A 57,671-nucleotide genomic window follows, 5' to 3' on the forward strand; every position below is an offset into this window, starting at 1 on the left:
ATCACAACATGCCCAACGATGCCGTAACGGTGTTGAAGTACCTGGTGCGTGACGGCATCAATGCCATCGAAATGCAAACGCCCACGCACGAAGATTGGGCTGGAGCTCCGCCGGCGCCACCACGGCCATATCCGGAAAGGATCGGCGGCGAACAAGTCGGCGCACCGCCTCGTCCGCCTCTTACCGCCGAGCAACAGGCGGCCCGCAAAGCTTATCTCGAAGCCATGACTCGCTGGCGCACCACCATGCCCGTCAGCAAGTATGCGGAGCTTCGTGCGATGTACAACGATGCCGGTGTCAGCTTCTATGCCTTCAAGCTTCCACTTGAAATGCGCATGCCCGACGCTGAATTCGACTATGCCTTTACAGCCGCAAAGACCCTAGGGTGCACTCAACTCACCATGGAGATGCCTGATGGCAACCCTGCATTGACAGCACGGGTCGGAAAGTTTGCCGAGAAATACAAACTGCCGGTCGGCTATCACGCTCACCTGCAGGCAAAGCCAACCACATGGGACGAAGCAATGGCTCAGTCAGCCTACAACTGCATCAATCTCGATATCGGCCATTACGTCGCCGCCGGCAATCACGACACGCTGGAGTTCATCCGGAAAAATCACGCTCGCATCACCAGCCTTCACATCAAGGATCGCAAGTTCCCAGAGCGCGGCGGACAGAATGTTCCCTGGGGGGAGGGCGATACGCCCATCAAGGAAGTTCTTCAGTTGGTTAAGAAGAAAGGTTACGAGTTCCCGTGCACCATTGAGATGGAATACGCGCCTCCCGAAGGCTCAGACAGTGAAAAAGAGATCCTGAAGTCCCTGGCTTATGCCAAAGCCGCACTCGCATAAGCCAATTCGCTCTCTATCGTCTCCCAAAACGCTAACCCTTTATCCACGAATCCGCTTTTGCGGAAACACCTCAAGGAGAGTTCCTTTGAACCGCACGCTTGCCGTCCTTGCCTTCGCACTGACTATTCCTGTATTCGCAGCCCATGCTCAAGCACCCACCTCCAAGCCTGCAATGTTGAAGAAATTGAAGTTCCTTACCGATGCGGAAACCGACCCCTCCAAGATTCTCCCCCCTCCGGCCGCGGACGGTTCAGAAGCACAACAAAAAGAAATGAAGGAGGTGAAGGCCCTCATCCACAATCGTTCGAAGGAACGCCATGATCAGGCAATCTGGGATGCGCGGAATGAAAACCCATCGCCCTTCATCACTGTCCTTGGACCGGAGCTCGATCTGGCGAAACTGCCGGCGACGAAGAAGCTTCTCGACGATGTATTGAACGAACAGAACGTGGCGACCAGCCACGCCAAAGACTACTTCAAGCGCAAGTTCCCACTCTCCGCTGCCGACGACAATGATACGTTTGCAGACTGGACCTGCGACGTGACCGCGCGCAAGCCCGCTGCGCTGCCTCTGCGTTCCTACCCCAGCGGCCATGCCACCATGGGATTCACGCTCGGCGTTGTCCTGTCAGACCTCGTTCCCGAAAAGTCGCAGGCGCTTCTAGCTCGTTCAGCCACCTATGCTTATAGCCGCGAGGTCTGCGGAGACCACTATCATTCGGATACGCAAGCTGGCCAGGTATTGGGCACTGTACTTGGCTTCAAGTTGCTGAAGAACGAAGCCCTGAGGCCCGAGATCGAAGCTGCCCGCGCAGAATTGCAGGCAGCGACAAAGGGAGCGAAGTAGGCATCCTGGAACACATCAAAAAGCGGAGACTCACCCTAGAGTGAGTCTCCGCTTTTGTTTGGCCTAGTGTGCTGATTCTGCTTCGATACGCAACAGAGTAAAGGTTCCAGGCAGCACAGGCTTCTTGGCCTTGCTTCCCTCGGGTACTGTTCCAAATTTCGCTGAAGCGACAAAGACCGTGTGGTTGCCGGCGTCCAGGCCCATGTTCCGCGAGCCAGCTGCCGTTGCTAGGTTCTGGACGACTCGATACTGATCTGCACCATCCTGGTGGATTACCGTCAAGGTCCCATCGGCATTCGCAGCAAATGCATCATGCGTTCCCGCGTCATAGCCAACGCCGTCGACTCCGGCTCCAATTAGAGCGCTCGCAACGACTTTCCCCGCCTTGTAGTCAGATACGGCCATCACACCGCTGCGGCAACCGCTGAAGAGGCGATGGTTCTTCATGTCGATCGCCATGGCAACCGGCTGCTTGCAACCATCCGTCGACCAGCGGCGCGTCACCGTCAGGGACTTTGTGTCGATTTCGACAACCTCATTCGTGTCGACCAGGTTGGCATAGACCTTCCCGTCTCCCGCAGAGACGCCATATTCCGGCTTTCCTCCCAGCGGGATATTCGTAACCAGCTTGCCGGTTGTTGCGTCAATCACCGTGGAGGAATGAGCATCGCCATTCAAGGTAAAGACACGATCCGATACGTTGTCGAATAGGATGGCATCGGCGTCGTCAGCCGCCTGCACACGTTCCGTTACCTTCAGCGTCTTCAGGTCGAAGATCATCACGGCCTGATCGTTTCCTGCCGTAGCAAACCCCTTACCGCTCTTATGTGAGATCGCAGTGCCATGCGCACCGTTGATGCCGGTCACTTCGCCGATCAGCTTTCCGCTGTTCTCGTCCACGACCATCAGGCGGTTTTGGCGAGCGATGTAGATGCGATGGTCTGTTGTATCCGGAACAATGTAGTCCCAGCCTCCATCTCCGCCAAGCAAATACGACTGAGAGATCTTGTAGTGCGCTGGGGACTGCGCGAACAGACTGCCTGCAATAGAGAGGGTAAAGAGAAGTGATTTGAAACGCATAGTGCTCCTTGGGTTGACGAACGTTAAACCTGACAAAATCCATAGACCCAACCGATGTTTCGGCTGGGTCCATGGAATCTGCCACATACTGCTTCTTTCTTAGAACGCGATCTTGAGTGCGAACTGAATCTGACGAGCCGGTAGCGTGCTGGTGATTTTGCCAAACGAAGAGTTGGCGCGATCGCCGTTCGCCGGAGAGAAGTTGGTCTTGTTGAATGCGTTGAAGAATTCGGTTCTGAACTGCAGGTACTGCCCTTCCCGAAGTAACGGGAACTCTTTCTTCAAGCCGAGATCGAGGTTGTAGTAGTTGTTGCTGCGTCCGATGTTGCGAGCGGCGTTTCCATATGGATGGCTCACATCGGTCGGTACAGTAACGGTGCTGGGATTGAAGTACTGTGTGATCGTCCGTTGCCCCTTCGGCATCATCGGATCACCCGATACATTCGGCCGGTAGATTGCAGAATTCTTGCTTCCATCCGTTGCAAGAAAAGCTGCACTGGGCGTGTAGGTAAGGTTGATCGGCTGTCCGCTGGTCATGGTGTTGATACCGGTCAGGGTCCATCCACCGGCAATCGCATTCACCAGCATTGGCGAACCGCCACCGAAATGGCGCCCGTGGCCGTACGGAAGATCGAACACAAACGAAGTCGTGTTGTTCAGGGGTTGATCATACCCTGACACGCCGCGAGACGAGGCAATATCGTAGATATTGACCGACTGCTGGTCTCCATTTGCCATCTCCAGTGCACCGGAAGCACTGTCCATCGCCTTGGACCAGGTGAACGAGTTCAATAATGAGAGTCCATTCGAGTAACGCTTCTCTACCTTGAACTGCAGCGCGTTGTAATTGGCAAAGCCGGCACTCAGGTTTGAGTCAATGTAGTCAAACTTGGCGTTCGGTCTGCGAGCCTTCACCGAAAGGTTTTGCCCCGTTTTGTTTGGCAATGCCTGATTCAGGTCGCCCGTGACCCATAGGGCTACCGTGTGGTTCCCCACATAGGCCAGATCGGCCATCATGTTCCATGGAAGCTCACGCTGCAGGCTCAAGTGCCAATTCTGGACATACGGAGTGCGGATGTTCGGATCGATGTAGACGGTCTTCGTCGTCACCGTCGAGAAGTTCGAGGGCGAAGTGAAGCCATCCGGATATCCCATCTCCGTCGGGCGGAAGCAGGAGGTGATTGCCGATGTAGCTGTGCATAGTGGCGAAGAAGGCGTCTGTGTGATCTGCGAGTTCACCACAAACGGTCCATTGTAAGCCAGGTAGCTATCGCCGCCCTGGCGCAGGAAAAGTACGTAGCTGATGCCGTATCCGGCACGCACCGCAGTCTTAGGCGTCAGGCTATACGCGACGCCGGCACGCGAAGCCCAGTTTTTGTATGAAGGATTTACCAGGGTGCGGTTCTTCAGTGAACCACCTTTCGCATATACCAGCGAATTGCTCGCCGGATCGAAGTTCGCCATGCGGTTGTCGCGCTCATACTGCGGGGTCGCAAACTCATAACGAATCCCGAGGTTGAGCGTCAAACGCGGCGACACCTTCCAATCGTCCTGCAGGTATCCAAAGTCCATCCACTGGCGCAGGTTTGCAGTCGTGTATGTCGAAAGCTGATAGGTCGAACGCGCGCCAAAGAGAAAGTCCGCCAGGTTATAGACCGAATTGCTCTTCGTCGGTGTAGGGTTGCTGAACTGGCCGGTATAGATGTCCTGACCATAAGCAGGATTGAAGTCATCCATATATGTATGGATTGCCTGGTACTCGTAGCCAACCTTAAGCGTGTGGCGGCTCAGAATCTTGGAGTAGTTGGCCTTTGGGTTGAAGACCATGGGATTCTGCCACTGCGGACTGGTGTAGTCGCGCCCATAGGATGCGTATCCGGAGACATTTTGCGTGTTCAGACCACCGGTCAGCGCCTTGTCTGTCGGCAGACCAGAGATTCCGTAGAGGTCCAGCATACTCGGACCGCCATCAAGCGTTGCCGGGGTCTTCCCAGCCGAGGTATTCGACATCCCGAAACGCACGTCCAGATAGGAACTCGGGTTGATGGCCCAGGTCAGGCCGGTAGCCGTCTGCCAGTTATTGGCATAGGAGACGATACCCGCGCCTTGACCGGATGGCCCCGGAATATTGTTGTTCGGCGCAGCCAGCTGGTTATACACGCGATAGCTGTACCGCTCGAAGAATGTGATCTTTTTCGTTAGATAGTGATCGTAGCGAATGTTCGCCTTGTTATCGTTGTCCGTCGCGGGAAGCAGCGCCTGGTAGTTTGAAGTGTTGCCGGAAAGATTCGGCGCGGGCAGAGCAGCAAATACGGTTCTGCCAAACTTCGTGATGGCCGACGCCGGAATCGTACCGTTGGCATACACGGCTCCGCTGTATGGATTCACCACAGGAAGGCTGCTGCCAAAGATTCCGTTTCTCTGGTCCAACGTCGGAACACTGCCGAAGCTGAGGGCGCGCTGAAGACGCCGCAGGCCCTCATAATCCGCGAACAGAAAGAGCTTGTCCCTCTTGATCGGTCCGCCGGCTGCCGCTCCAAACTGGTTCTGGATGTAGACAGGCTTCTTGCCTCCCGTCGGCTTGAAGTATCCAGGTGCATTCAGAGTTGTGTTCCGCAGAAACTCCCAGATCGTACCGTGAAACTGGTTGCCGCCGTTCTTGTATACGGCATTGATCACTGCACCGCCAACGTGCCCATATTCGGCACTGTAGTTGTCGGTGATGACCCGGAACTCCTGCAATGCGTCAGGAGAGACCTGGATGACCTGGTTGGAAAGGCCCTGATTTGAGGTTCCGTAGGCGTTGTTATCCAGCCCATCGAGCACAAAGTTATTGAACTGACTGCGCAGTCCATTCACATTAAATGATGCTTCGCGCTTTGCAAGTCCATAGGCATTACGAACTCCCGGGGCAAGCAACGCCAGCGACCCGGTCGATCTTCCGTTCAGGGGGAGTTCCACAATCTTTTCATTGCTGATCACTTCGCCGCGATCGCTGGATTCTGTCTGAAGAAGCGTCGCGGCCCATTTCACTTCAACAACCTGGCTCGCATCTCCTACCTGCAGTGCTAAATTGACCCGCTGTCGCTCACCGGCGTCAACGCGGAAGCCGTCGCTCTGGGCGGACTTGAATCCCGAGGCGTCTACATTGACGCGGTACTTTCCGACATGAACCTCAAGAAACTGGTAGTCCCCTTTGGAATCTGTTGTAACTTGTTGCACTACTCCTGTATCGATATTCAGAAGACTCACCCGCGCTTGCTGCACAACTGCGCCATTGGGATCTGAGATCGTTCCCAGGACAGCCGCGTTCTCAAACTGTCCAAAACAGAAGGTCACCTGTGAGAATAAGGCCGCCATGAAGAGAGCAGCACAAAGTGCACCGGAAAAGCGTCCATAATTTGTCTTCATGGCCCGGATTGAACCAAGCAACTCTGAAGACAATCTAAGGAAGCGAGCGTGTCACGCGAAATTAACCCAGGAGAGGCAGTTCACGGGCCGCCCAAATGCCCACTATCGCTCTCACGAATACCTCCTCGGATTCCATAACAACGCATTTGAGATGCGGAGCCTTCCTTCAATTCATCTTAGATAAAGACTCTCTAAAGGAAGGAGAGAAGGAGGTTTGCCAAGGAAAATGCCCTCAGAATAGTGCAATTGGATCGGCTTGCAGCCCAAACGAAGCGGGCCATTCCGACCCGGTTACCAAGGATTAAGGCATGGAAGGTACCGCTGTCCTCGCGCCCAGCAACTGGGGCTGATATCTTGATCGCACCCCCCGAGACTAGAACGAGGTATTGCGGATGGATCTGTATATCCCACGCAATTTTGAGTTACGGATCATTCACGACTCTAAAAAATCTGAAGTCAATACGGTTCACTGCACGGTATTGCCGAAGTCCCATGGAGGCAGTCGTCAGCTCTCAACACCTTCCTCTCCGGAGGGTGTTCTTATGTCGATGCGTTTCCGGTAAGGAAAGTAAGGTGGATCCAATATAGATTCACTAAGCTCGCTCGCGGTGGTGGCTACGAGATTTAGCGAGGAACCAATTAGGGACAATAAAGATCGCGTAGAGTTAAGTTGTTTTTAGTTGAGGTTTTCTCTAAGCGTTGGATGATTTCGAAAGCGCGCTTATAGTTCGGCTCCCTCCGCCGCATGCTTTTGCGCATCTTCGGCGATCGCCTTTTCCCCCGCTTTATCAGAGATCACCTGACCATATTCAAGCAGGGTGACGATAAGAACCCCGCCGCAAACGTTGCCGGCGACGGCCAATGCCATCCATCGGATGTAACCAGTCCATGCAATCTGCTTTGTCAGAAGCGCTGTGATCACTTCCCCACTCCCCGCGATGCAGTGTGCGAAGTGTCCAAGACCGATCACGAAGGTGAGTGCCCAGATGACGATCACCGATCCGCTGATTGAATGGGATGCCGAAACCAACCAAGCGACCGTGGCGATCATCCAGCCTGCCAGCACCGCGCTCCAGAAGATCGAAGACGATGGCCTTTGCGCAGACTCGATACCTATGTGAGCCAGCTCAGAAAGAAATTCCGGCTTGAGGGCGGACGTTCTAGCGACAAGCAACGCAAACACACCCGCACCAACTATGTTGGCAGTAAGAACAATTGCCCACAGCCTTAGAGTGTGCCCGAAATATTTACGCTCAGCGAGGGAGAGCGCCACGGGATAGAGAGTGTTCTCCGTAAACAGTTGGGCTCGACCGAGAATGACAACCATGAAGCCCAAAGGATAGAACATCTGAGCGATGTAGTGGGAGGCTTGGGAGGGACCTAGCAGGGCTGTTGAGATGGCAACTCCGAGGCCAGACAGCCCCATAAACATGCCACCTGCGAGACCTGAAATCGCCAGAGAGAGCCACGACCGCTTCAGCTCATCGCGCGCATTGGCGGCAACTTCAACGTAAATCTCCTTTGCACTGGGCCGGGAAAGTTCATTCTGCGCTCCCGAACTGTTATTGTGTTCATCACCCATGTCAGCACCTCGATATTCAGGTGCTGAGATGCGGCACACATCGATGCGGATCGCCTCGCGATGCCACGGTCTTGCACCTTCGCATCGGCTTCATCGAGTCGTACGATTCCGAACCGATGACGAAGACGCCCTGGGCTCCGGGTCCATAGTGGACACGACGGGCACGCCATAGTTTCCGGCTTTATGCTGTAGGGAAGCTTTTGGATCTAAGAGATTAAGAGGGGTCGTACACGCGGACCGAAACTACCGCTCGTTCTACTTCGAAGTAATCGCGCCGCTCATGCCGTTGGGGTAGAACCCGACCGATGTTGCCCCTCTGGCGTAAACAATGTTCAGTATTTGCGATGGTGTCCTCAGGACTCTCTTCACGGTACGAAACGTAAATCATCTTCCGGTCCTCTCACGGGTACAACCCAGGGGCGACAAACCGCTTAATAGGAATATCCAGGAATCAATCTAGACATTGACCAGATCAACCATTTAAAGGCAAACTAGACATTGACTAGATTGTTGCGTAATTGACAGAAGTTCCGACAGGGCGAATCCGTGAGGCTTCCTCTCGTCCGGTACCAGACCCACACAATGAATCTGGTGCAAGGGCCTGCCAACAAATGGCAGCTAACACCGCGGAGTTCGAGGAATGTGATGACAAATATCGGAAAAGCAGCACTCTCACTCTCTATTTTCTTTGCTTCCATTCCTGGACTAGCGCAGAGTCCCTCGGCTGCGGAGGATACCGCTAAAGCAGTGCTTTATCAGGCTACTGCTTCCAACGATCCCCGAGTGCGAGTCAAAGCGGTCGAAGCGACCGCACTGATTGGTGGGGACGAAGATGTACGCACCCAGATCGAGCATTTTCTTACTGACAAGAATGTGGACGTTCGGGTGGCTGCCGTAACGACTTTGGCCGGTCACGCCTTCCAGGCAAGCATTCCTTCTCTCGAGAATGTGCTCAAGACGGACAAAGTTCCGGAGGTCCAGTTCGCTGCGGCGAAAGCCCTCGATGCCCTCAAAGATCCTGAGGGTCGGAGCTGGTTGATCGATGTCTATGCGGGAACTGAAAAGGGGAAATCCGGCCCGCTGGCAGAGCGATCACGTAAGTTTTTGGCTAACTTCCACTCTTTCGAATCTGCAGGAACATTTCTTGTGACGCAGGGAGTCGGCTATGCCCCGATCCCCGGCGCAAGTGAGGCATGTTCCGCGCTTTTGGACCTGATTTCCGACCAGGATCTTTCCCCAAGGGCCACGGCGCTCTTGTTGGTTGGGCGTGACGCAGACCAGTCTATCGACCAGCTGCTGGAGCAGGCGCTCAAAGATGGCGACTGGTCTGTCCGCGCGACCGCCACCCAGGTGATCGCACTCACGAATCGGCAAAATTTGCAGGAGAGCCTTACCCCACTCCTTCACGACAAAAATGAAAGAGTCCGACTGCAGGCGGCTGGAGCATACCTGCGATTGATCACTCTCTCAGAATGGAATTCATCCTTCAAAGCAGCTCGATCCAGACAAGAAGTCTTGAAGACAGGCACGGAGCAAAGCAGCCGCGCCGACACCAATAAACTTTGAAACTACATACAAAGGTCCTTATGCCTATCTCGATTTCTATCATCGGCGCTTCAGGATCTGTAGGCGCGACCCTGGCCACGCATATCCTCCGTAGCCATTTGCTGGGTGCCTATGACCGTCTTCAGCTTGTCGGAAGAGGTATGCCCGCGAGCACTGCCAAACTGTTGGCCACGCGTATCGACCTGCTCGACGCTTTTGATGATCAACGTGTCGAAATAGAGGCAGTGCCCAACATTGAAGATGTTGATGGCGATATCGTCATTGTATGCGCCGGAAATACGATTTCGCCCAGGCTGATGAACCGACGGGATCTGGGCGCAGCCAATCTTCCGATCTTTGAAAATATCGCGCAGGCCTGTGCCTCGCGTGTTCCTGAAGCGCTCTCTATTGTTGTCAGTAATCCGGTAGAGCTCGGAGTACAGGTCCTCTCTGGGAAACTCGATCGGCATCGTGTCCTTGGAATGGGGGCTCAGCAGGATTCGTTGCGCTTTGCCCGCGCGATCGCAAAAGACCTGGGTATCAGCCGTCACGAAGTACATGCGTCAGTTCTCGGCGAACATGGCCAGGCTATGGTTCCTTTGTGGAGCACCGTTGAACTTATGGCTTCAGATCCAGCCCTCCGAAGTGCTCTTTCCGAGCTAAAAGAATGGAGTGGAGCTGTCCCGCTTAAGGAAAGAGTGGCAGCACTACAAAAGGAGATTTCAGAACTCCTTCGCTCAGAAAATATTGCAGAAGCCTATGAGGTGACTCGGCGCGCCACGCCCGATGCTCGAATCATGGTCGAACCGGCCATCACAGGACACGCGATGCACTCGACACCGGATGCAACCGCAAATGCTACGCTACAGTGTCTCTCGGCCGTTCTGACGAACGATCACCGGCGCATTCACGGTCAGGTACTCCTTCGCGGTGAGTTTCTTGGACTCAATGGAATTTGCGGTGTTCCACTCAATGTAAATCGAGACGGTTGGCAAGCTGCACAGCTCGATACCCTGACAGACGAAGAGCAGGTGCAAATCAGGGGTGCCGCCCGTTCGATCGGTGACTATCTGAAGACCATCTATGCCGAGACCGGCCTGCTCTCGAAGCTCCCATGAAACCTGCGAATCTTTATTCTGATACCCCTGCGTTGATCGCGGGCATGCTGAACGCGGTGGTCCTAGCTGCTCTTGCTGCCGTCGCGTACGCTGACTGGATCGTTGTTACCGACGCATCGCTGGCCTACCTATATGTGCTACCAATCGCGCTCTGCGCTCTAGTGAACCCCCTCACGTTCACCGTTACTCTGGCCGCCATCTGCACGTTCCTGGGAGATGTCTTCGGGCCAGCCCGGGATTCGTTGTATTGGAGGATGGTCCACAATACTGTTCACCTGACCAGCTTCCTGATCGTCGGATCGCTCGTTACTCTCATCGCACGTCAACGTAATCGTATGGCTGACGTGGTGCGGGAGCAACGCGACGCATATGAGCAGGATCTGCTACTGGCAGCCCAGGTACAGCGTCGTGTACTGCCCAAGCCTCTCAGTTTTCCGGAGATTGATATTACTGGGCAGATGACGACGGCCCGTCTTCTCGGCGGAGACTACTACGACTTTTTCTCGATCTCAGAGCACCTCATCGATATCGTGATCGCCGATGTCTCAGGAAAAGGAATCGCGGCCGCACTCTTAATGCCATCGCTGGCGGTTGCCCTGCGTTTGCGTGCAAGGGAACTGGAAGGTCCGGCGCAAATCATCGCAGATCTCAACGAAGTCCTGTTGGAAATAACAAGTTCATCAACCTTCGTAACGATGTTCTACGCACGTTTTAACCGCACCACGCGGACCTTGCAATATACCAACGCGGGACACAATCCGCCATTGTTCTTGTCAGCTGAATCGCGCGAACTACAACAGTTGGATAAGGCTGGAGGCCCGGTGCTCGGCTTACTCAGCAGTGCAGAATACACCGAGACATCCATCGGGCTCGGAGAAGGCGACGTGCTGCTCCTCTATACCGATGGCATTACGGAGCAGGAGAATCCACAGCGCGAGGAGTTCTCCGTTGAGAGACTAGCGGATGTCATCTGCCGGGAAAACGGTGCGTCCGCAGCCCGGATTGCTGATCATATTGCGGATGCCGTGACAAGATTTGCTGGATCTGCTGGACAAAACGATGACTCTACAATACTCGTGTTGAAGACATAACGGCATACTTTATGTGGCCTCAGGCCCCTCCTAAAAGTGTGATACCTATGCAGAGGGGCCATGATGGAACTGGTAGTGTTCAGGCGCACCGGGATCCGTCGATGGATCAGAGCTGCCGCGGGAGGATAGGTCTGACTGTTCTCCGACTGCGAAAAAGAAACACTCGGCTCGAAGATGGATTTCGCGTTATTGAAGGCGTTGGTAACGTCGGATGATCTTCGACGAGCGCTTGTGATCTGTTCCTTCAGTTATCTGCGGTTACTTCCCGGCGCTTTGCCATCTCCTGTACATTGCGCAACATCGTATTGAGGCGGGCTCTACCTTCTGGAGAGCCCTCAACGATGCGCTCGATGTTCCGCATCCATTCAGGAAGATTCATCTTTTCTCGGAAACCGGCGAGGTGCGGGTGTATCTTGGCGTACTGGAAGTACATCTCCTGGCAGACATCGTAGATGAGCGCAGGTTCAAGCGCGCCGTGGAGGGCGAACCCCGCAACCATATCCCAGTATCCGTATACCTGCAGGATGTACGCCCCCTCCTGCTTGCCGGAAGCGACCAGGGACACCAACTCATCGGCCGAAGCCGGCAAGAACGCTCCGCCGATGTAGCTGCGGGCTTGGCGCATCACTGGTTCACGCCGAAGCTCATAAAGTTTCAGAATCAACTCGGCTTGTCGGATAGAAATCTCGGTTGGCATCATAGTTCTCCTTATTTGTGGTGTCGATCTCTCAAGCATCCAAAGGCTTCTCAGCTGGCAGAAAAGTAATTCCGTACGGAGCAGAGATATCAATAACCCGATTCATCTCAGGCGGCATTGGGAGTTTGGATAACTCTTCGAGATAAATATCCAGGCCACCGGGAATGACTGTCGTTTGAATGCAGCCCATCTCGGCGCCACGGTTGCGGAACGTGTGCACTTGACCTCGCAACGTGAAAGCGTTTTGCATTCCGTCGAGCGGATGCCATTTGCGACCATCGAAGATCTCGAACTCGCCTTGGATGACGGTGAACAGCTCATCTTCGTTTGCGTGGGCGTGGGGCGGCGGCCCTCCGCCGGGGCCGGAATACTGCCGCAGCACACAGAAACTACCGTTGGTTTCCGCACTGGTGACGAGGATTTCGACCAGTTCGCCGAATACATGAAACTTCTTCTTCACTTCAGACATAGAGATATCCATTCATAGGGTGATGCTGGACAGAGACAGGCATCGCGTTGCTCCTTCCGCTGTCCACATAGGTCAAATTCGGTGAGCCTGGGTGTTTTACGGGAGAGGTTTGACGGCGGGCGGATGCCAGCTGCCATTTAGGATCTCGGCCTCCGGCCAATACAGCCGCAACATCAGGTTGAAAGGGCCTTCGCCGCATGGCAGCCAGTTCGCTTCGTGAGCCGGCCCAGGGTTCTGATTCTGGATGTACAGATCCAGGGAGCCGTCAGGATTGACCTTCAAGTGGTCACGGTCTCCGATTGCGTACCGGTTGATGGGGTTTGCAATGAAGTAGCCCTCCTTGTCGTAGGCCGTAACCGACCAGAATGCCCGTACTGGCGGCAGCTGGGATGCTTCGAAGTGCAGACGGTAGCTCCTCGATCCATTCAGGGCTTCTCCGTTTGCATCGGTTGAGTTACCGATGTAGACCGCGTCTTCCGCAGGGTTAGCGCCTACCGCGATGCGCGCCGTTACGGCACGCGCGACGTAGTTGGCGCCATACCGCCCCACTGTGCCCTGGAACGAGCTCCAGCCAGGTTTCAGTGCCGCCCCTGACGCCACATACTTTTCAATATGCGCCGCTGCTGCCTTTACACCCTCTTCCAGAGCGGCTCGCTGTTCAGCTGTCAGTTTGGATGGATCGAAGTCCTGCCCCGGAACTAAGCCGATACGAGCCAACTGCTGCATGACCGGCGCATCCTCTGCGTGAGGAGGGTTGATCTTCATGGCCGTTGCGAATGCGGCGAAGAACGCTTCTGGCGTCATGGCCTTGATCTGCTCGGGCGCCGTCGGACCGCTCATGGCCGGCCGCGTGACCGGCGGCGTTGGCTTTTGGTCCTGCCCAGGGTACTGGCTCAAGGGGACCAAACGCATTCCACGTTGAAAGGCATGGACATTGTCATAATCGGCTACGCCATTCGTTTGCGTGCGCCCAAGCAGCCACACAAGATTGGTCGGCGCATCGATACGAACCACGTGATCGGGCAGCTTGGCGCTCCATCCCGGACCGACCAGGGCATACCATGCCTCCGAGGTCCCGGTGGTTCGCTTACCAGGATCCGCAAACGTCTCCGTCCAGGCATCCATGAACTGCAGCAGGTAGTATCGTCCCGCTGAATCCGGTACATGCAGCAACATCGGTTCTTTAGAGACGTCGATCCATGCCGTGGAGTAAAGCGTGTCCGCATTGGGACGAACGATGGTGTGGAAATTAGCATCCGGAAAGGCCGCCACGTGAAGCAGATGGTTGGTCGGCATCGACGCGCGGGTGGTCTCGAGCATCACCAGAGGATAGGCGTAGACATACGCCTTCTCTGCGATACTCTGGACCTCGGCAGGCGTGGGATCTTGTGCATTGAGATTCGACATAACAGAGAACATTACAGTAGCCACTCCTGAAAGGAACCAAATCCTTGGTTTCATTGTTTTCTTCCTCGCCCGCGCTACTGGGCGTCCTTGGCGGCGCCGGGAGCAGCGGAAATCCAACCCTGCGCGATCATGCGGCTCTCCACTTCCCTGGCAGCAGCAGCAGCAAGACGAGAGGAATCACCCTGCACCGTGGCTTTACCATCAGTACCGCCACTTGCAGCTACACTTGTCGCTGCGGATCCGATGCCCATTGTTTCCACGGCTCCGGGCTTTTTGCCGCTCACCGAATCCACTTCGAACTCCGCCAGCAGTACCGGCCCGTTCGGGGTAATCAAGGACACGATGACGTCTGCCTGCACATCGCTCGCGCCTCGGCCGAGACCGATCATCATCCTGGCGGCCTTGTTGCCCTGTTTGATCGTTGTAAAGTTACCGCGGATGATCAGGCTGCCAATCGAAGGCGGCTCATTGGCATCGAGGGATACCTCGCGGGTTGGGACACCTGTCTTCGTCAGGCTGGAGACGAGGGTCTTGGAAAAGGAAGCCCGGACATGGTTCGCAACGTTGGCCGGATCCTCCTCCTTCCCGGTGTCTCCCTTGATGTGCGCAATCGGATCGTGAGACAGGATATGCGCCGCCGGCGAGTGATCGATGGTGATGACTTCACCAGGTACATCGAAGTGGTGAACTAGGATCTCTGTGGGCGTCGGAAGCTTTTCGTGGTCTCTGTACTCGGCAACGACAGTCACCTTTGTGGTGCCAACCAGTACTTTCTCCGCGGCATTCTGTGCCTGCGCCGCAACAGAGACCGCAAAAATCAATGCTGCGACGAGGCAGGCTTGGCGCTTTCTAATTGTCTTCACAGTTCCTCCACAAGAGCAGTTCTGACACTGTCAAGATTAGCTAACGGATTCTATCTTGTCAATGTCTAGATAGAATTTTAATTTGAACTTTCGCACGAGAAGATTGCCGTCCCCCGTGTCCGGCTGGACTATCCTTACACTGTCTAATAAAATCGGCGAATGCCCAAGCAGACCATTGAAAAGTCTTCCTATCACCATGGCGATCTACGCCAGGCCCTCCTCACCTCTGCAGAAACGATTCTGCGGCGCGAGGGTCTGCAATCGCTCACGTTACGGGCTGTGGCACGGGAAGCCGGCGTCTCGCACGGGGCTCCGGCGCACCACTTTCCGGATCTGGCGAATCTGCTCAGCGAACTGGCGGCTGTCGGCTTTCATCGGCTCGCCGCAGAGTTGGACAAGACGGACGATGCAACGATCCAGGACCGCATGGCAACCGGGCGCGCCTACGTCAAGTTCGCCATCGAAAACAAGGAGCTCTTCCAGCTGATGTTCCAGTCCGCCAAGCTTGACTCCAGTAATACGACTCTACGCAACGCGCGATCCAAAGCGATTGCGAGACTCGCCAAAAGTGGAGCAGTCCCATTGGAGGCCCCCTCTCTCGCGCAGCTGGGAGACATCACAGCGAACTGGGCGGTAGTCCACGGATTTGCACAGCTGTTGCTGGATGGCCGTTTGGCCACTATCTTCAAGCTGGCGCCTGAAGGGACCACGGCAATGAACCTTCTCGACGCTGTTCTCACCTCTGTCGCCCGTGCACGAAAGAGCCGGTAAACCCGCAAAATTAGAAAGTTGAAAGCCGGTCTCAACCCTGAGACCGGCGTGATCTGAATCCAGGCATGCTAGGGCGCCAAATCTGACCTCCGGATGAAATCCGTTGGGAACTCGCCCAGAAACAGCGCAGAGAGAAAAAAATCACTTACATCTTGACACTGGCTACATGCACCTCTATTCTGACAATGTAGACACTGTCTAAATGGCCCATAGGGCTTTCAAAAGGAGAATGGGATGAAAAGGTATTTGGCTCTGAGAGTTGCGGCTGCAGTCTGGATGGCCTGCTATATGTCCGCGGCGTTCGCAGCACAGGATGTTGCAGGCGCCCTCCTCGGCACGGTCAAAGCAATCGACCGGGCTTCTAAGGTTGTGGTGGTTCGCACGGGTGATGGGATCGACCACACTTTTCACTACACCGATAAAGTTCTGGTGCATGGCACGAAAGCAACGGCCACGGCTGGTGACGATGTGCTCCATGGCATTGGCGCGGGTAGCAAGGTAGTCGCACATTATTCCCTGCGTGGAACTGTCGATACGGTTCGAGAGATCGATGATGTCGGCAAGGATGGACTCAAGGTCACGGAGGGCACTGCAATCAAGATCGACCACGCGACCAGGAAGGCATCCATCAAGATGGCCGATGGCACCACGGAGACCTTTCGTCTGACCGACCACGCGTTATCGGATACAGCCCGCGACATTGGCAAAGGTGGAGACCGCGCAGGCAAAGTGACGGTTTACTACACGGAAGAAGCCGGCAAGAAAACCGCCCACTTTATCGCCAAGGCTTTCTGATCCCCTAAAAACTCCAACGCAGTAACCAGGCGGCGAGGCGTTCTCGCTGCGCCGCCCTCGTATGTCCAAAATCTGCTCCCAAAGGAGCCATGGAAGGTTGTTATGAGACGTTCACTAAGGAAAATTCTTATATCGAGTGCGCCGCACCTGTTTTGCGTAGCACTCGCCTCGGGGCAGGTGAATGCCTCAGGGCAAGCACCAGGCAGGGTTGACATCCAACAGACCGCAACGACAGCAGACTCGGCGACGATCCGCATCAAGCTGCCTGGCGATACCCAAGCCAAAAGCCTGCAGGTAAATCTAAACGGTAAAGACATTAGCCGCAGCTTTACTCCCGCGGAATGTAGCGGTGGTACTTGCGAGCAGGCGGTTCTGACGACGAACGAGGGCCTTCGCGATTCAAAAAATGTGCTCTCGGTCAATGCTGGAAATGGCATCACCGGCCGTCTTCGTTTTGACCACTCAGCCACCGCCAATTCATCCAGCCCGATGGTGCGCTCTATGGCGCTGACCTCCGGCATCCACTCCCAGAGCGCGACAATCACGGGGCCTGCCCCATTTCTGCCCCCAACCCTCACTTTCAAAACGAACTATAACGGGGGATGGGATAACTCGCGCGCCTGGTTCACAATCGGCGGTCAGGCATATCCCGACACCACGAAGAGTATCACCGGATGTCCATCTGTTTATGTCGCCGTCGTTCTCGATCGGCTGGCGTTGAATCAAACGGATGCGCGGTGCTTCGGCGATTCGGTCTCGCTTAAAACGTACTTGCAGAAATTGACTGCTGCCGACCTGGTTGTCGTCGGTACGATGACACAGCAGAAGGCAGCAGCATCCTTGGACTTGACGCCCATTGGCGGTACGGATCATACAAGCGATTCGAATCTCGGCGGAATTATGGCAATCGGCGCCGGTGGGGCAAGTGCTGGTTCAGCCTACGAGTCCTACTTCGACTTCAACACCACAAAGGAAATCGTAGTCCCCTTCGCAAGCGGCACGTTGCAAGAGGATGCCTATGGCTTTTACGATTTTCAATCGTCCGAAGTGCGCGAGTTCACTGTCTCCCCGAACGATCCGTCATATCTGACGTCGAACAACACCAGCGCGATCAGCGTTTCCGCTCCTGCCGGAAATCCCAACAAGTTCTTCGTGTATATGCCACCGTCCGGAGCAAACGGCTACTGGCTGCTTACCCTTTCGAGATACAGTCTTAACACCTATCCATACAACTGTGCTCAAACCGGTGGATCTTCCGATGGATCGATCGTATATGTAACGAACTGCGGCATGTTCTACAACACGGGGAGTTCGAATCCCGCTACGTCAAAGGCAGCATATCTGCAACTGGCAACGGACATCGCCGGCGTGACTTCCAGCCAACTCGGCTTTCTTACCACTGTCGGCCAGGCTGCCTATGGTGGAAGCAATGGCAGCATCTGGAGCGTCGGCGGCTTCAATGGATCGTACGGCGGTCCTTCCAACGGTTTCCTCGAGTTTTGGAACGCCCTTGAGGCTGTGGGAGGAACGCCAGGATTAACGGAGCAACTCCTCACGCCCACCTCGGCTTACACGTTCGTCTTCAGCCCTGGCATGGGAGGCCCGTTGGCCGGCAACGGCATTGAATCGACCACCGTGCTTACAGCCCAGGGGCAAACGGGACTGGTGCACGGCATCCTGGAGCGTAATCTCAATGGGCTCTTTACTCCTCAGCAGACGAACCAGGAGACGAACCAGTCATTCCAGGCGAAAGGCGGGCTCAATAGCCCGGAGTTCGTGCTGCAGGAAGCAGCTATGCAGCAGCCTGTGGAGTGGCCCTCAAGCAGCCAGACCACACTATTGCAGGGCGCTTCTACCATCCAGGGCCAGGTTGCGGCCTACCAGTACCTCAGCTATGTCCTGCTAACGAAGATTTATATGCCTGGACTAACGGGATCGCACCTCGACGATATCCACTACTTCTTCACGGGCTCTTACAACACGGCTATCAATTACCACAACTACGATGTCATCAACATCCAGTGGCCAGGTCTCAACCCTGCACCCACCGGCCCATATGTGATGCCTTGCCAAACCATGATCTCCGGCACCCAATGTTCGATCACATTGCCCAACGGAGAGGCGCTTCTGTTCACGGAAGGCGACTTCCTCGCAGTGCGGAATCAGCTTCGTACAGAGATTCAATATCTAACCAACACGCTCCAGTTTCTGGTGACTGGCTCGAATAACATGAAAGACGCGATCGCAGCAGGAAACTCCAACGCCGGGCTCGCACTTACAGGTGCCGCCGCGACGATCCTCGGAAGCAAGCTTGTCCCAGTCGCGCAGCAACCCGTGGTGCATGTGAGCTGGCAGAACATCGTTTCAATGGTTGGCGGAATCGCGTCCACCTTATCTGCGATTCCAGGTATTGGCGAGGTCGCTGGCGTGGTCGCCCTCGGCAGTGATGCGGCGAAGATCATCGGTGGTACATCCAGCGCCATTGGCGGCGTTGCAGGTATTGCTGCCGGTGCCGGCCAGATATCGTCGACATCTTCCGCCTCCACGCTACCCAGTGCATTCTCTAAGTTCGCTATCAATATCGGCGACCTGGCAAATGAGAATATGCAGGACCAACTCAGCGTCGGCTTCAATGCAATGACGGACAGCATCACCTCAGACTGGGGTCGCTTGTCGCTGATCGGACCGATGGTACTCGATTCCAATAATCCCGTCTTCTTCGCTCCAAACCAGGTTGCTCAGAACGTCGCGATCAAGATCATGACCCAGGCAGCATCTCGCAGCTTCTATTTGGATCTGATGCCTGACTTCTACCACATTCACTACTGGGAAGGAGTCGCAGGAGACGAGAGGACTCCAGCACACAACATGCCCGACATGGGCTGGTATCACCACGTGGGCTCTGGCAATTATCCTGGATATTACTGCAAGGCGTTCTATCTGAACCCTAACGAAAACGGCGAGTCGCCATCGTTAGGCACCATTCCTCCACTAACAAGTCTCTTCTATCCGACACCTGCAGGAACACCGCAGCACTTCCAGTACGACTATTCCTATTGGCCGATCAACTATTACGTCATCGCCGGATCTACCACAGGCGCAGGCTCCGACGATGCAGTGATCGCCGTTCTGGACCCAAGTCTTTCGTCAAACCTGTTTACAAGTACTGGCCTTAACCTGCCGATCGATGAGTTTGTAACGAAGAATGGCCCGATGCACGCCGTGTGGATCGATGGCGCTTCCACAAATCCCTCCGGAGAATCAGTAAGTAGTGTTTGCAACGCAAACGTCTACCCGAGCCCCGGCGACAATAAAGTGGCACCAGAATACTGGCCCCCAGATGTGAGCAGGCCTCCTGCTGACAGTACCGATCCAGACATCCCGACCACGACCTCGCTCGTTGCTCCTTCTACTGTCACCTCCGGAGCTTCTGTAGCACTGAAGGCTTCAGTGATAACTACCAGCGGCCCGGTCACTGCGGGCCAGGTCTACTTCACAGATAACGGAAGCATCATCAGCACTGTGGCTCTCGATCAAACGGGCGCAGCGACGGTAACCTTGACAAACCTCGCACTCGGACAACATACACTCCAGGCAAAGTACGGGCGGGTGGACGGATATGACCCATCGTCTTCGCCAGCCACGACATTGGAGGTCTACGCCAATGCTCCATCGCTTGACCTCTCTTTGTCATCCATATCGATCCAAGCGCCTTACGATGGGACATCCGCACCCATTGCATTGCAGCTGACGTCGATGGCAGGGTTGGCCGGAACCGTCAACCTCAGCTGTACTGGCCTGCCGGTCGGTATGACCTGTAACTTCAATCCGTCTCAGGTTCAGCTGTCTGCCGGCGGAGTGGCTACGGTCACATTGACTGTATCGGGCAGCGTGCAACAGGCTTCGTTCCTTCCGATGGCGCATGGCTTCGCCCTGGTCTTCGGACCGGTGCTGATTCTGTTGGTCTGGCGGATCAGAGGAAACAGACGTGTTCCGGTCATCCTGACAGCAATTGTTATATCTGCCCTAACAATCACTGGCCTGACCGGCTGTAGCGGTTCGTCTGGACCATTCAAAGAATCTGGGACGAAGACCGTCATGGTGAACGCAGCCGTCGGTAAAGCGGTGACCAGCCAGCCACTGGTCATCAACATCCAGTAATGACCGAATGCCGCGGCAGCGGCGCCCACATCCCGCGGAGGGGCGGCTTCGCCCCTCCACGGGAACCAGAGGCTCACTATGAAGTCAGGCAGCAGAAGAGATTTCCTGAAAGGCTCGGCAACACTGGCGCTCAGTGGGTTAGCCCAGCGGATGCTCGCACTCGGGTCATCCGTCACTCCAAACAACGCTGACGCGGAGTTGCAAGCATACATGCGGAAGTATTCTGTTCCCGGTATTTCGATCTGCTACCAGCGCGGGAGAGAGGTGCTTTACTCAGCGGGTTTCGGTGTCAGTGATGAAGTTAGCGGCGCGCCGGTAACACCAGCCAGCCTCTTCCGTATCGCAAGTAACTCGAAAGCATTCACCGCAGCGGCAATCTTTCTGCTAATCCAGGCAGGGCGCCTGAAGCTAGAAGACACGGTCTTTAGCCCGCAAGGCATTCTGTCCCAGTACGCGAATTCTGGAAACCAGAAAGACTGGCTGCATAGCATCACCGTCCACCAACTGCTGACGCATACCTGCGGAGGCTGGAGTAACGAGAGCGACGACCCAATGATGGAGCAACCCGGATTCGATCATCAACGGCTCATTGCATGGACGATCCAGACACATCCGCTCGTGAACCCTCCGGGACAGCATTACGCTTACTCCAACTTTGGATACTGTGTGCTTGGCCGTGTGATCGAGCAGGTCTCGGGCCAACCCTACGCGCAGTTCGTGAGACAGAGTGTCTTACGCGTCGTGGGTGCGAACGACATGCGGATTGCTACGCATAGGCCTGCCCCTAACGAGGTGACCTACTACGGCCAGAACGGCGAGCAGCCCTACAAGCCGCCAATCACTCGGATGGATTCGCATGGCGGGTGGATCGCCACGTCCCACGATATGGCCACCTTTCTCGCGAGTCTTTTTGCTCCGGCAGATGGCTCGGATGCTCCGGCACTTCTTTCCCGGGAAAGCCTCACCTCAATGACAACGGGGAGTGATGCGAACCACGGATACGGTTGTGGGCTCGCGATTAATCGCGCGGGGAATGCATGGCACTTCGGAAGCCTACCCGGAACATTGAGCCTGATGGTTCATACGCATACCGGCTATTCGTGGGCGGCGGTCATGAATACCCGGTCGCCGATTAAAGACCAGGCATCTGACCTGGATCGCATGATGTGGCGTATCGCGCGCACAGACACCACGTGGCAAGTTTGAATCGGTCACTCAACAAGTCAAGATGAGTTCTCAAGGAGAAAGCGTCAATCGGAACGCTTCATCGATTGAGTCGCAAACGCGGAAGCGAAGGCTGGACGTAAGATGAAACTAACTGGTTCAGGAAAGCTTTTGATTGTGGGAGCTGCGGGGTTGGGGGCCCTTACAGCCCTCCGGCACGCCTGGACCCGCGTTCACCTGCCTCTGTCCTTCCACATCTGGAGTGAGAGGGTTGGCAATGTCTTGTCCACCGAGCTCTTCCAATTCGGCAATAAGCCGGTCCGCCTGCTTTTTGTCTTGAAGATAGCCGCTTTCCTGTTTGTGCTGGGTAAGTTCTCAGCGCTTGCTCGTTTCCTACTGCGGCGACTTCTCCAGTCGGATCCCCGTTTCGATTTCCACCGTATCTACGTACTCTCACGTCTTCTCACGATTGCAATCTTTGTCTTCGGCTGTCTAATCGCAATCCACGTTGAGCGGATCAGCCTGCATACGTTTGTCCTGATCGGAGGCACTCTGGGAGTGGCGATCGGGCTGGGCATTCAGCGCTACGTCGGGAACCTGATTGCCGGCGTCTCTTTGCTCTTCGAGGCTCCGGTCCGATTGGGCGACTTCGTGCAATTCGGCAGCCATCAGGGATTCGTCGAGCGCCTCGGCACATCCACTTCCTGGCTTCGTACACCGGATAACACCACCGTTGTGATTCCGAATACGGAATTGATGAACAAAGAGATCCTGAACTTCACTGGCAGCCACCAGATCTTTCGGCTCGCCATTCCCATCTCCATCTCCTATGGCGTCGACCCCGCGTTTGTCGCAGACGCAATTTCAAGAACAGTAGCAGATCATCCAGCCGTACTGCGCGAGCCGCAGTCCTCAGCCATTCTTGTCAGGTTGGAGACGGCAACGATGACGTTCAATGTTCGTGCGTGGACAAAAATGACCCCTGACAACTTTGACGTCTTGACCTCCGAGCTTTATTTGCAACTAATCGAGATGTTCAGGGTGAAAGGCATACGTCTGCCACGTCCCGAGTTGGACATCATATTGAAAGAATCCCGAATGGCTTTGCAACCCTAGATGAAGAAGATGGGAATGAATGGCTTGTGGTTATAGGTGTAGAAAAGTGCAGTTTTGCACCCACGAAGTCCCGTTCCTTCGAAAATGACGGCGCCGTTAAGATTCGTTTTGAATGGAACTCACAGCGCGGACCTGGGCACAACTAACGCGCTCATTACGGCTTCTTGAGCCTGAAACTTGGCTGCAGTGATCGATTGAGTGTAAGTATCCAACGTCATTCGGGCTAATGATTGCCAGGTAATCCTGCTGGACTTTGATATCTGTACCTATGGAGTGGAGAAGCGTTGACCCGAGAAGTGTCCTGCTCCGTTTCCTCTTATCACAAATCACCGTGGACCTCTAGAAAGAGGTCGAAAGGAGCGCTTTCGGTAGCTCCCAGCGAGACCAAGGCTAGGATCGATCTGGCTTCCGATCGAAGTCACGCGCGCTCTAGAGGATCGAGTTTCTTGCGCAGCGCCGATGCATTGGCACACGTGGGGTGCGCTTCTGGCATCACTGTTAGCTCCTAGCGACTAGCGTCGCTGCTCGTCTCAGGAGGCACAAGCATCCGGACAGCACAGGAGATCCTTCGGCATGCTTCCCCGACAATGACCCTGGGCACCTACGCGCAGTCGGTAACGTCCGAAAGAATGGCCGCGCAGCAAAGCATCGCAGCCCAGTTTCCTTATTGGACCCTTATTGGCCCCGCAGATGGACCCAAATCGGAGGTGGCGGAGAGCTAAGTTGTTGAGATAAATGGTGACCCGGGCAGGAGTCCAACCTGCGACCTTCGCCTTAGGAGTGCGCCGCTCTATGCAACTGAGCTACCGGGCCACTTCCTTTCAGTCTAGAGCATTTCCCTATTGCTGGGTGTCCAGGAAGGGGCGTGCAGCGGCGTTTTCATTGCGGAAAACGCCCATAGATGCGGATGCTCTGGACTACACCTACAGGGAAAATGCTCTAACCCGCCCCGCTACCCTGCTGCGGTAAACTTAAGGGTAGAGAGTCCAATGCCTGAAATCCACCGCCGCAAAGCTGTAACCGTCAATGTTGGAGGAGTCCGTGTCGGCTCCGATGCACCCGTCGTCGTGCAGTCCATGACCAATACTGACACCGCCGACATCGAGTCCACCGTCCAGCAGATCGCCGCTTTGGCGCGTGCCGGCTCTGAGATGGTCCGCATCACCGTTAATAATGAAGACGCGGCCAAGGCTGTTCCCTATATTGTGGAAGGCATTCGCAACAAAGGCTGGAATACGCCCATCATCGGCGATTTCCACTACAACGGCCACATTCTGCTGACGAAGTATCCCGACTGCGCCCAGGCGCTCTCCAAGTACCGCATCAATCCCGGTAATGTCTCCATCGGGCGGAAAGACGACGATAACTTCCGCACCATGGTCGAATGCGCCGTCAAGAACCAGAAACCGGTCCGGATCGGTGTGAACTGGGGTTCACTCGACCAGGCATTGCTGACCCGGATGATGGATGAGAACTCCAAGTCAGCGAATCCTCTGGACGCGCGCGACGTCATGATGGAGGCCATGGTGGTCTCCGCCATTGACAACGCCGCCGCCGCCGAGCGCTACGGCCTGCGCCGCGACCAGATCGTACTCTCCGCCAAAGTCTCCAATGTCCGCGACCTGATCGACGTCTACTCTGAGCTCGCACGCCGCTGCGACCATGCCTTGCATCTTGGCCTCACCGAAGCCGGCATGGGCATGAAGGGCACCGTCGCCTCTGCCGCTGGTCTGGCTCCCCTGCTTCTGGCCGGTATTGGCGACACCATCCGCGTCTCGCTCACCCCCACGCCCGGCGGCGACCGCAGCGAAGAGGTCCGCTGCGCCCAGCAGGTATTACAGGCACTGAACATCCGCAGCTTCACTCCGCAGGTGACAAGCTGCCCCGGTTGCGGACGCACCACCAGCACCTACTTCCAGGAATTGGCGCAGCAGGTGCAGAACTACCTCACCGCCTCCATGCCCGATTGGAAGAAGATCTATCCCGGCGTGGAAGAGATGAAACTGGCAGTCATGGGCTGCGTCGTCAATGGGCCCGGTGAGTCCAAGCACGCCAACATCGGCATCTCTCTGCCCGGCACCTTTGAGGAGCCGAAGGCTCCCGTGTATGTCGACGGCAAACTCTTCACGACGCTCAAGGGTGACCACATCGTGCAGGAGTTCCAGGTCATCCTGGATAACTACGTCAAGCAACGCTATGGGAACCAGCCCCACGTTATCTAGACGGATCTTAAGCACCCAGCCCGAAAAGACCGGCCATGTGCCGGTCTTTTCTCTTTCCCTTGGAGCTGAACTTAGCTACCCTCATTCCACATAAAAACTATGCGCACGTCTCCTGCTCTGGCTCTCATCGTGCTCACACTCTCTGCCGCTGCACAGACCCCGTCTATCCGCACCGGCACGCAGATCGTCATCGTCGACGTCTCCGTAACCGACTCACACGGCAATGCGGTCCATAACCTCAAGTCCGCGGACTTCACTCTGCTGGAGGACGGTAAGCCACAGAACATCGTCCGCTTCGAAGAGCACAGCGCGCCTTCCGTCACCACGCCGCCGAAGCTCGGACCCTCCCTCAAGCTCGACCCCGGTATCTTTACCAATTACACTGCCGCCCCAGTCGACCGCCCCCTCAACATTGTCCTTCTGGACACCCTGAATACGCCGCTCAAAGACCAGGCCTATGTCCGCAACCAGATGCTCGCTTTTCTCAAGACGCTGCAACCGGGGACAAATATCGCCATCTTCGGCCTGACCACACGTCTGATCCTGCTGCAAGGCTTTACTTCCGACCCGGCGGTTCTGCGGAATGCACTTGAACACAAGAAGTCCAGCCCCAGGTCCTCTTCCCTTTTAAATGCCCCCGTCGGAACCGAAACTATGTCTGACCAGTTGGCCGACGCTATGGGAAACGACCCAGCCGCGGCACAGGTGATCGCGAACCTGCAGCAGTTCGAAGCCAACCTCGCCGCCATCCAGGATCAGATGCGGACCGTTTACACGCTGGACGCCATGAATCAGCTTGGGCGGTATCTCTCCTCATTCCCCGGCCGCAAAAACCTCATCTGGTTCTCGGGCTCCTTCCCGATCAGCATCCTACCTAACGCGGATGATCCTTCTACTGTCCAGTTCACGGCCGATAAAGAGTTCCAGGACACCACCAACCTGCTCACCCGCAGCCAGGTTGCGGTTTATCCCGTCGATGGTCGCGGTCTGTTTGTTCCGCCTATGATGGATGCATCCAACTCCGGCAGCCGTTATGCCCGCAATCAACGCGCTTTCTCACAGGACCTGATCAAGTTCTCTACGCAGACAGCAGCTGAGCACGCCACCATGCTGGAGATGGCGGACGCTACCGGCGGCAAGGCCTTCCGCAATACCAACGACCTGAAGTCGGCCGTGCAGAACGCCATTGATGCCGGCTCGAACTTCTACACCCTGGTCTACACACCCACCAACAAAGACTGGAACAGCAGATATCGCAAGATCTCTGTAAAGACCTCGATCCAGGGTGTCCAGCTTATCCATCGCCATGGCTACTATGCCTACGCTCCGCAGAACGCGATGGCCGCTACGAATTCACAGACACCCCCGTCCGGCTATGACGCGATGCGCTCTGCGATGCAGCGCGGAGGCCCCGTTCCGACAGAGATCCTCTTTACGGCACGGGTCGTAGCCTCTCCCGATACGAGTGATAAAGCTGCCGGCACCACCACGACGGCGCCTTCGACCAAAGGCCCCTTTCGCCAGTACACGGTGAACTATGCCGCTCTGCCGAGCAATGTCTCCATGCCAACGGGAGACGACGGAAACCATGTCCTGGCCTTGCAGTTCGTTGTCATCGCCTATGACCGTGATGGCAAGGCGCTCAGCTCCGTGAATAACCCGATCTCTGTCTCGCTCAAGCCGGCAGACTACGAAGGGATGATCAGCGGCGGCATCAAGTACGCGCAACAGATCAGTGTTCCGGTCAAAGGCGAGACCTTTCTGCGTATCGGCATCCACGACCTTATCGGCAACAAGGTCGGCGCCATCGAGATTCCGGCCAGCGCCGTCCCGTCACAGAATCCATAACCCGGCACTGCTTTTTGTCTGCCATCCCGCAGCGGAGCGAAGGGATCTGCTTCTCTACCCAAACTCCTGCTTAGGGTTGGACAAGAGCAAAAGCAGATCCCTTCCTGCCCCAACCAGCAGAGCTGGTCGAGGACCCCGTTTCGGGATGACAACAAAAGAGCGGTTCAGGCTATGCCTGAACCCTAGTAAGCGAACGAACAGGTCGGTACACTTCCACTGATGTTCGTCACCGTGTAGGTGCTTACACCAGTCCCTGACGGCGTAATGTTCGAGTTCTCCAGTCCCACGCTGGCGTACTGGCTGTTCTGCTGCGTCGTCGTGTCGAGACTCACATTCGCCAGATAGAGTCCCAGCGGATAGCTGGAGCTATAGCCGTTGAAGGTGGAGTACGCACTCGACTGCGAGCTCGTTGTTTTTACGCCATTCACGATGATGTCCGTGAAGTAAGGCGTTCCAGTAGTGCCCGAGCAGCTTCCGTAATTCGAATTGAAGATCAGCAGATGCTTCACATACTTCATGCACGTATTGGTGTACGTCACCTGGGTCACGTTGCCGCCGCAGTCGATATCGGACTTGATATTGATGCCGTTGTTGTTGGTCGAATACGTTCCACCCGAGGTCTTGCCATACACGTAGTTGTTCTTGAACAACACGTTGGTAATGCCATACATCGTCTGGCTGCCGATCGACATGCCGTGAGTTCCAATGAAGGTCGTGCCGCTGATCGTCACATTAGAGGTCGCGGCCGAGTTTGTCTTGATCGCCACACCATCATCGCCCGCGGTGATTGACGATCCATAGACGGTCGCATTCGTAAGGCTATCGATGTCGATACCGTCAGTGTTCGCAGTCGTAGGACCGGAGTTGATGGTTACACCCCAGGCCGTGAACCCACTGCCGCCCTCCACATAGAGGTGCATCTTTGCCGCATTCTGCAGCGTGATGTTATACGCGATGAAGTTGCTGATGCTCTTTGCATTGATCAACCGCGGTGTTCCACTGATCAGGTCTCCACGGCCATCGATGGTTCCCGGCCCCATAATGGCAGCGTTGGTTCCGGTCACACTGATGAGCTGCGAGGCGGATGAGTAGCTGTCATTGCCGTACAGCGTAACGCCGGAGTTCACCACCAGCGCCACACCGCTCATGTTCAGCGCGCCAGTAAAGAATGCGTTGTTTGAACCAGACGTAGCCAGCACCACACTCTTGCCGGTTCCCTGACAGGCCGTCAGGGCATTTTGCAGACGGCTGGTGTCATCGGAGCTTGAACTCGGAGGTGACGATCGCTGCGAGGTCGTAAAGTTGGCGGTCAACGTCTGACACACGGTTGGATAGCTGGGTTGACTCACAGTTCGCGAATCTCCTGTGGCCAATGTCTGCGCCGTCAGAGATACCGTTGCCGACAGCGCAACGGCAGCCAGAATAATCTGCGATGCCTTCATTTTTGTAACTCCTCATTTTTGGGCAAGTAAAAATTGGTATGACCAATTTCGATCGAGAAGTGTAATGTCAGCATCAAGAAAAAGCAAGATCAAATTTTTAAGGCTTTATCTCTCTGATATATCAATAAATTGAGCCGAGTCCCTTGGGCAATCGGCCAGAAATGAGGACATACCAATAAATGAATACGTCTCAATCTGAGAGGACCTTTACGACTTGCCGTTGGAATTGAGGATCTCAGCAAGCCGCTCCAGGAAAGGCCACTGAGCCTCACGGAGATACTTCCTTGCGTCTTCCTGCGTGAACCAGCGGCCCCGATCAACCTCCGGTATCTCGATAGTCTTCCCCGATCTCGGCGGCCATTCGATCAGGCACGTATTACTCACCAACCTGGCCGGATCGCAGTCTCCACGAAAGCCCCAGGCTTCAACGATCTTTCCGCTCTTCTGCCGAACGGTACCCAACGGAAGGAATGGCCCCTCGGCTTCGAAGCCGGTCTCTTCCCGGAACTCCCGCACCGCCGCGGCTAATGCATCTTCTTCCCCGTCGAACTCGCCTTTCGGCACAGTCCATGAACCGGCATCCTTCTTTGCCCAGTACGGTCCGCCAGGATGCACCAGAAAGACCTCAAGCTCCCTATCCCGCATACGGAACATCAACAACCCGGCACTCTGTTTCTCACTCATCGCTGCATTAGAGCATTTTCCCTGTGGCTGGGTATTCCGGAAGAGGAGTGCAGCGGCGTTTTCATTGCGGAAAACGCCCATAGATGTACAAGCCCTCCTCTACACCTACAGGAAAAATGCTTTATGGTTTCGTCTTTGATACTCTTTTCGCAAATCCTCATGTCCGACATCCTCGCCCAAGCACAGACCGCTGCGACTTACATCCGCTCAAAGACCACACTTCAGCCGCAGCTCGCCATCATACTTGGCTCAGGCCTGGGCAGCTTTGCCGCACAGGTGGCCGACGCGGTCACGATTCCCTATGCCGAGATTCCGAACTTCCCGCAGTCGACGGTCGCGGGGCATAGCGGCAAGCTGGTGCTGGGCACCATCGGCGGAGTTCCGGTGGCCGTCATGCAGGGCCGTGTGCATGCCTACGAGGGCTACACCATGGCGCAGGTTACCTTTCCCACGCGCGTGCTTGGCCTTCTGGGCATCAAAAAACTGATCGTCACCAATGCCGCCGGCGGTATCAACACACGCTACGGCCAGGGCGCCATCGTCGCCCTCTCTGACCACATCAACTTGACCGGAACCAACGCCGCTCTTGGCCCCAATATAGACGCGCTCGGCCCACGCTTCTTCGATATGTCCGCAGCCTATTCGCCTGCGCTGCGTAAGCTCGCCATCGATGAGGCTGCGAAACAGAGCTGGACGCTCAACGAAGGCGTCTACCTTGCGGTTCTTGGACCCAGCTATGAAACTCCTGCGGAGATCCGCGCCTTCCGCACCCTGGGAGCAGATCTGGTGGGCATGTCGACGGTGCACGAGGTCATCATCGCCCGTCACATGGGCATTGAGGTTTTGGGCCTCTCCGTCGTCACCAACATGGCCGCCGGTGTGCTCGACCAGCCCATTAACCACGAAGAGGTCATGGAGATCGGCAGGCGCATCGAAGGTCAGTTCACGGCACTTCTCACCGCGCTGGTGCCGCAGATCTAATCATGTTCAAGCCACTCGTCATTGCAATTGCCGGCTGTTCGGGCTCGGGCAAGACCACTCTCGCGCGCGAGCTCTGTACCCAGCTCGAAGCCACGCTCTTCGCCCTTGATCTCTACTATCGCGATCTCTCGCACCTGCCGTTTGAGACCCGCGACAAGACGAACTTCGATCATCCGGATTCGCTCGAAGCTGAGCTACTCATCGAGCACGTCCGCCTGCTCGCTGAGGGCAATCCCATCCGCCGGCCGATCTATGACTTCAAGACACACTCTCGTGTGCCCAACCAGTTCGATCCGGTTACGCCGACACGCGTCGTTATTGTCGAAGGCATCCTCGCGCTGCACTATGAGGAACTGCTGCCGTTCTACGACTTCTCCGTCTACGTTGATGCACCCAACCAGATCTGCCTCAATCGCCGCATCTACCGCGATATGCGTGAGCGCGGACGCACTGAGCAATCGGTCCGTGATCAGTTCGAGGCTACGGCAAAGCCCATGGCAGAGATGTACGTGGTGCCGTCGCAGCGCAATGCCGACATTACGGTCAAAGGCACCGAAGCACTTGATTGGTCCGTCGAAAGCATTCTGGTGGAGTTGCGCAAACGCAACTTGCTCTCCCGCTGAAGCTCAGTCGTAGATAGATTTCTCGCTACACTTCGCCCCAATCGGCTTTGCTGACTGGTGCCCCAGAACGTTGCGAAATGACAAAAAGCACCTGGAGCGTATCGAGATACTTTTACGCCTTTATCAGCGGGCTGAAGCCCGCTGCTCCCACCCATTTCTGCCATACCCGGGGCTGTCTTATATGGATCGGATTTGTCGATACAGCCTAGGACACCACGACCTCATTTGCCGCAAGCTCTGCGTGCATACCGCGCATGAGCTCTTCGCTCCGTCGTGCGGCATCCTTACGGTCTTCCGTGCGGATCGCCACGGGCGAGTACTCCACCACGGCGTCGATCGTCTTCAAGGTGAACAGCTTCATCATGTGCGGACCAAAGGACATATTGCCCCAGTAGGCGACCTTCTGCCGAACCGCGTCGCGTCCCTCACCCGGAATTGCATAGCGGACACAGCACGTCCAGATCTCCGCTTCAGCCCTTACCGGGGCCTCAAAGAGCGATGTACGGAAGGGGAGAATTTGCTCGCCATCCGAGCTTGTTCCCTCAGGGAAAAACAGCACCATCAATCCTTCTTCCATGCGCTCATGCATCTGCGCAGCCACACTGGCCGTCGCCATCCGGTTCTCACGATTCACGAAGATAGTGCCGGCAATGCGAGTCAGCCAGCCAAAGACCGGCCAGTCTTTTACCTCTGCCTTTGAGACGAAGACGGTCGGCACAATCGAGCCCAGCACCAGCACATCGATATAGCCCATGTGGTTGCTTACAAGCAACCCGTGCCGCGCCGGCTCGCCGACAATGTGCACTCGCACACCGGCCATACGCACGACGAAGCGGCTCCACTTGCACATCCAGACCGCCCTGCCCCGCGCCGACTTATCCCTTTGCAGCGCCGCTTCGGTCAGCGCCACCACCGTCATTCCTGCCAGAAACAACAGACGCCGCAGCGCCCGCAATACACCTGTCAACTCTCTTGTCCCTTCATCCAAACAGCCGTGCAGCCATTCTAGGATGAAGCCGTTCCAAATCCATAAGGGTAAGAAAATCGATGGTGCGGAACTCCCGGTCGATCGCCGGTTCTCCGCAGATACGCGCCCCCAACGCCAGGTAGCTGCGCAACAGCTTGGGAGGCTGCTTTACCTCCGCCTCATCTCCAGCGCGTTCCATGCGGAGCGCCTCAAGAGGAAGCGTCCGGAGCTGCTCTTCCACCTGGTACTCCTTCAGTCCGCGAAACACGCTCCAGCCTTCGGCCGCATCCTGCGAGTTGAGCGAGCAGCAGCCGATCAACCAGCGTGCATCGTGCTCTTTCGCGTAGAGGGCAATCGCCTTCCACAACAGGTTCAAGACCTCGGGAGAGCGATGATCGCGATGGATGCAGGCCCTGCCGAGCTCGATCGTCCGCTCCCGCAGTGCTTCATAGGGGCTGAGGTCAAACTCCTGCGCGCTGTAATAACCATGGGCCTGCAGAGCGCGTAAACCTGTCTGCAGCCGATAGGTGCCGATCACTGATCCGCACTCGATGCGCTCCACAATGATGTGATCGCATACGTCATCGAAACGGTCACGATCGTGGCCGGTGGCAAAGGCCTCTTCGCTTCCTTCATTCAGCTCCAGGTTGAAGACCACAAACCGCAGTCGATATACCGCCAACCTATCGGCCTCCGTTACTGCCAGCCTTGCCCGGTAGGGCCCTGCCTGCAACACAGCCTCGCCCGGCGCCCATACAACCGGCTGCAAAGAAACCGGAGTCCGAACCGCAGTTGCCATCTTCACCTCGCCCTGATTGCTGCGTGAAGAGTGACACCGTTCCGCGAAGAACCTGCAAACCTACGGTCAACATCTGGTTCAGATCGTGTAAATACACTGCAAATATGAAAAGCGGAAGAGTCCATGGGACTCTCCCGCTACCTGACGCACAATTTGTTGGATCTACGGACGATAGGGCGGCACCGGGTCCGCGCTACGCACCCAGGCTGTATAGATCATGTCCCGCAGCTCTGTCGCTCCCGCCGCCAGACGCTCGTCAATGAAGCTCCTCGCTTCAGGTGTGCCGGAGCCCATAAAACCACCCGCCTTCTCCAACTGATAGGTCTTCTCGACCATGGTCTGCGAGTGCCGCAGGTATCCTACGTAGTCGTCGAAGACATCGCCCAGCAGCTTCGGTTCCTTATTGACCAGCGGAGAGACCTCCGCGATCTTGATATTCGCCTTAACGTAGGTGCTCTCCATCAAGCCATGGATCTTGTGCTCGGTGGTGTAGCCGTTCGGATTCGGCCCGGTCCAGCCGTTGTACTGAATCGACGTGTGGTGCGGGTTCGATCCATCGCCGACATAATGTCCCAGCCAGCCGGCGTAGAACAGGATTGCGGCCTCGACCGGTTTTGTATCCTTCTTCTCGGCCGACAGAGTGCGGTAGGCTCGCATCGCTGCCTTCAGCCGCTCCCAGACTTCGGTGGTTACGTACGGCTGCAGACCAACCTTTTCGGGAGTGAGCTGAATGTCGGGATGCTTCGGCTGCGCCGCAGCCAGTCCGCGGATAAAGTCATAGCGTTTACGCGGCAGTGGCCCGGCCAAATCAGCCCACTCCATGTCCATGAAGTGCTCAGGCGCCTGCGCGGCGTTCAGCTCGGGTTCGGTAGAGTCGCGCCAGCGATCCGGCTCAGGCCCCAGGTATTCCACCTCATTGATCGCCTCGGGCGTCTTCAGAAATGCCGGAACATCGGCCGGCAGGGCCTGCATCGCCAAGCGGTTAATCATCATGTGGCCTTCCAGCCCCCATCCATACGTCGGCGGAGCTGCCATTAAAGGCAGCAGCGCCACAGCCGCGCCAAAGCGCACCAAGGTCCGCAATCTTTGCATGGCGACGAGTATATCTGCCTGCATACGGCTCCGAAAGACCCGGGATCTGTCAACAAAATCCCGGCATTTTTCCGCCAACTGAAAATTCACGAAAACCCGCGCCGTTCCAGTGCAGAATTGATATCCTAGAGGTTGTTATGCCGACTAAAAAAGAGCTCCTGACCAACCCCATCCAGCACATCGACATCAAGCAGCACAACGTCGTTCCGCTGGTCGATGCCATGGCAAACATGGCTTATTCGTCGCGTGACCTCAACCGCGCCGCCAAGATCTACGAGATGATGCTGCAGGACAAGGACTGCGGCGTGATCCTCTGCCTCGCCGGATCCCTCATCTCCGCCGGCCTGAAGCAGATCTTCGTCGACCTGATCCGCAACAACATGGTCGACGCCATTGTCTCCACCGGCGCCAACATCGTCGATCAGGACTTCTTCGAAGCCCTCGGCTTCAAGCACTGGATCGCCGGCGAAGAGTACAAGTACGGCGCTCACGATGCGGATCTCCGCGATCTGGCCATCGACCGTATCTACGACACCTTCATCGACGAAGACGAGCTCCGCATCTGCGACGACACTACCAAGATCATCGCCGACTCGCTCGAGCCGCGCGCCTACTCTTCGCGTGAGTTTATCCACGCCATGGGCGCCTACCTGGTGAAGAACGGTAAGACCCCGGCAAATGGCGGAGCCGACTCGATCGTGCTCGCGGCCTATGAGAAGAACGTGCCGATCTTCTGCCCCGCCTTCTCCGACTGCTCGGCCGGTTTCGGCCTGGTCGCTCACCAGCACCAACGTACCGCCGCCGGCAAGCAGGTGGTTGCCATCGACTCAGCCAAGGACTTCTACGAGCTGACCAAAATCAAGCTCGAGAACCCCGTAACCGGCCTGCTGATGGTTGGCGGCGGCGTTCCCAAGAACTTCGCCCAGGACATCGTCGTGGCTGCTGAAGTTCTGCTTGGCGATGATGCCGATGTGGCCATGCACAAGTACGCCATCCAGATTACCGTTGCCGATTCTCGCGACGGCGCCCTCTCCGGCTCCACGCTGAAGGAAGCTTCGAGCTGGGGCAAGGTCGACCTGGCCTGGGAGCAGATGGTTTACGCCGAGGCCACCATGGCTCTGCCGCTCATCACCGGCTATGCCTTCCACAAAAAGGCCCACGCCGCCCGCACCGGCAAGAACTTCGCCACCATGCTCGAGCCGGTTACCGCGTAAAATCCACATCAAGAAGAAAGGCCGGGCATATGCCCGGCCTTTTTTACTTCTTATCGCCAAACAGGGTTTGAAGGGCGTTCTTCTTATCTTGACGCTCGTTCGACCACAGCCATTTTCGGTACCCGCCCCACGCCATGACACATAGAAGTGTGGCAAGAAGCAGCACAGAACCTACGCTCTGAAGAAAGTGCAAAGGATTACCGGCAATCTTTCTTTCCGGTGTCGGCAATCCCGGCGATCATCCACGTCCCGTCCTTCTTCACCATGTTGAAGAGGTCGGTTCCGCAGTGGTCGACCTTCCCATCGACATAAAAGTCGAACGGAGCCCAGACAACCGCAAGATCATTGTCGATACGAATCAGCGGGTCATGGATCTTTTCTTCGATTTTTGTTGTTCCAGGCTTACTCACGCGCTCGGCGAACTGCTCGATCGTCATCTGGCCGGGCTTGCCGTTGCGCATTAGCACCAGCGATCCACCAGGCAGAAACGGCGCCTTCATCGACGAAGCATCCCGCGCCGAGAGCCCGGCAAAGAACGCCTGTATGGGGGCCAGCACCGCATCGTCCTCCGGCGTGCCCGCCACCGCAGCCGAAGTCACCAGTAGACCTGCACAGAACAATGCAATCTTCTTCATGGCTGCCGATTCTAGAGCATTTGCCGTTCGCGAGGCACGCCAAAGATTACATCATGGTGATAACTGGCCGGCAATCGCTTGCTAAGGTCATCCGCAAGAGGGATAGAAAGAGTTCCCGGCACGTGTCAGTTTCCACCTCGCGGAGGGGTACCGATGCACGATCTGATTATCGCAGTTGCTCTCGCTACCATGCTGTTTGCTCCCTGCCTTATCACCTTCAGCTCTAACAACGACGATCCTCAAGACACCGGGATGAAATAGGCCGCAAGTATCTTGCGCCTGTGGCGCTACGCCTGTACTCTTTCCCCGTGCCACGCATCCTCATCATTGACGATGAAGACGACATCCGGGAGGTCGCCTCGCTCGCCCTCGAAGCTACGGCCGGATGGGAGATTCTTACTGCCTCCAACGGGCGGGAAGGCATCCAGCGCGCCGCGCAGGAAAAGCCCGACGCCATCCTCATGGACGTGATGATGCCGGGCATGGACGGTCCTACAACCTTCAAGGCGATGCAGGAGAATCCTCAGACTGCCGGCATTCCCGTCATCCTGCTTACGGCCAAGGTACAAGGCGTGGATCAACGCCGCTTCGCCGGCCTCGGTGTGACCGCAGTGCTCTTTAAGCCATTCGATCCCATGACCCTCGCCGACCAGATGGCCGAGGCTCTCGGCTGGTAGATATCGATGTCGACTGCCCAGGAAAAGACCTCTGTTCTGATTGCCGCGCTATGGCAGAAGAATCGACCGATTGTGGAAGAGCGTATCGCCGTGCTCGCCGCAGGCAATGCGGATCACACCGCAATGCTGGAAGCGGCGCACAAACTTTCCGGGGCGCTTGGCATGTATGGATTTCCCGAGGCGTCGGCAATCGCGTCACAGATCGAGTCTGCTTTGCGTAGCGGTGATATGGCTAAGATTCCTGAGCTTGTAATAGCACTGCGGGCTGCTATTCCGGCAAATTAGGAGTTATTCGAGCGAAGCTCGAATTGGGTGGGAGCCGTGGGCTTCAGTCCACGGTTTATCGGCACAACTGAGGCGGGCTTTTTCTGAGACCCAGGGCTCAAAGCCCATTTACTTTTTGTCCCTTATCAGCGGGCTGAAGCCCGCTGCTCCCACCAGGACCGACTTAGATCGTTACCGGATGCGCTCCATCTCACTGCCGGCCATCAGGAATGCGCCGATTCCCTTCAGGTCATCGGCTACCGTCTTCTCGTGGATGTAGTAATCGTAGGTTCCATCGCGATACGGTTTACCGCCCAGGCCTGAGACAGCCACGATGCCGGTCAAGCTGATAGTGCCATCGGGCAGAGTCTTAACAAATTCCCTCTGGATTCCCGCCCAGCCACGCACGGCAGAGGCCTGATACCGCTTCGGCACCCATCCCATACGTGCGCCCTTTGCCATGCCGTAAACGAACATGGACGAGGCGGAAGCCTCCACATAATTCCCATCCCACGATCCTTTATCCAGGACGTCCCACCAGACGCCGGTCTTCCGATCCTGCACCTTCTCCAGCGCGACAACGCAGTCGTTCAGATCTTTCACCAGAGCTGCCTGCTTGGGATGATCCTTCGGGAAGTACTCCAGCACATCCACCAACGCTACGACGTACCAGCCCATCGCGCGCGCCCAGAACTCCTTCGAGCGGCCTGTCTTCGAATCGGACCAGCGTTCCTTATGGCTCTCATCCCAGCCGTGATACATCAGTCCCGTCTTTGGATCGCGCAGGTGCTCATCCATCAGCAGGAACTGCTTCGCGATGTCATCCCACGCCGCCTTGTCATCGAAGGTCGCGGCATACATGGCATAGAAGGGCTCGGCCATGAAGGCGCCATCCAGCCACATCTGGTTCGGGTAAATCGCCTTGTGCCAGAAGCCACCGCTCGGCGTCCTCGGCTGCTCATCGAGCTGCGCACGGACGAAGCGAGCCACCGTCTCGTACTTCTTGTCCTTGGTCTCGCGGTAGAGCATCAAGGCGGCGCGGCCCATCTCCAGGTTGTCCAGCGAGCGCGCATCGGACTTGAAGCCCTTGATTGTTCCATCGTCGGTGATCAGCGCATCCACCGTCTGTTTCACGTAATCGAAGTACTTCTCATCGCTGGTCGCCTTCCACTCGGCCGTCAAGCCGTCCAGCATCGTGCCCTCTTCATACACCCAGCGCGGTGCGGGGTTCCGGCGGATCACCGCGTCTGCCATCTGGCGCGAAGGAGATACCTGTCCAAACGCCACTCCGGCGAGCAAAATCAGTGGTAAAGCAAGCTTCGAACCGTGTTTCATATACCTTGCCAGCATACAGGATTGGTCAGACCGATTTACAGACAGCACCTGCCCAAGCAGCCTCGGTGTAAAGGAAAATCGCGCCAGTGCAGAACTGCCTTCCATCCCGGACGGCATCTCTGTCATCCTTGCTTCTATGACCAACGTGTTAGCTGGCAAGCCTGCTCCGGAATCGATTCTCGTTAATGTCCCACGGCTCATTACGGCCTACTACACACAAAAGCCGGACGTCTCCAATCCCGCTCAGAAGGTCGCTTTCGGAACCAGTGGACATCGCGGTTCGAGCCTGCACTCCAGCTTCAACGAAGACCATATTCTCGCCATTACGCAGGCCATCTGCGAGTTCCGCAAGAACGAAGGCACCACCGGTCCTCTGTTCCTCGCGGCTGACACACATCCACTTTCCGATCCCGCATGGGCCTCTGCGCTTGAAGTGCTGACAGCCAATGGTGTGGAGACGATGATCGACTCCGAGCAGGGCTACACTCCCACCCCTGCTCTTTCACATGCCATCCTGGTCTACAACGCTGGTAAGACCTCTGGCCTTGCCGACGGCATTGTCATTACGCCATCGCATAATCCTCCCGAAGACGGCGGCTTCAAATACAACCCGCCTAGCGGAGGTCCAGCCGACACTACGGCTACAAAGTGGATTGAGAATCGTGCCAACGAGCTTCTGGCCTCCGGCCTCAAGGGTATTCAGCGTGTATCCCTGACAAAAGCCCTCGCCTCATCTACGACACACAAACACGACTTCGTCAGCGAATATGTCAACGATCTCGGTTCAGTGCTTGATCTTCGTTCGATCGCGTCCTCCGGTCTCATCTTTGCGGTCGATCCTCTCGGCGGTGCAGGTGTTGCCTACTGGCCGCGCATCGCGGAGAAGTTCAAGCTGCCGCTCACCGTACTCTCAGAGACCGTTGACCCGACCTTCCGTTTCATGACATGCGACTGGGACGGCAAGATTCGCATGGACTGCTCCTCTCCCTATGCCATGGCGTCGCTCATCGCCGGCAAAGACCGCTTCGATGTCACGTTTGCCTGCGATACGGATCACGACCGCCACGGCATCGTGACCAAGAGCTCGGGTCTGATGAATCCGAACCACTATCTCGCCGTTTCTATCCAGTACCTCTTCATGCACCGTCCCCAGTGGAGCGAGAAGGTTGGCATCGGTAAGACGCTGGTCTCTTCGTCAATGATCGATCGCGTTGCCGCGGGGCTCAAGCGGCCCATGCTCGAAGTACCAGTAGGTTTCAAATGGTTCGTCGACGGTCTGGTAAATGGCACGCTTGGCTTCGTCGGGGAAGAGTCTGCCGGCGCCAGCTTCCTGCGGCAGGACGGCTCAGTGTGGTCTACCGATAAGGACGGACTCATCCTCGGCCTGCTCGCGGCGGAAATGACCGTTCGTACAGGAAAGGATCCAGGACAGCTCTATGCCGAACTCACGGCGAAGTACGGCTCGCCGGTATATCAGCGCATTGACGCTCCCGCAAACCGCGAGCAGAAGGCGAAGCTCGGCAAACTGAATCCCTCGCAGGTCACCAGCAAAGAGCTTGCCGGTGAGCCCATCACGGCGGTTCTCACAGAAGCGCCCGGAAACAGGGCGGCCATCGGCGGTCTCAAGGTCACGACAGAGAACGGCTGGTTCGCCGCGCGTCCATCCGGCACAGAAGATGTCTACAAGATCTACGCGGAGAGCTTTAAAGGTGAATCACATCTGAAGCAGATTCAGCGCGAGGCGCAAGAGCTGGTGACCGCCGCCATCAGCTAGGTGTATCGACAAATTTGATAGAGTCCATGTACTGGGTGCCCCATTCATCGCAAATCACCCCAACGAACAAAGTTCGTCGGGGACCCCGATACGCGATGAGTGGGTGTATCGAGTGGCAGCTCGATCCGCTCTATTTGTCATTTCTGAGCGCAGGGGAGAAATCCCCTTCTCCACCCATACTTTTCTGTTCCGCTCCTAAGCGAGAACATCCCACCCATTGCTTCGCACTGGATGAGGCACCCAGAGTGTGGGCAAGTCGAAAGCTCGTACCAACCAGCAACCATTACTAGCAACTTCTCGACAATCCTCGACGAAACAGAATTGGCCGGGATTGTCATTTAGCATGAATCGTTTCAACTTCGCGATCAGGCCAGCCTCCCACGAATCTTCCACATCCAACTCTCCTATCGATAGGGGAACCATATCCGTCTCACACACGTATGCCCTTATGAATGCAAAGTTTCGGCACCTCAACGCGAACTTTCGACCGTTCGCTGTGGAAGAGCCTGGACTCCGCAGTTGCTTCAGCTACCATTAACGTTGAAGCTCGAGGAGAGTTTGTAAGTATGGCCACCGCTACTCCGGAAGCAGCCGCCGCCTGTACCCCCGTCGACCAGATCATCGCCGCGCTTCGCCGCGTAGAGGCTCTGGACGGCCTTGCAGAGGAAGACTATCTCTGGCTCGCCGAGAACGGCACGGAGCAAAAGCTCTCTGCTGGTCAGGAGGTCTTTCAGGAAGGCGATCCCGCTGACCGTATGACCATCCTGCTGAAGGGTGAGGTACACGTTCGCCGTCGCGAACGCGGATCGGTTGCGTTCTTTATCTCACGCGTGGGGCAGCTTTCAGGCCTTCTTCCCTACTCCCGCATGAAGACCTACGGCGGCACCGGTTGGGCTGTAGGCGATGTCTGGGGCCTGCACATCTATCGCCACCAGTTCGACGACATGCTTCGCGCGATCCCCGGAATGGGCCAGCGTTGCGTCTCCACACTGCTGAATCGCGTTCGCGATGTCACGCGCATGGAGCAGCAATCCGAAAAGATCGCCGCACTTGGAAAGCTTGCAGCGAATCTTTCGCATGAGCTCAACAACCCAGCGTCTGCGGCGCAGCGCGCGGCTTCATCGCTCCTGGGAGAGCTACGCACCTACGGTGATTTGAAATATCAACTCGGCTCCCTCTGCCTGACCGAAGATCAGAAGGCTCAGTACCGTGAGTGGGTAACCCGTATGCGGACCAAATCGCCCACCGGCAGCCGGCCTGTGATCGCCCGCGACTCCATCGCCATCTCGGCCCGGGAAGACGACTTCGCTGCGTGGCTCACAGAGCACGAGGTCAGTGAGCCATGGAAATACGCTCCCGTGCTGGCGGAAACGACACTTGAAGTCTGCGATCTGGACAATCTGTCACATATTGGCGCCGAGGTGCTACCCATTGCCATCGGAACCATTTGCTCCGCGCTCAAGACCGAGCGTATGACGGAGACTGTCATCGACGCGACAGTCCGGATCTTCGACCTGATCTCTGCCATCAAGGACTATTCCTACATGGACCAGGCACCGATCCAGGAGATCGACCTGGCGGCGGCGCTGGACAACACCCTGGCCATGATGGCCTCGCGGTTGGGCCATGTGACGGTAGAGCGGGATTACGACCCCATGCTGCCCCATGTGCCTGCCTATGGCAGCGAGTTGAACCAGGTCTTTACCGCCCTGATCGAAAACGCCCTGGATGCCATGGAGGATCGCGGCACGCTACGGTTGCGCACCCGCACCTCCGGTCAGCTTGCGCTGGTCGAGATCTGGGACTCCGGCATTGGCATCCCGCCTGAGATGCAGTCGCGTATCTTTGAGCCCTTCTTCACCACCAAGGCTCCGGGAGAGGGTCTGGGATTGGGACTGGATACAGTGCAGCGTATCGTCTCCAAGCACTCCGGACACATTTCGGTGGAATCTCGCCCAGGCGCAACCTGCTTCCAAGTTCGCCTCCCGATCGAGCAAATGCAGGCATACTAAAGAAATACAAATAGATAAGGCCGCCTATTAGGCGGCCTTTCTTATCTTTGGAGGCAACGACTCAGCCGTGGTGAAGTTGGTGATGATGTTGCACGACCGAGCGGGCAAGTGCATAGAGAAACGCGCCGAAGACCATCGGCAAACCAGCTATCAGAAATAACAGAGAGTAGACGACAAGCTCTCCCTTTTTCGGTTGCGCCAAGCTGGAGTGGCGGAAAGAAGTATGAAGGGCAACGCCGAGGAGAATATTTACCAAACAATACAAAATGACGGTCCCAGATGACATAGAAGCTGAGTCCCCTTTCCATAGGGGTACACACTAGTACCTTGGTAATGCCTTCCGCAACAAATTTTTACCGGGCTGTATTGTGCCGCACTACCATTTTGGGACTTTTAGTGTTACTTCGAAACTTCAACGCCGCGCCAGAAAGCGATGTGATGTTTCACCTGGCGCGCAGCTGGTTTCGGGTCTGGATAGTACCAGGCAGCATCAGGGTTTTCCTGACCGTCGACTACAATGGTGTAGTAGCGAGCCTGGCCCTTCCAGGGGCAGCTCGAGGTCGTCGAGCTCGAACGTAGAAACTCACGCTTGACGGTCTCTTCCGGGAAATAGATGTTCCCCTCGACCGTTTCGAAATTGTCACTCTCGGCCAGAAGCTGGCCGTTCCATACTGCCTTCGCCATGAAAGCGTCCTAATCTTTTCAACAACTTACAGCGTACTCGGACCTTAGTCCCTGCCTATGTTGTATCAGGTTCGGCGCAAAAACGAAAGGCCGGGTAACCCGGCCTTTCGCATTGGCAACATGGCCCAGATCAGGCCTCTACCAGAGGACGCGTCTTCTCCGGGTTAGGCCGTTCCAGCTCCTTGGGCGCGGGCGCGTCGCCGATTCTCTTCTCGAAGTGGCATTCCGTTGCCGGTTTTGCAGCCTCTTCCCCGGCCTTTGCCTTCCGCTTCGGCAGGGCTTCCACATTGTTTGGGCAGACCAGGTAGACGCCGTCCTTGCGCTCGACCTCAAGCAGGTAGCTGGATTTGCACTTGGGGCACGGTCCCGGCACCAGCTTCTGGTTCGAGGTGAAATCGCACTTCGGATAGTTCGTGCAGCCATAGAAGGTGGTGTTACGGCGCGTCCGACGTTCGGCGATCTTGCCGCCGCACTTCGGGCAGGGCACGTCGAGCAGGTTCTGCTTGACGTACTTGCACTTCGGATATCCCGAGCAGGAGACAAACTCGCCGTAGGGTCCCTGGCGCTTAACCAGCTCATTCTTACCGCACTCCGGGCAGATCTCGCCCGTCGGCTCCGGTGGCTTCTGCTGGACCTTCTGGTTCAGCTTGCGGATGGTCTTACACGGCGGATCGGCGTTGTAGTCCGGGCAGCTCATGAACGGACCAAACGGGCCGTTCTTCAACACCATCTGCTTGCCGCAATTATCGCAGTACTCCTCTTCCTGCTCCGCATCCTGCGCATCGGGCGAGGCAAGATCGGGCTTGTCGGCGAAGTTCTCCTTCGTGAAGTCGCAGGAGAAAGGCTCGATGACGATCTTCTTGGCACGCTCAGACGCCTGCGCCAGGGCATCGCGAAGCTGAGTGTTATCCTCAACCTCTTCAGCGAAGGCTTCAGCATCATCCACCATACCCTTTACCGTCAGGGGATAGCCGAGCTTGGCGGTGATCTTCTTGATGGCTGCCTTCGGATCCTTCTTCACGCTCGAAACCGCGATCGACATCGGCTTCGCCTTTGAGAAGTTGGAACACGAGAAGAAGCTGCCGAACTTGCCCCACTTCAGAATCAGCGGAGATCCGCACTTCTCACAGACTTCCGTGGTCGGCTTCTCCCAGCGCTTGATCTCCTCCATGTTCTTCTCGGCAACTGAGAGCTCCTGCTCAAAGTGGTCGTAGAACCCCTTCAGAAGATCCGTCCACTTCTCCTTGCCGTCCTCGACATCGTCGAGCTCGGTTTCGAGTTGCGCCGTGTAGTCGTACTTGAAGATGTACGGGAAGTTCTTGACCAGAAGCTCGGTGACGACCATGCCGATCTCAGTCGGCACCAGCTTCGCCTTCAACTTCTTGACGTAGTCGCGCTCCTGAATCGTATTGATGATTGACGCGTAGGTAGAAGGACGGCCGATTCCGAGTTCCTCCAGCGTCTTCACCAGCGAAGCCTCATTGAACCGCGGCGGCGGATCGGTAAACTTCTGCTGCGGATCAAGCTTGTTCAGGTTCAACCCATCACCCTGATTCAGGGCCGGCAACCGGGTATCGGTGTCGTCGGAGTCCTCATCCTGCTTGCCCGCTTCATCCTGAGCCTTCTTCGCAACTGCTTGCGGAGCTTCATAGACCTTCAGGAAACCGTCAAACTTCAATACCGATCCGGAGACGCGGAAATCGTACGTTTTATCACTCTTCGCAGCGATATCGACCGTGGTCTGATCAAAGACCGCCGGCGTCATCTGGCTGGCCACAAAGCGATTCCAGATCAGCTTGTAGAGGCGGTATTGCTCGTCGGTCAGATACTTGCGAATCGACTCCGGCGTGTACTCAACGTGCGTCGGACGAATGGCTTCGTGCGCATCCTGCGCATCCTTCTTGCCCTTGAACTGATTCGGAGAGGAGGGCAGATACTGTGCACCCAGCTTCTTGCCGATGTAATCTCGCGCCTCGGTGATGGCATCCGGCGAGACACGCACCGAATCGGTACGCATGTAGGTAATGAGACCCACGGTGCCATCGCTGCCGACGTCGATGCCCTCGTACAGACGCTGAGCCACACCCATGGTGCGACGAACATTGAAGCCCAGACGCCCGGCAGCGTCCTGCTGCAGCTTGGAAGTCGTAAATGGCGCGGGCGCATTACGCCGCCGCTCCTTCTTCTCGACAGCACGAACCGACCACGTCGCTTTGTTCAAAGCCGCAATGGTAGCGTCCGTAATCTTCTGATCGGGCAGCGCATTCGACAGGAACTGCGCCTTGCCTTCCTTATCCTTGCCGTTGGCGACTCGCGCCGGTTCTCCATCGATACCGACCAACCGTGCAATGAAGCTTTGCTTACCGGACTTCGGCGTCAGCTCGGCATCAATGGTCCAGTACTCCACTGGCTGGAATGCATTGATCTCGCGCTCGCGCTCCACGATCAGCCGTAGCGCCACGGTTTGCACACGACCGGCGGAGAGTCCGCGCTTCACCTTGTCCCACAGCAGCGGAGAGATCTGGTATCCCACCAGCCGATCCAGGACGCGGCGCGTCGTCTGCGCATCGACGAGATGCTCATCAATGTCGCGGGCATGCTGGAAAGCAGCCTTTACAGCCTTGGGGGTGATCTCGTTGAAGGTGACACGCTGCACCTGCTTGCCGCGCGCGGCAGGCGAGATCTGCATCTTCAGATGGGCAGCAATCGCCTCGCCCTCACGGTCGGGGTCAGGCGCGAGGTATACAGCATCAGCCTTGGAGGCGAGCTTTTTCAGGCGGTCAACGACCTTCTCCTTGCCCGGAGAGACGATCAGCGTCGGCTCAAAGGTACGTTTCTTGAGCTCTACCCCGATATCGTTCTTCGGCAGGTCCATGATGTGGCCAATTGAAGCCTCCACCGTGTAGTCGTTGCCAAGATATTTTCCGATTGTCTTTGCCTTCGCCGGGCTTTCGACAATCACCAGTGACTTCGCCATGGGTCTTCCTTCTGCGCTTCCAAACCGGCCGCCGCAGGTGGCAGCCTACTCGCTCTTAATACTGTTGGAGAACCTAACACGCCTCCCGGCCCCGCGGTCAACTACGGAGCATGGCTGCTTCGACGCGCTGCAACACAAAACGTAACGAAAACGGGAAAGGTTTCACACCATCACACGGACGTAGTTTTTGCCCGGTAACTGCCGTACCTGCCCTGCAAGTTCCAGTTCGAAGAGCGCCGCAAAGATCTCGGCCGCCCCCATCGAACCTTCCAGTTTCTCAATCAACTCATCGAGTTGGACGGCACTATCCATGGCGAGAGCACTAAGCACCTGCCGCTCCTGCTCTCCCATCCCCGCCGTGTTCTCGGGGAATAGAGATGCGGTTCCTCCCGGTGAGGATTCATCTCCGGCCGTAAGCTGGGCCCGGACGTCGCTTGGCAGGTCCTCCCAAATGTCTTCCCATGTTGCAGTTAGCCGGGCTCCCTGCCTGATCAGCGTATTCGGACCCCAGGCGTTCTTGTTGGTCACATTTCCGGGTACCGCGTAGATGTCTCTCCCCTGTTCCAGCGCGCATCGGGCTGTCACCCGGGTGCCGGAATACTCTCCGGCCTCCACCACCAGCACTCCCACCGACATGCCGCTGATGATTCGGTTTCTCACCGGGAAGTTCTGCGGAGCCGGAAAGGTTCCGAGCGGAAACTCGCTTACGATGGCCCCGCCTTTGAGCAGGATCTCTTCTGCAAGCTTCTTGTTTTCTTTAGGATAGATCACGTCGACGCCTGTTCCCCAGACAGCAACGGTCTTTCCCCCTGCCGCCAGTGCCCCTTTGTGGGCGGCGGTATCGATGCCCCGGGCCATGCCGCTCTGGATGACGAGGCCACGCGCGGCAAGATCACGCGCCAGCAGTTCCGCCATTCCCTGGCCGTAGGCCGAAGGATGCCGTGTGCCGACCACCGCGATTCCGGGCAGGTTCAGGATTGCCGGGTCACCCCGCAGCCACAGGACTGCCGGTGGGTCATAAATCTGTCGTAGACGCTCGGGATAGGCCGCATCCTCCGGGGTCAGAAAGGACACTCCGGCTTCCTCAGCCTTTCGGGCTTCGTCTTCCGCAGCGGCAAGCGCACGGCCATCGGCGACAAACTGTGCCGCCGCAGCGGGCAGTCCCAGCCCTTCCAATTCAGTAAGCGGCAAGGTCAGCAGGCTCGCGGCGTCTCCCAGACGCTGCATCGTACGCCAGCTGCGAATCGCACCCATGCCGGGGGAAAGGATAAGCGCCATCCATGCCAGACGCGCGTCGTTGGTGCACGCATTCATTTTGCTGCTCGGCTCCTGCACTGTTGATGTGTAGCAACCTTACACCATGCGAAAAACATGAGGCCCAAACAGGACCGCCGCTGGACAGCGATTGAGTAGACTTGAAAGAGTGGCACGTTTACGTATTTCAGCGATCGGTTTTCTGAACCCTGCTCCTCTGCTCTACGACTTTGAGCACTCTCCCAAACGCGAAGCTCTCGCGGGACGGTATGACATTCATTACACACTGCCGTCGAACTGCGCCCGTGAGCTGGCGGAGGGCGAAGCCGATCTGGGACTGATTCCCATTGCAGCGCTTGCGACCATACCGGATCTTCTCATCGTTCCTGGCTGCACGATCGCCTCGCTGCAACGCGTCCGCTCCATTCAGATCGTAAGCCGCGTTCCTCTGGATCAGATCCGAACGCTCGCGGCAGATACTTCGTCCCGCTCCTCCGTGGCCTACGCAAACGTGCTGTTCCGCCATTTCCTGGGAACCGATCCGGAGTTCCGGCCGCATGCTCCGCTGGTGGACACCATGCTTGAACACGCCGACGCCGCCTTGCTGATCGGCGATCCGGCGCTTATCGCCAGCGAATCGCACCCGGCTATCGAGATGCGCGCCGGTCAGCGACTCTACTGGTACGACGTCGCCGAAGAGTGGACGACGCGCACCGGCCTGCCCTGGGTCGCCGCCATCTGGGCTCTGCGCCCGGAGGCCTTGGCGCAGACGGATGCCGCACTGCTGATCGATGATCTGAACGCCTCCCGCGACGCCGGTCTGGCACACATCGAGGATCTTGTAAGCCATTGGAAGAAGCGCATCCCCGTCTCTCCCCAGATCATTCGCACCTACCTCACGGAAAACATCCACTATGTCCTCGATGAGCGGTGTGTCACAGCGATGAAGCACTTCTTCGATCTTGCAGCGGCAACCGGAGCCATTCCGCAGGCTCCGGAACTGCGATTTGTTGAATAAAAACTTTTCATCCGGCGACAAGAACTTTGCAACACAACTCCGCGTCCTAGCAGGATATGAGGCTCCAGGCCGTCCATTCCCGGCGCGGATTAGTGCAACTTGTAACCGGCATGGGTATGGCTGGGCTTTTTCTGCTGGCGGTTGTGGACTCATCGTTCATTCCCCTGCCTATTCCCGGCGCCACCGACATTCTGCTGGTCATTCTGGCGGCACGGCATCATGCGTGGTTATGGATCACGATCGTGGCTACGGCGGGCTCTCTGGTCGGCGGCAGCATGACCTACCACCTGGGCAAGGCAGGTGGCATGCATACGCTTGAAAAGCGTGTCCCGCAGCGCTATCTGGAACGCATCACCCGATGGACAGCCAAACACGGACTTCTTGCAGTGTCCCTGCCTGCGATTCTTCCTCCGCCCGCGCCGTTGACGCCGTTCCTGTTGGCTGCGGGCGCTCTCCAGGTTCCACGGAAGAAGTTCTATGCTGCCTTTGGTATCAGCCGTCTAATACGTCATGGCGCAGCGGCTTGGCTGGGCTATCGCTATGGCCGCTCCATCCTGAGAGGATGGACGCACTTCTCAAACGAGTGGTCGACGCCGTTGCTGATTGTGCTGTGGGGAGCACTGATCGCTGCCTGCGCCTGGGGGATCTATCGCCTGGTAAAACGAGAACGCGGAGAGGCGCGTCAGCGCCTCTCCGCGTGAGCAAGGATTTCAGATCTACTTCCCTTTGTAAGGCTTCTTCAGGTATTTGCGGGCTTCGTCAGCCTGACTCTGATCCCCGACCGGTGCCGAGGCCAGTTGGTACTGACGCACGGCTTCGTCGCGCCGACCCAGAAGATCAAGCATCTGGCCCGCATTCAGTTGCGCACGCTTCTTGACCCAGTCACTTGCTGCTGGAGCCGAAGCCGCGGCAAGGTAGTGATCTGCAGCGTCAGGAATCAAGTGCTGTCCGCGTTCCGCTTCCGCCAGGCCATAGTAGGCCATATGCAGCCTGGGCTCGATGAAGTATCCGTTCTTGTGCGCATCCGCAATGACCGCCCGATAGGACTCGACCGCGCGCATGCCGGTCCCGCCATCCTTCAAAAGATTCGCCTCTTCCAGGCGGAAGAGGTAATCGTGCGGATATTGCGCTACCAGTGTCTGCGTTACACCCAGGGCTTCAGCGTATCGTCCATCGTGCCGCAGAAACAGGCTGAGCGCCGTACGAGACTCCACGCTGGTCACGGTTCCGTGGGCAGCACAGTCCCGCAGCAGGACCAGTCCCTTTTCCTTATTGCCGCCTACGCCGAAGATTCCGACCATGATGCGAACCAGTCTGGGCAGGCTGGCGACAGCGAACTGTTGAATTCCCATCGCCATCTTCGCGTCCACATAGTCAGGATCGATCTTCAACACCTCTTCCGAATCGGTACGGGAGGACAGACCTTCCTTTGCGGCCTTCGAAAAAGAATGGTCCACCAGGGTGGCGAAGGACGCATGCATGCCCTTGGCATATCCACGGGCGAACAAAGCATCTTTGTCTTTTGGATCGACCTTCAGGCGGCGCTCAGCAAGATCGATTGCTTTGTTTGTCAGCTCTTCGATCCGCTGGCGCGCAGCGGGGCTGACATTCGTCTCGCGCTTGTTGAAGATAAAGCTGTCGTGGGCGTAGTAGGTGGTATCCAGCAGATCCTGCCGGTAGAGTTCGCGATAGAGCGTGACCAGGAGCTGATACCCCACCGCCATGGGATCATCGGGATGCGCAGTCTCCACCCGGTCAAAACGCTGGAGCGCGCCGTCGTAATCCAGGTCGTAAAAACGCGCAAACCCTTCCCGGACTATAGGATCCAGATTCAGGGGATTGGTATGGTGTGCCTGTGCCCACACCGGCTGCGTGATCGACAGAATCCCTGCCGCCACTACACTCGCTACAACATTTCGTACCTTCATCAGACTCCATCTCACCATCAATCACGTCTTTTGTCTTGACCACTTGCCAAGGGCGACCTAGCGTAGGGTCACTGCAGTATTTGTAATTGGACGCTTCTCCTGTCTTTATGACTCGGTACGAACTGTTGACTTTGCTTGTGGGAAAGGCCCATGCCAATGGCTTTCCCTTCCGGAAGTGGTACGTTAGCCGCCTTGGTCTGCCCTGGACCAGTGGCGAAGACGCTATCGCCACGCTCTGTGAGCAGCGCCGTTACTACGCCCTGCTTTTTTCTCATGAGTTCGCGCATGCCTTCTGGAAGCCGGGCGAGCCCATCACCTTCCAGGTGCCATCACAAAGCTTTCAACGGCGCATGGCAGACGGCACCATTGGAACCGTCATCCGCAAGCCTTATACACGCCGTTCGGCGCGCACGGATGCGTGGAAGTACCATCTCCGTGAGATGGCTTCAGCAGAGGAGCCCCTGCGCTACATGCGCCGTTACCTGAACATCGAAGAAGAGTTCGACGAGGCCTAGAGCATTTTCCCTGTTGCTGGGTACCCGGAAGGGGGCGTGCGGCGTTTTCATTACGGAAAACGCCCATAGATGCGGAGGCTCTGGACTACACCTAGGGGGGAAATGCTCTAGGTCTACTTCAGCGAAGCTAACGCCTTCTCTGCCGCCTTTTTGGTCTTTGGCTCGGCATCGGCTTTCAACACAGCCTCAAAGTGTTGCCGCGCTTCGTCCTTTTTGCCCAGCTTCAGCGCCATCTCCGCGGCGCCGAGGTGCGCATCCGGATCGTCGGCGAACTGGTCTAGCGCGTCGATGTAGCGGTTATAGGCGCCCTGGATATTTCCATCCTTGCGGTAGAAATCCGCGACCTTCAGGTCTTCATCGAAGCGCTGTTCGGGGGTCTGTTTCTTCGTAATCTCACCCCGGCTGCCCAGATCCTTCAACTTCACACCTGTCGGAGTTGCTGGACCGGCGTCCTCATCCTCAGGGGCCTTCGACTCATCGCCCGGATTGCCACCGTTCGACGACGAAGAAGAGCTGGAGGACGACGAAGAGGAGGAATTTCCCGCGGGGTCATTCGTAGCCGGGGCATCTTCGCCCGGAAACGGGAAGCTCTTTTTGGCATCGGCCGGCGTTACTGGCTTCTGCGCAGAAGGAGCATCGGCCTCAGACTTTGGTTCCCGGGTCGTGTCGTTTCCTTTGGCCGCATCCGCCTCGGGTTTTGGTTCCTGTGGCGTGTCCTTTCCTTCGGCTGCCTTCCGTGACTCTTCTTCAGGAAACGGGAATGCCTGTTTTACCTGCTGCGGGGTCTGCGGATCGCCCGTCTTCGCTTTTGGATCGTCGCAGGCCACGGTTTTCCCTGCCGCATCCTGGCAAGGCTTCGCGGGCTGCTGTTGCTGCGACCAGCAGAGACCACTCAACATCATGACTGAACTCAAAACCAGCCAACGCATATGTCGTATTAGACGCCGTGACCGGTGGCGCCGCCAACCCACGTCACTCATTTGTTCACAGCCGTTCCGTGCTACTCTCTCCCCACAGGGATACACCCATACACAACCTATGCCAGCAACTCTCGTCATCCGCTCCAGTGCCATTCACGCAGCCGGCTGCTATACCACGACGCCTATCCGCAAGGGTGCACGCATTGTTGAATATGACGGCCCGCGCATCACCAAGGATGTTGCCGACGAACGTTATGCCGACCGCTTTGTCACCTACCTGTTCGGCGTGGGCGATCGCAATACGGTGATCGATGGCTTTGGCGCGGCAATGTTTATCAATCACTCCTGCGACCCAAACTGCGAGACGCAGGAGATCGACGAGCGTGTCTTTGTCGTCGCGATCCGCAACATTGCTGCCGGCGAAGAGCTGACGTACGAGTACAACCTCTACGACTCCGACGAAGAGGACCAGCCCTGCTACTGCGGCGCCCCTGTCTGCCGCGGCACGATGTTCAGTGAAGAAGAGATCCGGCGCCGTAAGCGCATAGCCGCACGTACAGCAAAAGTCGGCCGGGCCTGAATTTTCATCATCGCGGGCGGCAGGATAATCCCGTACCCGCCTCTCCACACCCCACGCGGCGATACAATCAACGCCAGTAACAATGGCCTATCAGGTTCTTGCACGCAAGTATCGCCCTCTCCGTTTTGCCGACGTGGCCGGACAGGATCACGTCACCCGGACGCTCATCAATGCGCTGGAACAGCAGCGTATCGCGCATGGCTATATCTTTTCGGGCCATCGCGGCATCGGAAAAACCACCATCGCCCGCATTCTTGCGTCCGCGCTGAACTGCCGTAATGCCATCGGCTCAGCCGAGCGCCCAACTGCGGAGCCCTGCCTGAAGTGCGACTCCTGTATCGAAATCCGCCAGGGCAATGCCGTCGACGTGATCGAGATCGACGCCGCCACGAACCGCGGTATCGACGAGATTCGCGAGCTGCGCGATGCCGCCCGCTACCGTCCGGCGCGGGACCGCTACAAGATCTACATTCTCGATGAGGCGCACCAGATCACGGATGCCGCCTTCAATGCCCTGTTGAAGACGCTGGAGGAGCCACCTGACCACATCGTCTTCATGATGGCGACCACCGAGCCGGAGAACATTCCGCAGACCATCCGCTCACGCTGCCAGCACTTCAGCTTTCACGCGGTTCGTCATGACGACATTCTGGCCGAGCTGCGCGGCATCGCCCAGCAGGAAGATGTCGCTGCGGATGATGCTGCACTCGCCCTTCTGGCGGAAGCGGGCGACGGTTCCATGCGCGATGCACTGTCCATCATGGACCAGGCCATCGCCTCTGCCCCGATGGTGGACGGCAAGGCACAACTCGTCGCTACCCAGATTCGCGACCTGATGGGCAGCGTACCGAACACAGTCTTTGAAGAGATGCTCGAGGCCGTCAGCGCAAACCAATCTGCCGTGGTGATTCAGACGGCAGCCCGGCTGCTGGATGCCGGTAACTCCCCAACACAGATCTCCCGTCAGTTTGTGCGTTACCTGCGCAACTGCGTCGTCGCCAAGATCGCGAACCTGACCGAAGAGAACAATCAGAGCGACCTGCTGCAAATTTCGCAGGATGAGCGCCGTCGTGCCGCCCGCAGCTCCCAACTCTTCACCGAAGAAGAGCTGACGCGTTTTCTCCAGGTGATGCTGCGTACCTTTGACGATCTCGGTTTCCGGCAGGAACCTCGCTTCCATCTTGAGCTCGGTTTGCTGAAGCTGGTTCACCTGCAGCGGCTGCTGCCGGTCGAAGACCTGCTCAGCCAACTCCCTGCGCCGACCGGGACAAGCTCACGCCCGGCGACAGCGCCGCCGGTGCGACCCGCGACGCCTCCGCCGGCACGTCCCTCTGGTGGCCAGCCTGGAAGCTCTACCTCGGCTACATCCGCCGCTCCGGCAAAGCCCGCCTTCTCTCCCTTTGAAGCAGACCGCTCGCGCAAGACAGAGATGTCTTCGCGACTGACGCTGAATAACGTCATTCCTATTGATCAGACAGCCGGCAATCTCGCACTAGCTCCGGAGCCTGTGCTTCCGGCAGCCGCTCCCGTGCCAGAGGTCGCAGCCCCGATCATGGTCGCTGAGTCAGTGGTGGAGACAACGCCGGCGATTCCATTCACCGCGCCGGAACCGGTGGTGCCCTCCATCGCTGTATTCGCCGAGCCGATTGCTGAACCAGTGATGGCTCCTCCACCTGCTCCTGTCATGGCTCCGCCTGCACCCCCAATTGAGGTAGCGGTTCCGGCTCCTGCCCCGGTCGCTACAGCAGTGGCAACGCCAAGCCCAGCAGCAGGCCAGGCTGCAGGAGGCTATGACATCGCGGCATTGCAAAACGCCATTGTCAATGAGCTCTCCGCCAGCAAGGGCCACAGCTCCGCCGCCGATCAGATGGATGAGTCCACCTTCACCATCGAAGGCAACGAACTACGCGTCCAGACGACTCTCTCTGCTGGCATGCTGAAGCTGCTGATCAACGCAGAGGCGGAGAAGATCATCAAGACCTCGCTACGGCTGCAAGGAGCCGCAGACTTGAAACTGGTCCTGCTGCCCGGCTCCGCAGCCAATGCCGCAGCAAAGAAGGACCGGCCTGCAGCCGCAGGCTCCGTCAAGGCCGCAGCGATGGAGCATCCTATCGTGCAGCAGGCACAGAAGCTCTTCAACGCAGAGATCCGAACCGTCATCGACCTGCGCGAAAAATAGACCCTTAACCGATCGAAAAACCGTCCAACAACGTATGAACTTTTCCGACATCGCGAAGATGAAAGAGATGATGGGCCAGGCCCGTCAGATGCAGGAGCAGATGGAGCAGAAGCTCCGCCAGGCCGAGGTCGAAGCCTCCTCGGGCGGGGGAATGGTTACGGCTCGCATGAATGGCAAGAAAGAGCTGCTCTCTCTCAAAATCGATCCTACGGCCTTTTCCTCGGGCATGGGGGCGCCTGCCGATATTGAGCTGCTCGAAGACCTGATCAAGGCCGCCATCAATGAAGCCGGCCGCAAAGCCGACGAGATCATGAAACAGGGAGTTCAGTCAGCCCTTGGCGGTCTCAACATTCCCGGACTGACGTAATGGCCCGCTTCGCAGAACCCATGGCGCGGCTGATCGAAGAGTTGCGCAAGCTTCCCGGCATCGGTACCAAATCGGCCCAGCGGCTCGCCTTTCACATCCTGCGCTCCAGCACCACCGACGCCGAAGCTCTCTCAAAAGCGATTCTTCAGCTCAAGGCGAGCCTTCGCTTGTGCTCGCGCTGTAACAACATCACTGACGTTGATCCCTGCGCCATCTGCTCCAGCCCCACCCGCAACCAGCGGCTGGTCTGCGTCGTGGAGGAGCCAACCAACATCGGCGCGATCGAAAAGACGCGGACCTGGAACGGAGTTTTCCACGTCCTTCACGGCACGCTTTCTCCGGTGAACGGGATAGGCCCCGAGCAACTCCGAACCACCAACCTTTTCAACCGTTTATCCGATATAGAGGAAGTAATACTCGCACTCTCCCCTACGGTGGAAGGCGAGGCAACAAGCCACTATTTAGCGCAGGAAATCCACAAGCTGGCTCCCGCCCTTCCGGTCACCCGTATCGCCACCGGTGTTCCTGCGGGAAGCGATATTGAGTACGCCGACGAGATCACGCTGAGCCGCGCTCTCGACAACCGCCGTCAGCTTTAGAGATCACTTTGCGCGATCTTTCTTGGGAAGATAAGGCGGCCCCATGTCCCAAGGGGATATGGGGCACCCAGTGCATGGGTTGGTTAAATTTACGGCTACGCTCTACTTCGCTGGAGGAAGCACTCGCAGGTCACCACCGGTCATCTCCTTGGGCTGCGGGATTCCAAGGAGCCCAAGAATCGTCGGAGAGATATCGCGCAGCGAGCCACCTTCGCGGACGCCGACCTTTCGCCCCTGATCGGTCACCAGGATGAAGGGCACGGGGTTGGTAGTGTGCGCCGTGTGCGGGCCTCCCGTGGTCGGGTCGATCAGCATCTCCGCATTACCGTGGTCGGCCGTTACAATCATCGCGCCTTCACGGGCTTTGATGGCCTTGTAAAGACGTCCCAGGCAGTAGTCGACCGTCTCTACACCTTTGACTGTGGGTTCGATCTTGCCGGAGTGGCCCACCATATCTGCATTCGCGAAGTTCACAACGATCACGTCGAAGGCTGTATCGTTGACGGCCTTCTCGACAACTTCAGCGATACCTTCGGCGCTCATCTCCGGAGCGAGATCGTACGTCGCAACCTTCTTCGAAGGCACCAGTTCGCGTTCCTCTCCAGCGAACGGCTTCTCGATACCGCCGTTGAAGAAGTAGGTGACGTGCGCGTACTTCTCCGTTTCCGCCACGCGCAGATTGCGAAGCTCAGCGTTACCCATCACGTTGGCCAGGAGATTATCCATGCTCTCCGGCAGAAGGTACATGGGGATTGAGAAGTTCTTGTCGTATTGCGTCATGGTCACCACGTGCAGATTCTTCGGCACAGTGTTGCGAGGAATCTCCAGATCGAGCTCTTCGGCCTTAGGCAGTTCGCGGCCTTCATTGGCCGTGAGATGCGAGTTGCGGGCCAGCACACGAATAATCTGGCGAACACGATCTGCGCGGTAGTTGAAGCAGATGACCGCATCTTCATTCTGAATGGTTGCTACCGGCTTGCCGTGCTCAGTGACGACAAAGGGCACGATGAACTCATCGGTAACGCCATTGTTGTAGCACTCACGAACACGGGCGATGGCGTCCTCATAGGCTCCGCCCTCAGCTTGGCCCTTGACCATTGCGTCGAAGGCCTTGGCCTCCCGCTCCCAGCGCAGATCGCGGTCCATGGCGTAGTAACGTCCGCTGACAGATGCCAGCTTACCCACGCCGTACTCACGGAACTTCTGGAAGAGCTCCTCCAGGTAGCCTGCTCCGGAACTCGGCAACGTGTCACGGCCATCCATAAAGGCATGCACAAAGACATCCTTGATGCCCTGCTGGGCCGCCATCTTCAGCAACGCATAGAGATGCCGCTGGTGCGAGTGCACACCGCCATCCGACACCAGGCCGATCAGGTGCAGCGAACGGCCATTGGCGGCAACCCGCATCGCCTTGAGAAGAGCGGGGTCGGTAAAGAAGTCGCCCTTTGCAACCGCCTCATCGATACGAACGATATCCATGCGCACAATACGCCCAGCGCCGATATTCAGGTGGCCGACCTCAGAATTGCCCATCTGTCCGTCCGGCAGACCGACGAAGTGATCGCTGGCGCGGATCGTCGTGTTGGGATACTCCGCCAGCAGACGGTCGTAGTTCGGCTTGCGGGCGAGGGCGATGGCGTTGCCTTTGGTCTCGGTGCGGATACCCCATCCATCCAGGATGGTCAGGACGAGCGGCTTGTTCTTTGACATTACAGATTCACTTTCCGCGTTGGTGTACTGCTTCGGCTGCCTGCGGCTCAGCCCTATTGCAAGAATGGGTGCGGCTGCCCGGTAGCAGCGCACCCATCATCGCAAAGGAAGTTGAAGAAGACCTCTCGCAACTGCCTACTCACCGCAGTTGATGGATTCAATTCCGAGGAACTCAGCGCCCTGGCCCAGCTCTTCTTCGATGCGGAGAAGCTGGTTGTACTTGGCGATACGATCCGTACGGCTGGCCGAACCGGTCTTGATCTGTCCCGCACCCGTCGCCACCGCCAGATCGGCGATGAAGGTATCTTCGGTCTCGCCCGAGCGGTGCGAGATGATCGAGGTGTATCCGTAGCGGCGGCCGAGAGCAATGGCTTCCAGCGTCTCCGAGACCGTGCCGATCTGGTTTACCTTGATCAGGATGGAGTTGGCTACGCCCTGCTCGATACCCTGCTGCAGGCGGCGCGAGTTGGTCACGAAGAGATCGTCGCCGACAAGCTGCACGAAGTTGCCGATCTTATCGGTCAGCAGCTTCCAGCCGGCCCAGTCATCTTCAGCCAGACCATCTTCGATGGAGACGATCGGGTACTGGCGGCACCAGCTCTCCCAGAACGATGCCATCTCTTCGCTGCTCAGCTCACGCTTGTCGCTCTTCTTGAAGACGTACTTGCCCGTCTCCTTGTTGTAGAACTCAGACGAGGCGGGATCGAGCGCGATGGCGATCTGCTCCCCGGCCTTATATCCTGCCAGCTCGATCGCCTCGAGAATCACCTCGATAGCCTCAACGTTCGACTTCAGCGAAGGAGCGAAGCCACCTTCGTCACCCACGGCGGTATTCAGGCCTTTCTTCTTGAGCACACCCTTCAGCGTGTGGAAGACTTCCGTGCCCCAGCGCAGCGCATCAGAGAAGCTCTCCGCGCCGACGGGCATGACCATGAACTCCTGGAAGTCGACCGTATTGTCGGCGTGGGCGCCGCCGTTGAGGATGTTCATCATCGGCGTGGGCAGAATGCATGCATTCACGCCGCCGAGGTAGCGATACAGGGGAAGCTTGAGCTGTGCGGCTGCGGCACGAGCGGTGGCCATCGAAACGGCCAGGATGGCGTTGGCGCCCAGCTTGCTCTTGTTCTCCGTGCCGTCGATCGCGATCATCGTTGCATCGATCAGGCGCTGGTTGCTGGCGTCCATACCGGCCAGCTCCGGAGCGAGTATGCTCTCGACGTTCTCGACTGCCTGCAGTACGCCCTTACCGAGGTAGACCTCTTTGTCGCCGTCACGCAGTTCAACAGCCTCGTGTTCACCGGTAGATGCGCCGGAGGGCACAGCGGCACGGCCAAGCGCGCCACCGGCGAGCAGGACATCGGCCTCAACGGTCGGATTTCCACGCGAATCCAGGATCTCGCGGG

Annotated in this window: 47 protein-coding genes and 1 tRNA gene (2 of these 48 running past the window's edge); 26 read left to right on the forward strand and 22 right to left on the reverse strand. The window is 57.1% G+C overall.

Annotated elements, in window-relative coordinates; genetic code table 11:
* Positions 1–851: the 3' portion of a sugar phosphate isomerase/epimerase family protein gene (locus OHL21_RS14500; protein WP_263417998.1), read on the forward strand. It extends 154 nt beyond the left edge of the window; only the last 851 of its 1,005 coding nucleotides appear in the window; its start codon lies off the left edge, out of view; it ends in the stop codon at positions 849–851.
* A gap of 85 nt (positions 852–936) precedes the next feature.
* On the forward strand, positions 937–1,698 hold the full coding sequence (locus OHL21_RS14505) for a phosphatase PAP2 family protein (RefSeq protein ID WP_263417999.1): 762 nt from the start codon (positions 937–939) through the stop codon (positions 1,696–1,698).
* 63 nt (positions 1,699–1,761) lie between these two features.
* Here OHL21_RS14505 and OHL21_RS14510 read toward each other — a convergent pair whose 3' ends face one another.
* The 3 genes from OHL21_RS14510 to OHL21_RS14520 all read right to left on the reverse strand — a co-directional run bounded on the left by OHL21_RS14510 (position 1,762) and on the right by OHL21_RS14520 (position 7,771).
* On the reverse strand, positions 1,762–2,778 hold the full coding sequence (locus tag OHL21_RS14510) for a YncE family protein (RefSeq protein ID WP_263418000.1): 1,017 nt from the start codon (positions 2,776–2,778) through the stop codon (positions 1,762–1,764).
* A gap of 99 nt (positions 2,779–2,877) precedes the next feature.
* Complete coding sequence (locus OHL21_RS14515; protein WP_263418001.1) at positions 2,878–6,189, reverse strand: TonB-dependent receptor; 3,312 nt, start codon at positions 6,187–6,189, stop codon at positions 2,878–2,880.
* A 721-nt stretch (positions 6,190–6,910) separates the two neighbouring features.
* Positions 6,911–7,771 carry a formate/nitrite transporter family protein gene (locus OHL21_RS14520; protein WP_263418002.1) on the reverse strand — a complete coding sequence of 287 codons (861 nt, stop codon included), beginning with the start codon at positions 7,769–7,771 and terminating at the stop codon, positions 6,911–6,913.
* A 645-nt stretch (positions 7,772–8,416) separates the two neighbouring features.
* On the opposite strand from OHL21_RS14520, the gene OHL21_RS14525 reads away from it, so the two are divergent.
* Genes OHL21_RS14525 through OHL21_RS14535 form a run of 3 tightly spaced genes read left to right on the forward strand, consistent with a single transcriptional unit; the run spans position 8,417 to position 11,525 of the window.
* Positions 8,417–9,337 carry a HEAT repeat domain-containing protein gene (locus tag OHL21_RS14525; protein ID WP_263418003.1) on the forward strand — a complete coding sequence of 307 codons (921 nt, stop codon included), beginning with the start codon at positions 8,417–8,419 and terminating at the stop codon, positions 9,335–9,337.
* Between the two features lie 20 nt (positions 9,338–9,357).
* Positions 9,358–10,434 (forward strand): malate dehydrogenase, encoded by a 1,077-nt coding sequence (locus tag OHL21_RS14530; RefSeq protein WP_263418004.1) that lies wholly within the window; start codon positions 9,358–9,360, stop codon positions 10,432–10,434.
* Positions 10,431–11,525: a PP2C family protein-serine/threonine phosphatase gene (locus OHL21_RS14535; RefSeq protein ID WP_263418005.1), complete on the forward strand. Its 1,095-nt coding sequence runs from the start codon at positions 10,431–10,433 to the stop codon at positions 11,523–11,525. The genes OHL21_RS14530 and OHL21_RS14535 overlap by 4 nt, the downstream gene beginning before the upstream one ends.
* A 244-nt stretch (positions 11,526–11,769) precedes the next feature.
* Here OHL21_RS14535 and OHL21_RS14540 read toward each other — a convergent pair whose 3' ends face one another.
* The 4 genes from OHL21_RS14540 to OHL21_RS14555 form a co-directional block, all read right to left on the reverse strand.
* On the reverse strand, positions 11,770–12,225 hold the full coding sequence (locus OHL21_RS14540; RefSeq protein WP_263418006.1) for a DUF4760 domain-containing protein: 456 nt from the start codon (positions 12,223–12,225) through the stop codon (positions 11,770–11,772).
* Between the two features lie 28 nt (positions 12,226–12,253).
* Positions 12,254–12,691 carry a cupin domain-containing protein gene (locus OHL21_RS14545; RefSeq protein WP_263418007.1) on the reverse strand — a complete coding sequence of 146 codons (438 nt, stop codon included), beginning with the start codon at positions 12,689–12,691 and terminating at the stop codon, positions 12,254–12,256.
* A 96-nt stretch (positions 12,692–12,787) separates the two neighbouring features.
* Positions 12,788–14,110 carry a DUF1254 domain-containing protein gene (locus OHL21_RS14550; protein ID WP_263418008.1) on the reverse strand — a complete coding sequence of 441 codons (1,323 nt, stop codon included), beginning with the start codon at positions 14,108–14,110 and terminating at the stop codon, positions 12,788–12,790.
* A gap of 62 nt (positions 14,111–14,172) precedes the next feature.
* Positions 14,173–14,961: a DUF4410 domain-containing protein gene (locus tag OHL21_RS14555; RefSeq protein WP_263418009.1), complete on the reverse strand. Its 789-nt coding sequence runs from the start codon at positions 14,959–14,961 to the stop codon at positions 14,173–14,175.
* Positions 14,962–15,120: 159 nt separating this feature from the next.
* Here OHL21_RS14555 and OHL21_RS14560 point away from each other — a divergent pair, with 159 nt between their 5' ends.
* The 5 genes from OHL21_RS14560 (at position 15,121) to OHL21_RS14580 (ending at position 22,968) form a co-directional block, all read left to right on the forward strand.
* Positions 15,121–15,732: a TetR/AcrR family transcriptional regulator gene (locus OHL21_RS14560; protein WP_263418010.1), complete on the forward strand. Its 612-nt coding sequence runs from the start codon at positions 15,121–15,123 to the stop codon at positions 15,730–15,732.
* 234 nt (positions 15,733–15,966) lie between these two features.
* On the forward strand, positions 15,967–16,527 hold the full coding sequence (locus tag OHL21_RS14565; protein ID WP_263418011.1) for a hypothetical protein: 561 nt from the start codon (positions 15,967–15,969) through the stop codon (positions 16,525–16,527).
* A 102-nt stretch (positions 16,528–16,629) separates the two neighbouring features.
* Positions 16,630–20,688 carry an Ig-like domain-containing protein gene (locus OHL21_RS14570; RefSeq protein ID WP_263418012.1) on the forward strand — a complete coding sequence of 1,353 codons (4,059 nt, stop codon included), beginning with the start codon at positions 16,630–16,632 and terminating at the stop codon, positions 20,686–20,688.
* A 150-nt stretch (positions 20,689–20,838) separates the two neighbouring features.
* Positions 20,839–21,894 (forward strand): serine hydrolase domain-containing protein, encoded by a 1,056-nt coding sequence (locus OHL21_RS14575; RefSeq protein ID WP_263418047.1) that lies wholly within the window; start codon positions 20,839–20,841, stop codon positions 21,892–21,894.
* Between the two features lie 102 nt (positions 21,895–21,996).
* A complete protein-coding gene (locus OHL21_RS14580; protein WP_263418013.1) occupies positions 21,997–22,968 on the forward strand; it encodes a mechanosensitive ion channel family protein in 972 nt (323 codons plus the stop codon).
* Between the two features lie 736 nt (positions 22,969–23,704).
* Here OHL21_RS14580 and OHL21_RS14585 read toward each other — a convergent pair.
* Positions 23,705–23,781, reverse strand: a tRNA-Arg gene (locus OHL21_RS14585).
* 176 nt (positions 23,782–23,957) lie between these two features.
* Here OHL21_RS14585 and ispG point away from each other — a divergent pair.
* On the forward strand, positions 23,958–25,190 hold the full coding sequence (ispG, locus tag OHL21_RS14590) for a flavodoxin-dependent (E)-4-hydroxy-3-methylbut-2-enyl-diphosphate synthase (RefSeq protein WP_263418014.1): 1,233 nt from the start codon (positions 23,958–23,960) through the stop codon (positions 25,188–25,190).
* 99 nt (positions 25,191–25,289) lie between these two features.
* The gene (locus OHL21_RS14595) at positions 25,290–27,038 is read left to right on the forward strand and encodes a VWA domain-containing protein (RefSeq protein WP_263418015.1); all 1,749 of its coding nucleotides are present in this window, start codon (positions 25,290–25,292) and stop codon (positions 27,036–27,038) included.
* A gap of 182 nt (positions 27,039–27,220) precedes the next feature.
* On the opposite strand, the gene OHL21_RS14600 is transcribed toward OHL21_RS14595, so the two are convergent.
* Entirely contained in the window at positions 27,221–28,480 is a 1,260-nt protein-coding gene (locus tag OHL21_RS14600) for a glycoside hydrolase family 28 protein (RefSeq protein WP_263418016.1), read from the reverse strand.
* Between the two features lie 207 nt (positions 28,481–28,687).
* Positions 28,688–29,245, reverse strand: coding sequence for an NUDIX domain-containing protein (locus OHL21_RS14605; protein ID WP_317889986.1), 558 nt, complete (start codon positions 29,243–29,245; stop codon positions 28,688–28,690).
* A gap of 78 nt (positions 29,246–29,323) precedes the next feature.
* Here OHL21_RS14605 and OHL21_RS14610 point away from each other — a divergent pair, with 78 nt between their 5' ends.
* Together OHL21_RS14610 and udk are read left to right on the forward strand one after the other, a co-directional pair.
* Complete coding sequence (locus OHL21_RS14610) at positions 29,324–30,145, forward strand: purine-nucleoside phosphorylase (RefSeq protein ID WP_263418017.1); 822 nt, start codon at positions 29,324–29,326, stop codon at positions 30,143–30,145.
* A 2-nt stretch (positions 30,146–30,147) separates the two neighbouring features.
* Positions 30,148–30,768, forward strand: a complete 621-nt coding sequence (udk, locus tag OHL21_RS14615) for a uridine kinase (protein WP_263418018.1) — start codon at positions 30,148–30,150, stop codon at positions 30,766–30,768.
* A gap of 205 nt (positions 30,769–30,973) precedes the next feature.
* Here the strand turns inward: udk and OHL21_RS14620 are convergent, their stop codons facing one another.
* The 3 genes from OHL21_RS14620 to OHL21_RS14630 form a co-directional block, all read right to left on the reverse strand.
* The gene (locus OHL21_RS14620; RefSeq protein ID WP_263418019.1) at positions 30,974–31,735 is read right to left on the reverse strand and encodes a lysophospholipid acyltransferase family protein; all 762 of its coding nucleotides are present in this window, start codon (positions 31,733–31,735) and stop codon (positions 30,974–30,976) included.
* Positions 31,736–31,748: 13 nt separating this feature from the next.
* Positions 31,749–32,534, reverse strand: coding sequence for a GNAT family N-acetyltransferase (locus OHL21_RS14625; RefSeq protein WP_263418020.1), 786 nt, complete (start codon positions 32,532–32,534; stop codon positions 31,749–31,751).
* 162 nt (positions 32,535–32,696) lie between these two features.
* Positions 32,697–33,650 carry a phospholipase C/P1 nuclease family protein gene (locus OHL21_RS14630; protein ID WP_263418021.1) on the reverse strand — a complete coding sequence of 318 codons (954 nt, stop codon included), beginning with the start codon at positions 33,648–33,650 and terminating at the stop codon, positions 32,697–32,699.
* A 113-nt stretch (positions 33,651–33,763) separates the two neighbouring features.
* Between OHL21_RS14630 and OHL21_RS14635 the strand changes: the two genes are divergently transcribed.
* Positions 33,764–34,840: a 1,9-bis(guanidino)-5-aza-nonane synthase gene (locus OHL21_RS14635; protein WP_263418022.1), complete on the forward strand. Its 1,077-nt coding sequence runs from the start codon at positions 33,764–33,766 to the stop codon at positions 34,838–34,840.
* A 197-nt stretch (positions 34,841–35,037) separates the two neighbouring features.
* Here the strand turns inward: OHL21_RS14635 and OHL21_RS14640 are convergent, their stop codons facing one another.
* Positions 35,038–35,475 (reverse strand): nuclear transport factor 2 family protein, encoded by a 438-nt coding sequence (locus OHL21_RS14640; protein WP_263418023.1) that lies wholly within the window; start codon positions 35,473–35,475, stop codon positions 35,038–35,040.
* 308 nt (positions 35,476–35,783) lie between these two features.
* Here OHL21_RS14640 and OHL21_RS14645 point away from each other — a divergent pair, with 308 nt between their 5' ends.
* A complete protein-coding gene (locus tag OHL21_RS14645; protein ID WP_263418049.1) occupies positions 35,784–36,152 on the forward strand; it encodes a response regulator in 369 nt (122 codons plus the stop codon).
* Between the two features lie 6 nt (positions 36,153–36,158).
* The gene (locus OHL21_RS14650; RefSeq protein WP_263418024.1) at positions 36,159–36,437 is read left to right on the forward strand and encodes an Hpt domain-containing protein; all 279 of its coding nucleotides are present in this window, start codon (positions 36,159–36,161) and stop codon (positions 36,435–36,437) included.
* Between the two features lie 171 nt (positions 36,438–36,608).
* On the opposite strand, the gene OHL21_RS14655 is transcribed toward OHL21_RS14650, so the two are convergent.
* A complete protein-coding gene (locus OHL21_RS14655) occupies positions 36,609–37,751 on the reverse strand; it encodes a glycoside hydrolase family 88/105 protein (protein WP_263418025.1) in 1,143 nt (380 codons plus the stop codon).
* 136 nt (positions 37,752–37,887) lie between these two features.
* On the opposite strand from OHL21_RS14655, the gene pgm reads away from it, so the two are divergent.
* Together pgm and OHL21_RS14665 are read left to right on the forward strand one after the other, a co-directional pair.
* Positions 37,888–39,525, forward strand: coding sequence for a phosphoglucomutase (alpha-D-glucose-1,6-bisphosphate-dependent) (gene pgm / locus OHL21_RS14660; RefSeq protein ID WP_263418026.1), 1,638 nt, complete (start codon positions 37,888–37,890; stop codon positions 39,523–39,525).
* Positions 39,526–40,091: 566 nt separating this feature from the next.
* Positions 40,092–41,537 carry a sensor histidine kinase gene (locus tag OHL21_RS14665; RefSeq protein ID WP_263418027.1) on the forward strand — a complete coding sequence of 482 codons (1,446 nt, stop codon included), beginning with the start codon at positions 40,092–40,094 and terminating at the stop codon, positions 41,535–41,537.
* Positions 41,538–41,936: 399 nt separating this feature from the next.
* Here the strand turns inward: OHL21_RS14665 and OHL21_RS14670 are convergent, their stop codons facing one another.
* The 3 genes from OHL21_RS14670 to dprA form a co-directional block, all read right to left on the reverse strand.
* On the reverse strand, positions 41,937–42,221 hold the full coding sequence (locus tag OHL21_RS14670) for a DUF427 domain-containing protein (RefSeq protein WP_263418028.1): 285 nt from the start codon (positions 42,219–42,221) through the stop codon (positions 41,937–41,939).
* Positions 42,222–42,351: 130 nt separating this feature from the next.
* Positions 42,352–45,198 carry a type I DNA topoisomerase gene (gene topA, locus OHL21_RS14675; RefSeq protein WP_263418029.1) on the reverse strand — a complete coding sequence of 949 codons (2,847 nt, stop codon included), beginning with the start codon at positions 45,196–45,198 and terminating at the stop codon, positions 42,352–42,354.
* Positions 45,199–45,360: 162 nt separating this feature from the next.
* Positions 45,361–46,512 carry a DNA-processing protein DprA gene (dprA, locus tag OHL21_RS14680; RefSeq protein WP_263418030.1) on the reverse strand — a complete coding sequence of 384 codons (1,152 nt, stop codon included), beginning with the start codon at positions 46,510–46,512 and terminating at the stop codon, positions 45,361–45,363.
* A gap of 109 nt (positions 46,513–46,621) precedes the next feature.
* On the opposite strand from dprA, the gene OHL21_RS14685 reads away from it, so the two are divergent.
* On the forward strand, positions 46,622–47,470 hold the full coding sequence (locus OHL21_RS14685) for a menaquinone biosynthetic enzyme MqnA/MqnD family protein (protein ID WP_263418031.1): 849 nt from the start codon (positions 46,622–46,624) through the stop codon (positions 47,468–47,470).
* 92 nt (positions 47,471–47,562) lie between these two features.
* Positions 47,563–48,171 carry a YqaA family protein gene (locus OHL21_RS14690; protein WP_263418032.1) on the forward strand — a complete coding sequence of 203 codons (609 nt, stop codon included), beginning with the start codon at positions 47,563–47,565 and terminating at the stop codon, positions 48,169–48,171.
* Positions 48,172–48,186: 15 nt separating this feature from the next.
* Here OHL21_RS14690 and OHL21_RS14695 read toward each other — a convergent pair whose 3' ends face one another.
* Positions 48,187–49,398 carry a tetratricopeptide repeat protein gene (locus tag OHL21_RS14695; RefSeq protein WP_263418033.1) on the reverse strand — a complete coding sequence of 404 codons (1,212 nt, stop codon included), beginning with the start codon at positions 49,396–49,398 and terminating at the stop codon, positions 48,187–48,189.
* Positions 49,399–49,505: 107 nt separating this feature from the next.
* Between OHL21_RS14695 and OHL21_RS14700 the strand changes: the two genes are divergently transcribed.
* Positions 49,506–49,913: a hypothetical protein gene (locus tag OHL21_RS14700; RefSeq protein ID WP_263418034.1), complete on the forward strand. Its 408-nt coding sequence runs from the start codon at positions 49,506–49,508 to the stop codon at positions 49,911–49,913.
* 113 nt (positions 49,914–50,026) lie between these two features.
* Here the strand turns inward: OHL21_RS14700 and OHL21_RS14705 are convergent, their stop codons facing one another.
* A complete protein-coding gene (locus OHL21_RS14705; protein ID WP_263418035.1) occupies positions 50,027–50,815 on the reverse strand; it encodes a tetratricopeptide repeat protein in 789 nt (262 codons plus the stop codon).
* A 136-nt stretch (positions 50,816–50,951) separates the two neighbouring features.
* On the opposite strand from OHL21_RS14705, the gene OHL21_RS14710 reads away from it, so the two are divergent.
* The 4 genes from OHL21_RS14710 (at position 50,952) to recR (ending at position 54,558) form a co-directional block, all read left to right on the forward strand.
* On the forward strand, positions 50,952–51,413 hold the full coding sequence (locus tag OHL21_RS14710; protein ID WP_263418036.1) for an SET domain-containing protein: 462 nt from the start codon (positions 50,952–50,954) through the stop codon (positions 51,411–51,413).
* Positions 51,414–51,495: 82 nt separating this feature from the next.
* Entirely contained in the window at positions 51,496–53,592 is a 2,097-nt protein-coding gene (gene dnaX / locus OHL21_RS14715) for a DNA polymerase III subunit gamma/tau (protein WP_263418037.1), read from the forward strand.
* Positions 53,593–53,626: 34 nt separating this feature from the next.
* Positions 53,627–53,959, forward strand: a complete 333-nt coding sequence (locus OHL21_RS14720) for a YbaB/EbfC family nucleoid-associated protein (protein ID WP_263418038.1) — start codon at positions 53,627–53,629, stop codon at positions 53,957–53,959.
* Positions 53,959–54,558 carry a recombination mediator RecR gene (recR, locus tag OHL21_RS14725; protein ID WP_263418039.1) on the forward strand — a complete coding sequence of 200 codons (600 nt, stop codon included), beginning with the start codon at positions 53,959–53,961 and terminating at the stop codon, positions 54,556–54,558. The genes OHL21_RS14720 and recR overlap by 1 nt, the downstream gene beginning before the upstream one ends.
* A gap of 102 nt (positions 54,559–54,660) precedes the next feature.
* Here the strand turns inward: recR and gpmI are convergent, their stop codons facing one another.
* Together gpmI and eno are read right to left on the reverse strand one after the other, a co-directional pair.
* Positions 54,661–56,268, reverse strand: coding sequence for a 2,3-bisphosphoglycerate-independent phosphoglycerate mutase (gene gpmI / locus OHL21_RS14730; protein ID WP_263418040.1), 1,608 nt, complete (start codon positions 56,266–56,268; stop codon positions 54,661–54,663).
* Between the two features lie 135 nt (positions 56,269–56,403).
* Positions 56,404–57,671, reverse strand: partial view of a phosphopyruvate hydratase gene (gene eno, locus OHL21_RS14735; RefSeq protein ID WP_263418050.1) — the 3' portion only. Its footprint extends 25 nt past the window's final position; the window shows 1,268 of its 1,293 coding nt (coding positions 26–1,293); its start codon lies off the right edge, out of view — the gene reads right to left on this strand; it ends in the stop codon at positions 56,404–56,406.

The sequence above is a fragment of the Terriglobus albidus genome, from assembly GCF_025685425.1.
GTDB lineage: Bacteria > Acidobacteriota > Terriglobia > Terriglobales > Acidobacteriaceae > Terriglobus > Terriglobus albidus.

Coding starts and splice junctions, on each gene's coding strand:
- dprA (WP_263418030.1), bottom strand. CDS start 46,512: ATGAATGCGTGCACCAACGACGCGCGTCTGGCATGGATGGCGCTTATC.
- OHL21_RS14630 (WP_263418021.1), bottom strand. CDS start 33,650: ATGCAGGCAGATATACTCGTCGCCATGCAAAGATTGCGGACCTTGGTG.
- OHL21_RS14600 (WP_263418016.1), bottom strand. CDS start 28,480: ATGAAGGCATCGCAGATTATTCTGGCTGCCGTTGCGCTGTCGGCAACG.
- OHL21_RS14550 (WP_263418008.1), bottom strand. CDS start 14,110: ATGTTCTCTGTTATGTCGAATCTCAATGCACAAGATCCCACGCCTGCC.
- OHL21_RS14605 (WP_317889986.1), bottom strand. CDS start 29,245: ATGGGCGTTTTCCGCAATGAAAACGCCGCTGCACTCCTCTTCCGGAAT.
- OHL21_RS14575 (WP_263418047.1), top strand. CDS start 20,839: ATGCTCGCACTCGGGTCATCCGTCACTCCAAACAACGCTGACGCGGAG.
- OHL21_RS14535 (WP_263418005.1), top strand. CDS start 10,431: ATGAAACCTGCGAATCTTTATTCTGATACCCCTGCGTTGATCGCGGGC.
- OHL21_RS14610 (WP_263418017.1), top strand. CDS start 29,324: ATGTCCGACATCCTCGCCCAAGCACAGACCGCTGCGACTTACATCCGC.
- OHL21_RS14720 (WP_263418038.1), top strand. CDS start 53,627: ATGAACTTTTCCGACATCGCGAAGATGAAAGAGATGATGGGCCAGGCC.
- ispG (WP_263418014.1), top strand. CDS start 23,958: ATGCCTGAAATCCACCGCCGCAAAGCTGTAACCGTCAATGTTGGAGGA.
- topA (WP_263418029.1), bottom strand. CDS start 45,198: ATGGCGAAGTCACTGGTGATTGTCGAAAGCCCGGCGAAGGCAAAGACA.
- pgm (WP_263418026.1), top strand. CDS start 37,888: ATGACCAACGTGTTAGCTGGCAAGCCTGCTCCGGAATCGATTCTCGTT.
- OHL21_RS14695 (WP_263418033.1), bottom strand. CDS start 49,398: ATGAAGGTACGAAATGTTGTAGCGAGTGTAGTGGCGGCAGGGATTCTG.
- OHL21_RS14640 (WP_263418023.1), bottom strand. CDS start 35,475: ATGAAGAAGATTGCATTGTTCTGTGCAGGTCTACTGGTGACTTCGGCT.
- OHL21_RS14525 (WP_263418003.1), top strand. CDS start 8,417: ATGACAAATATCGGAAAAGCAGCACTCTCACTCTCTATTTTCTTTGCT.
- OHL21_RS14545 (WP_263418007.1), bottom strand. CDS start 12,691: ATGTCTGAAGTGAAGAAGAAGTTTCATGTATTCGGCGAACTGGTCGAA.
- OHL21_RS14655 (WP_263418025.1), bottom strand. CDS start 37,751: ATGAAACACGGTTCGAAGCTTGCTTTACCACTGATTTTGCTCGCCGGA.
- OHL21_RS14565 (WP_263418011.1), top strand. CDS start 15,967: ATGAAAAGGTATTTGGCTCTGAGAGTTGCGGCTGCAGTCTGGATGGCC.
- OHL21_RS14540 (WP_263418006.1), bottom strand. CDS start 12,225: ATGATGCCAACCGAGATTTCTATCCGACAAGCCGAGTTGATTCTGAAA.
- OHL21_RS14670 (WP_263418028.1), bottom strand. CDS start 42,221: ATGGCGAAGGCAGTATGGAACGGCCAGCTTCTGGCCGAGAGTGACAAT.
- OHL21_RS14510 (WP_263418000.1), bottom strand. CDS start 2,778: ATGCGTTTCAAATCACTTCTCTTTACCCTCTCTATTGCAGGCAGTCTG.
- OHL21_RS14560 (WP_263418010.1), top strand. CDS start 15,121: ATGCCCAAGCAGACCATTGAAAAGTCTTCCTATCACCATGGCGATCTA.
- recR (WP_263418039.1), top strand. CDS start 53,959: ATGGCCCGCTTCGCAGAACCCATGGCGCGGCTGATCGAAGAGTTGCGC.
- OHL21_RS14570 (WP_263418012.1), top strand. CDS start 16,630: ATGAGACGTTCACTAAGGAAAATTCTTATATCGAGTGCGCCGCACCTG.
- udk (WP_263418018.1), top strand. CDS start 30,148: ATGTTCAAGCCACTCGTCATTGCAATTGCCGGCTGTTCGGGCTCGGGC.
- OHL21_RS14595 (WP_263418015.1), top strand. CDS start 25,290: ATGCGCACGTCTCCTGCTCTGGCTCTCATCGTGCTCACACTCTCTGCC.
- gpmI (WP_263418040.1), bottom strand. CDS start 56,268: ATGTCAAAGAACAAGCCGCTCGTCCTGACCATCCTGGATGGATGGGGT.
- OHL21_RS14515 (WP_263418001.1), bottom strand. CDS start 6,189: ATGAAGACAAATTATGGACGCTTTTCCGGTGCACTTTGTGCTGCTCTC.
- OHL21_RS14700 (WP_263418034.1), top strand. CDS start 49,506: ATGACTCGGTACGAACTGTTGACTTTGCTTGTGGGAAAGGCCCATGCC.
- OHL21_RS14580 (WP_263418013.1), top strand. CDS start 21,997: ATGAAACTAACTGGTTCAGGAAAGCTTTTGATTGTGGGAGCTGCGGGG.
- OHL21_RS14530 (WP_263418004.1), top strand. CDS start 9,358: ATGCCTATCTCGATTTCTATCATCGGCGCTTCAGGATCTGTAGGCGCG.
- OHL21_RS14520 (WP_263418002.1), bottom strand. CDS start 7,771: ATGGGTGATGAACACAATAACAGTTCGGGAGCGCAGAATGAACTTTCC.
- OHL21_RS14635 (WP_263418022.1), top strand. CDS start 33,764: ATGCCGACTAAAAAAGAGCTCCTGACCAACCCCATCCAGCACATCGAC.
- OHL21_RS14650 (WP_263418024.1), top strand. CDS start 36,159: ATGTCGACTGCCCAGGAAAAGACCTCTGTTCTGATTGCCGCGCTATGG.
- OHL21_RS14625 (WP_263418020.1), bottom strand. CDS start 32,534: ATGGCAACTGCGGTTCGGACTCCGGTTTCTTTGCAGCCGGTTGTATGG.
- OHL21_RS14665 (WP_263418027.1), top strand. CDS start 40,092: ATGGCCACCGCTACTCCGGAAGCAGCCGCCGCCTGTACCCCCGTCGAC.
- dnaX (WP_263418037.1), top strand. CDS start 51,496: ATGGCCTATCAGGTTCTTGCACGCAAGTATCGCCCTCTCCGTTTTGCC.
- OHL21_RS14710 (WP_263418036.1), top strand. CDS start 50,952: ATGCCAGCAACTCTCGTCATCCGCTCCAGTGCCATTCACGCAGCCGGC.
- OHL21_RS14705 (WP_263418035.1), bottom strand. CDS start 50,815: ATGATGTTGAGTGGTCTCTGCTGGTCGCAGCAACAGCAGCCCGCGAAG.